A 56,378-nucleotide genomic window follows, 5' to 3' on the forward strand; every position below is an offset into this window, starting at 1 on the left:
TGAATCGCTACCACTTCTATAGACACTTTCTAGCCTAATATTTAGTCTATTAGGAGGTGTGTAATGAGTACAAGAAGACGGTTTACTGAAGAGTTCAAGTTAGAGGCAGTCAAGCAAGTCGTTGAGCGAGGATTTGGGGTTCGAGATGTGGCTGCTAGGCTGGGCACCTCACCCCATAGTCTGTATGCCTGGATTAATAAATATGGTATTCCAGCCGAGCAGCGCTTAGTTCAAGATGATCAATTAGCTAAGCTTAAAAGACTGGAGGCGGAGCTGCGGCGGGTTACCGAAGAGCGCGACATCCTAAAAAAGGCCGCCGCGTACTTTGCCAAGGAGTCCGGTTAAAGTACGCCTTCATCAAAAAGCACCAGCATGAGCATGCCATCCGCACGATGTGCAAGGTTTTGCGAGTCCACCACAGTGGCTATTACGCTTGGCTTAAAGAGCCGCTCTCGTCTCGAGCGTATGAGAACCAGATGATCGTAGGTCAAATTAAGCAAGCGTGGCTGGCAAGCGGCACCATCTATGGTTATCGCAAGATCCATGATGACCTGCAAGATCTGGGGATTGCTTGTGGAGAGCAACGGGTGTATCGATTGATGAAGGCACAGGGCCTGCGTTCCCAAACAGGCTACAAGCGTAAACCACGGCACCATACTGGTAAGCCTCATGTGGCAGCCCCCAATCACTTGGGTCAGCAGTTTGATGTTTTAGAACCTAATGAGACCTGGGTAACGGACATTACTTATATCCGCACGCATGAGGGTTGGCTGTACTTGGCGGTGGTCTTGGATTTATTCTCCCGCCAGATTGTAGGCTGGTCGATGCAAGGTCAAATGGATAAGGAGTTGGTGGTCAGCGCCTTGCTGATGGCTTTATGGAAACGAAAACCCAAGCAGACAGTGATGATCCACTCGGATCAAGGCAGTCAATTTTCTAGTTACGAGTGGCAAGCGTTCTTAAAAGAACATAACCTCAAACAAAGCATGAGTCGGCGCGGAAACTGCCATGACAATGCCGTAGTGGAGAGCTTTTTCCAACTACTCAAGCGGGAGCGGATTAAACGTAAAACCTATGCCAGCAGAGCAAAAGCAAGAGAAGATATTTTTGATTACATCGAAATGTTTTACAACCCGGTTAGACGCCATAGTTACAACAATGGACTTTCTCCGGTAAGATTTGAAGAGCAGTACCAAGCGAGGTTGGGAAGTGTCTAAGATATTGGTAGCGATTCAGTATCTAGGGCCCGTTTTGCCTGATACCCAAATTCTTAAGTAACGCTGCTCACCTATCCAATGCCATTGCAAGGCTTTCCAGCGAATGGGCATACTTTCAGTTCCTTGTCTTATGCCCGTTCCCAGCAAGAACTCCACATAGACGCGGCAAAGTCTACGCATATGGTTACTGCGTTGATTACGGCCAAAACGCTCCCAATCTTGCATGTATTCCAGTAGATGCTTGATCTCTAGTTGATTAAATGCAGGCCTAATTTCTGCCCTATCGGCAGCGACCTCCAATAAGGGAATGGTGCGATTTCGATGGATTAAACCCTGATCCCTGGCTCGTTCAATTACTCGCTTATAAAGCCCCGCATGACGCCTTTGGGTATAAGTCTTGGGATTCTTACCCATCCGAGATATGCGCCACGCCACGTAGTCATCTACTAGCTCTTGGGTTATGTCATTGATCTGACAATCGCCAAAGAATGGGATCAGGTACTTGGTATAGATATGAATATAGTCCGCATGTGTGCGTTTATTAGGATTGGCTTGGACTACTCGGGCAGCTGCAGCCAACTCTTGCGTGGCTAGTTGACGAAAGGTACGGGTCTTAATGGCTAGATCACTGGCTAGCTTGACCTTGACTGTTTCATAGACGGCAATGGCTTGGGTAGTGGCTTCGGCTAACTGGTCAGAGCCTGTACTGGCGGAATGCCAAGCTCCAGTTGATAACTTAAAACGGCATTGCCATTGGTGGCTATTAGGTCTCTTATAGAGAGTCAGAAGACCGTCAAGGAGTTTGATGGATTCTTGATCAAGAGTAGTAGTGGAAAATAATAGCGATAAATTATTCATAACAAGTGTCTCGAAAAGCGATACTTGTTAGCTTAATTTCAGAATTACGTTTGTGCGACCTGAATTATTTAGAGTCCGTTAAACCAACGGTACAGCGTCAGGGCTGCGATAGACTGTTGCTGATCACAAAGCAATCAATTGCCCTAAAGTTAGTTAACTTAAAAAATAAATTTATCTAACTGTGGACCAATAAATAAATCCTTACCATTCTTAATGGTCTTCACAATCTGAATATCCTTAATTTCCATTGGGTCTACTTTCATTGGATTGCGATCAAGAATCACCATGTCCGCAAGTTTTCCAGCTGTAATAGTGCCCTTTGATGCTTCTTCTTTGTACTGATATGCAGGCACAGCAGTAAAACCACGCAGAGCGGTATATGGATCTATGCGTTGAGCAGGTCCTAAGGTGCTCCCTCCATAGGTCTTGCGATTAACCGCAGTCCAAATCGTAAATAATGCACTTGGCCCTGATGATGGCGTGTCATTATGCAGTCCAAATTGCATATCTTTTGCTTTGGCCAAATTGAGCGGAACCATATTGCTAGCCCTCTCGTCCCCTAAAATCTGTCTATACACATCGCCATACATCCAAATGTGGTTAGGCATAAATTGGGGCAGGATTTTATTCGCCTTGTATTGGTCAAGCTGATCATCACGAACAAAGAATGAATGTGAGATTACTGATCTGCGATCTTCAGAAATTCCCGTTTCTTTTATTGCCTTGGTAATTCCAGAAAGCGCCATATCTATACCAGCATCCCCATTGGAATAACCAAAGTACTGGATATTTTTTTCGTAAGCTAGCTTTGCGTACTTATAAACCAAATCCTGAGAAGCAACAGCCATCCCGCGCCATTCTTTTGGAAATCCTGTGGTGTCGTTATAAGGCTTGGTGAAATAGGCCAAACGTAATTGTGGTGCACCATCTGTAGAGACCAATATTCCAGCAACCTTAAAGCCGCCATCACCCTTGGTATAGACTCCAAAAGGATAATTTTTATTAGTTTCAAGTAATTGATCAACCACATCATAGGTGGGCAGCGCAATCAGATCTAAGCTGATCACATTACGATCAACTGCTTGGCGCATATTACTAATATCTTGAATCGTAGTTTCATAACTTTGCGCAGTAGTGTATCCATTTGAGACATAGATCTGTTGGGCTTTGCGATAAGTTTCCATCATTAAATCTTGAGAGTACTTACCGAATACCTTCGCTGTTGCCTCGAAATTAGGATCGCCAATTAACTCACCAGTAAGTTTTCCTGTCTTTGGATCAACGGGCAGAATGCCTTGTGTCACTTTAGTGGCTTTGGTAAATCCTAGCTTCTTTAGCCCCGCAGTATTCACAATCCCGGTCAGGGTAGAAATATTATTAACAAATACTGGTTGATTAGGAAATGCTGCATCTAACTGAGCAATGGTTAAAGGGCCGTCGGCAAGAAAAGCGTCTGCATACTCTGCGCCAATAATCCAACCGTTAAATGGTCTTGCTTCTGCTTTCAAGCGGTCTATTAACTGCTTAGTAGTTTTCGGTGGATTTTTTGAAAAGTACCCCAAATTGACAGCGAGAGTGTTCTGAGCAATCAGAGTAAAGTGGCCCCAGGCATCTATAAACCCTGGCAATAAAGTTTGACCTTTTAAATCCTGCATTACTGGATTAGCGCCGGCTCCATTTAAAGCGTCTCGCAGATTACCGACATAAGCGATCTTCTTGCCCTTCACTACGACTGCTTCAACATACTGTGGCTTATCACTCTCCATCGTCAAGATATCACCATTGAAATAAATCACTGCATTATCGGCAAAGACCGGGGCTGCTAGCGAAAGAAAAACTGCAGAGAAAATAATTTTGAGGATACGCATAAATGGCCGAGGTATTAAGGTTTTGAAATTTTAATGAACAAATAAACCTAGTTTGATGCACTAAAAAATAAACCACCCAAAGGCGGTTTATCTACTAATTTATTTTAAGAGTTCTGCTGTCAAATCGTTTTGTGGGTAAGGTAATTTATCCACTAACCAGCTTTTCGTTTTTCCAGATTTAAACATTTGGTTCAAATCAATCTCGATAAAGTTGGTACGACTTGCATAATTAGCAATCTTCATCTTGTTGTTTTTTAAATCCTTCAGATTGATCCACTGCGTGTAATCAGAGACTACCTGCTTGCCATCAATAGATCTTGCAACTCCCATAGGAATGTCCACATTATCTAAAATATGACCCGTTAACGCAACAGCATCAATGCTATTGCTAGGCTGATAGGCAAGCTGTCTGAGATAAGCAGCTCTGACAAAACGCGATGGTGGCGTGTAATCCGCTGGTAAGCCAATCAAACCACCGCCCTGTCCTAACTCAGTTACATTAACTTTGCCAACAGTTACAGAGGGGGTAGCAGTTGCTGTGAGTGACAAATAGTTGCGTACGTTATTCAGGTGCCAATCATAGGTTGGAGCATTGGTTAAGACGCCTGCAAGATTATTGTGGATAACCATTTGTCCTTTTACAAACTCAATCACGATACTCTCACCACTTCGATCAGTTAAAACAAAATGCAACCATGGTGGGGTTGGTAAACCCTTCACCTCACTTGGATCAAACCAAACTTTATATTTAGGTAATTCATTACGCAGCTCTTTGACTGTAGCAAACATCCCCAAAATAAAGCCGCCTAAATTGAGAATCGAAACGTAGTTTTTGTCTTGCGGGCTGACTGTCTGGTATTCAGTAAAGCCTGGCAAGAAGTTTCCACTAATCGCAAGACCAGCTTCATTTTGACCCTCTAAGTAGGCAGGTGGTCCTGGTAGGATGGCTGGTGAGATACCTGCAAATCCATATTTACTCGACAAACTGCTTGCAGGTAATTTCATTGAACTAGGCGCAGTTAAGGCGATAGCTGTACCTTTGGGATTGACGGTTAATTGCCACTTCATATCAAAAGCCCACTCCATTGTTCTACCCGCAACAACAGAGCCATCTTTTGCAGTGATATTCACAGCAGTACATGCCTCACTCAAAAAGGGGGCAAATACTAAGCTTAGCGAGAGTGATGTAGCAATAATTTTATGAGTGATGATTTGTTTCATATGAATCCTTATATAAAGTCTGGTGTCAGCCTTCTAACGCTTTTGTTTATTTCAAAATGACTAAAGTTGCTGTGGCACGAGCACCCCATCCTGACGGACCACCTGGAGTATTACTAATGTAATACATAGGGCCAGCGGCAAACTGCAAAGGCACGCCATCAAATACCATTAATTTCGATACGCCGACATATAAGGGGTTGGAAGTACGATGCGTGTCGTAGTTATATTGCGCCTCCATATTCACGGTATAAGTAAATGCGTCCTTGTTGGTGAAAGCGACAAACGGTTGGCCATATAAATTGTTTTGCGTGCCAAAGCTTGGATTGCCACCTACACTCCAAGACTGATAACCTAGCAATCCATAAGTCCAGGGACCATGACGATTGAGAACTACACCCGTCACACCAGCACCAGTTTGTTGTGAGCCAAACTTGCCGCTATTGCCCGAGGGAGATACAGCATAGGGACCCACCCCCCAGATCCAAGATGAATTGGTGTTAGGTGCATAGAACGATTCCACCGTAACACTAGCAATGCCATAACCCGAAAATGATTGTCCATTCGCAGCCTGAACACTGACCTCTCTTACACCGGCAACAATCGGGCGAACAATAAAAGTATCTCCGCCACCAAGATCAAATGGGGTTACCGGCTGAAAGAGCGAGGTCTGCTCTGAACCCGCCTGATTTTTACCGACACCACGACTAAATTCGTATTGCAGCGGTACCGAAATCATATTGGCAATCGGGTTGGCTAGTTTTTTAGCAATGCCGACCTTATCCACACCCCCATCAGGAGCGCTACTGCTTTGAGCAGCTACTAGGCTAGACAATGTAGTCGCTGTGATAACGACAAGAATACGTTTGAATGTTTTCATGGGATCAGTGATTCAGAATCAAAATTTAAAGGTAATGGCAGCTTGCGGACCCTTCATAGTTGTTTTTTGCAGAAGGCCATTACTATTCATGTCGTAGTACAGGGCGCGATAGGCTAAGGAGACGTCTATCCACTTATCAAAAGTCTTGCCTACACCAATCATTCCTTGCCATGTCATATTGGTTGTGCCGCCACCCCCACCTATATCGGCATATAACGGGATATACCAAGTAGAGTCAGCCAAGCGATATCTGCCTTTGAGCCCAACAATTGGGTCTACAGTTGAGGTTGATTTCGAGTCACTGGCATGTAATGAAGTTCCATCCAAAACCAAACCAAGGGTGGCAGTAATCGCAATACTTCTTACGCCAACCAATCCGTCAAAGTAGGCATCTTTATTATTTATAACGGTATATGTTGCAGCGCCAGTAAGAATGGTCTGCTGCAAAGTTGCGCTAGTGGCAAACCTTGCTGGAACCGCTCCTTGAGCTGTTGGTGCCGTAGTACTGATAGTTTGATTCTGTTGCAATGTAGCGGAGACTAAATCCCCCATGATCCCCCAATTACCATAGTGAGCCTCTGCAGCAATCATTCCACCAGCTTTAAGATCGCCAAGAACATTGCTAGATGACAAAACTGCTGTATTCAAATATTTGTCATTAAAAAATAATGTTGAGCTAATTCCAGGTGACCATAAATATGGGGTTACCTCAAAACGCCATTGATCAGAGACTTTTGGAATTGGGGATCCATCTGATTGCGCTTGGGCTAGCGACATAAGAAGGGCAACACATCCAGCCAAAGTTAATTTCAGGGCTTTGTGAAACATTTTTGTTAATCTTTATTTAAAGTGGTTGTATTGAAAGTAGCTACTGAATTCAAAAAAACCCGCCACGGCGGGTTTTTTTGATGTGTACGACTATAGATTACAAGGTGTTTTTATAAATCTATCCGGACTATACCGCACGAAATGAAGTCTTTTTTGCTGAAAACATTACTAATATACAAAAATAATAATGTACTTTTATTAGCAATTTTTATAACCTCTGGGAACGCACGGTTTTGGTGCCCAAGACTGCTATTGGCCGATCTCTGCCGGTCAAATCTCTAAAAAATTACTTGATTTGAATGGCCGCAATTAATCTGAAAGCTGTCGATGGGTAACGAACTAGCTTTGCTTATATGTAAGCGCCGATGTGATCGCAGACTTGGTAAGTGGTAATCGCTCTAATTTGGCTAGCTTAGCCTTCAAGTCAGGCAATCGTTGATAAATCATCCAGAGCAATATTCTTTTGCATGGATTCTCTTCAAATAATTGGAGCGCTGTTTCTTTAACTTGCTGCGCCAGGGTTTCGTCCCGAGCATCCCAATCAACATTTGAATGATTTTGGCGGGGAGCTTTACTTAATTTAGCCGATTCCTCTATAAGCCATTCACGGTTGTGTCGATACAGCCACATGAATGTGGCCGGCTCTAGAACTCTCACTGCCTTCACTCCAAGATTTGGGTTATTTCTAATGACGACTTGCCAAGCTTCACGATGACTTTCTTGAGCATTTCTAAATCGCGCCTGATGCCATGCTTCCGAAAGGCCAATTTCAGTGCTTAGTAATTTGTTAACTGTTGTAATTGAAATATCGTGAGTTGCGGTGATGACTTTTTTATCATCCCCGTTCTTTAACGCCCTGATCATTTCGCCTCTAATCTCAGGAGTCATTTTGCTTGGGCGGGTGGGAACTTTAATTCCTGCTTTGGTTGCCCATGCCGCTGCCGTTGCGAAATCAATTTCCAAATCCTTGGCGGCACCAGTAATAGTCCGTCCCTCTTTAGTCAAAAGGTTGATCAACTTAGTTTTCTTGGGATTATCTGCCGTGATCTTTGGCGGTGATAAATCGGGTTTGATTGAAATGTCTTCCGCGAAGTTCTCATACGCATGGATGAATTGATCCCAGCCGCCATAAAGCCAATTTATCCAAACCAGATGGCGCAACGGGTGCGTCCCCGTTCGAGGCGCAATCATCTTTCTGGCAAAAGTAATCGCCTCATCTACGGTGTTCGGCAATGCCCTAAGTTCTGGAGTAACGCGCAGCACCTGTGTGTACTGTGAAAATTGAACCCCCAACCCCTTTGGCTTGATTTGTAACCCAGACTCTTTAAGAAGCCCCCGATCTCTTAGTCGAGCCAAATAGCATTGCTGTAGCCGAGTTGGGTCAAATAAGAAGGACTCCGGAAGGGTTGCTATAGAAATTGATGACTGGGCTAACTTCAAAAGTGACGCATTAACCTGGGGTTGGCTTGGCTCGACTGAAGCAAATGGTGATTCAAGTTCATTTAGGTTGGGTAGGCACCAGAAAAATCTCTCAACACCAGTGGATTTGATGCTCGAAGTAAGTAACCACTCACTGTGAATTGGGCAAATCCATACTCCTGGCAGCTGATGACTTCTATGCCAATACGCCACACGATGATTTTGCACGTCCTCGCCTAAGCATTTAGGGCAAGCTTTAAGAGGGTGATTGGCTCTAAACCGACTAGTAAGTATTCCTAGATTCCACTTTAAATACCCTATGCCCTCACCCCGCATTGCTGCAATCGCCGAAGTTTTTATGTGTTCTTGAGCGAGGGGTAAATAGAAGGGGAGGATGGAATGGCGATAAATAATTTCATCTGGACCGCCCAATACACCATCTGCGGCAGCAGCTAAATAGTCAATGCGAGAGGGAAAATCATGCGCCAATCCTTGGAGCTTGTGCCCAAATAATTGCTGGCAAGTGCTGGAGGGTTTGTAGTTTTTGGAGAGATGGTGGTGCCTGGAGCAAATGCTAAATAGAGTTTCATCTGGAAGCCAGCGTAAGTTGATGGCAACAGAATCATCAAAATGATTCATGGGTTAAATTATTTCTTTTTTGATGGCTCCCCAACTTTTGGAACCAAATGCAGTCCCTCCATTTTTTTATCGGCAGGTATTTTATGGGGGCCCATCACTACTTTAATTGGGTTAATGCCCGATCTATCCATGCACACACAGGCGCACAAAAATAACCCCATTCCACCAAGAATTAATATCCCCTTTAGCGCTACATCTATTGAGCCATCTTGTTTTACTAGCGGCAACCAAAATGCAGTCAATATGAAGATGGCGGCTAAGATAAAACAGCCAATACTCCTTTTGAAATGCAGGTCAAAGTTAGGCTTGGGTTGTAACGGTTTCTGTGGACTGATGCCCTTAAACGCGGCTTCTATTGTATTTTTAACAAATCTTAAGTGATCGGTCATGGCATTGGGCTATGCAGCCATAGCAAGGGTTAGGGTATTGTTAATAAGTGATGGGCTGATCTCGTTGGCATCTATAAAGTGCTCATAAAGCATCTTGACTACCCACTCTTCTCTTTCGGGAGGCAATTCGATTCCCTTGGACAGGCACCCAGCTCTAATTGCACGAGAAATCATCATAAGCATTTCCCAATCAATTGCTTTGGCATTAGTGGTGACATCCGTCTGACCTGTAATTAAAAACTTCACATCAAAATGAAGGGTGTCTGCCAGAATGGCCAGGGCTTTGTTATCCATATTAGCCTTGCCTGTTTCATACATAGCAACAGCCGAGCGCCCAATGTTAAGTACATTGGCCACATCTGCTTGTGTCAGGCCTAGCCTCTTCCGCTCTTTTGATAAACGTTCGCCGAACATAAATAAGTTCTTAGTTGTGAGAGTCTTGATTATAGGTCTTAAATATTGACATAGTGATTAATTTTGACAAAAATGAGAGACATGACAACATTAACACCCAAGCAGGCAAAAGACTGGTTTGATAGGCACGGCGTATCGGTATCTGATTGGGCTCGGGCGCACCACTTTTCGCCTTCAGTTGTCTTTTCTTTGTTGGCCGGGCGCTGCACGGGCAAACGTGGTCAGGCTCATCTTGCTGCGGTGGCGTTGGGGCTAAAACTAGGAGCCTCTCCATATGAGGCATCGCCACTTGAGTTTGAGCCTAAGTTTCCCGTAGGTGATGTATTGATTCAAAAAAGGAGCCAAAACAATGTAAGGCAAAAGTAAGTTTTAGGGCTTTTAAAGGGGCTCATAAAGCACAAAACCCAAAAACCTCGGCAAAGGAATTTGGGTTTTTAAAGGTAGTGCGAGTCAAGAATGCACCTGACTTGTCTCCACTATCTCGAAAAACAACGCTGTTGTCAAGCGATTGGATAAGTGCGTCCAATTTTTACTAAATTAATCGCGGAATTGCCCTCCTGGGCATATAGATAGAGGAGTTATTGAATGGGAAATAGCACCCGTCCAGGCGCAGCGCGCCTAAAGGAAATATTACGTAGACAGAGCCCACCTAGATGTGGGAAAGAGTATGAACCCGCAATAAAAGCATTTAGAGAGGAGGCTCCATCCATAAGTTGGGTCTCACGGGTTTATTGGAATTTACTCGATCGAAAAGTCCATTTTTTATCCCGGGTTGAACAGGCGGCTGGTTTTTTGGCCATGAGTAGCCCTCAAATTTGGGAGCTGCAAGAACAACGTATGTTGCCGGTAATAGATAGCCCTCATCCGCTATCGTATTTCGGCAAAGAGAGTGATCGCCTTTTGCCAAGATTGCCCGGGACATTGGAGGTGGCAGAGAAGTTGGGGCTAATCAAACATCACCCGTTAATCAAGGTGCCAAATAAAGATGGATCAGTTGATGAGATTTTATTTCCTTGGATTGGAGATCTCCTTTTATATCTTAAAGATAGTCAGGGTTGTTACTGTGTCAATTGGACTATTAAAGGAGTTAAGGATAACTTTGAAAACTCAAACTTAAATTCACTCAAGGGAAAAACTTTCAATCGAAATGATGAAAAATCCTGGGCTCGGCATGTAATTGAAGAGTCGATGTATGCGGCAGCGGGAATTCGAACGGTGCGTATTACAGGTGAGGATTTGAATGTAGACATTAACAATAACTTAAGACAGCTTTGGCTTTGGCATCACCGAGAAACAAAGTTAAGTTCGGCGGAAGCGCAAGAGATTATTGGTGAGTTCGCAATAGCCATGATTAAGGAGGTGCCACCGATTGAAACAGTTTTATATCTTCACGCAGAGTTTGGATTTGAGATAGACGATATTAAAGCCGTACTGTATCAAGCAATTTCAAAGCGATTTCTAAAGGTAGATTTGACTTGGCCTATTATTTTGAGCGAACCCCTAAATAGAGAAGTTTTCAATATATGGGATAGGACGGCGCACCTATTTGCAAGGAGCTCATCATGAGCTTGGGATTTCAAATGGGAACACAACTGATAGCGAGTGAAGGCTATCGGATGCTAGAAAAAAACATCACCTATTATTTTCTTCGTAGCTATTCAAAATGTGGTGCGTCGAGTGCCTATGTTCAGCTGTCTCATTTCACAGAAAAAGAGGGGGATAAAAATTCTCCTATGCCAATTCCATTCTTGATCGTGATGAATCGCGATGAATTTGAGAGCGGAGTTCGGATGAGCAAAATTAGTCGATGTGAAGTTCAGAGATCGATGCCCCCCTGGTTAAGTCATCTAGAAGGCAAAAATCTTAAGCAGCTCAACTCCGAAAAAGGGATGGAAACGCCGCATGAAGAAAGAATTTTGGCTAGACTAAAAATTATTGAACCATTAATAGCGGACTGGCGAAACTTGCTGGAAAAAGATGATCCAGATTATGAAATAAACCAATATGCTAAAAAATGCCGACCAGTCCAAAAAGGGTCTCGAGTCCGGCTTTGGTTTTATCTCTATTTAGTATTTGGTCAAAACCCCGACGTTCTTCATTACCGCACTAAAAACCTTGGAACGTGGTTAAGGGGGGAATCGCGGTCTCACGTTAAGCGAGGGGCTCCATCCATTACCCATGGAAAAGAGCATGGTTATAACGCAGATTCTGACATGATCGAGAGGATGTTAAAAGGCTACGCCAGAGAAGTGGGGCTTGGAATTGAGTTAACGACTATCTATGTTCGAGTTTTGACCAAAAATTTTGGCTGCAAGGTAAAGAATGCAAAAGATGGGCTCAAAGAGTACTTTCATCCGATGGGACACCCATATCCATCTATGCGAATGTTTCGGTATTACATAGACAAAGAATTCGGAAAATACCAGGTTCAAGAAAGGCTTAAGGGCAATGTGCTTGCACGCAGAAAAAATAAGCCACATCAAGGATCCTTTTCATCGGCTGTGTGCAATATTGGCGAACATGTTGAAGGTGATGCATACGTAGTGGAAGAGGTCCCTAGGGGAAGTATTGAAGGAAGCAGCCTAGGGAATCTATTCGTGGCCCGATATGTCGATGGCATGATTAGTCTTCGTCTAGGAATTGGATTTTCAATGGGCGCTGAAAGAGCAAGCGCCTACAGGATGGCAAAATTTTGTTGCGCGATTTCAAAAGTTAAATTTTGCCAATTATTTGGAATCACCATTACGGAAGATCAATGGCCAAGCATTGGGATTCCTCCTCACCTCATAGAAGATCGAGGTGTAGGCAGCACTCAAAAAGCAAAATCAAGTCTTAAGATTGGCGAAAGCGTCATAGACGAAATGCCGCCTTCGGGAATGGGGCAATCCAAGCCAACAGTCGAGTCTGGAAATCCGTATGAACGAAAAAATGAAGATAGAGCAAGTCATTTTCAATCAGATCTAAGGCTCTTTCAGTTGACTGTGCGAGAAATCCTTCGAGTTATTGCAGAAAATGATACCGCCAAGATCCTGGCTAAGTTGCCCCCAGATGTCATGTTTGACATTAACAGAGCAACCCCAAAATCGGTATTTAATCGACTTAATGCACTCGGAAGAAATGATTTAATACAAATTTCATATGAAGATGCTGTAAGAAGTTTTCTTGATCCAATCGAGGTGGTATTAAAAAAAGATGGGGTCTACTTTAAGAATCAACTGTATTCATCCCCGACGCTTATTGAATTGGGATTTCTGGATCGAAACTGCTCTTTTGTAAATCAAAAATTGAGTGGTTACATGATGGCAGTCAATCTTCGGCATATTTGGGTTGACATAGGTGGGATTTTAATTGAGCTAATGATCGCTTGGAAAACTAGATCAGGCAAGAATGCTGGACAAATTTGCCTTCAAGAATTGGAGATGATGGAGCAAAAAAGAAAAGAGCTTACAAGGGCTACCGAACACCATCGTCTGGCTGGGATTGGCGAAATGGAGATGCAATTTTCTGAAGAGACGGGGTTACAGTGGAATGCAGGCTCACGGAAAAAGGGCCGGGCAAAAAGAAAAACAAAAATTGCAATTCAAGAAAATAAAGAAGCAATTTTCATAAGCCATGGGACGGGCGGGGGTGATGAGGAATGAATCCTTGGATAAACCAGTATGCAATTTTTAAATCGCTAGAGGAGATAAAGAAAAAATCCAAAATTAAAGCTGTGTCATTAAGAAATTTAGAGCAGCAAGTAATTTCAGTGGCATGTGCTCAATTACAGCAAGGCCTTGAAAGTGTTTTTGTCCCCACTTCGCAAGTTTGCGAGATCATTCAAACGGTCGGTATGGCTGCTTACGCACATTCTCTAAAAGAATATCCGAACAATAAGGTATTTCTAGAGCGCGTGTATGACCCTCCAGCAATCACTAATTTTTATGTGCCGTTTTTGCTAACGGGTCCCGCTGGAACCGGGAAGTCACAACTAATGAAGGCAATTGAGAGGCTTCTTACAAAAGGCTTAATTATAAAAACTGATCCTAGTCATATATTCCCGCTGGTGGGGGTAAAGAGGGTTACAGTGAATCAACGAAGGTCTATAAATCAACTGCTTCTATCGCTTGTGGAATCTGAAATTTCAGAAAGTGGTTTAAAGATAAAAAATTCAGATATTGCGGCTTTATGCCCCCAAGTTCTTTATAGGTCAGGGTGTAGTTTATTAATGATTGATGAGTTGCAATTTATGTCGCAAAGTAGTGCTAATACATTATTAGCTCAATCACTTATGGCCCTAAGTTATATAGGATTGCCGTTTATGGTGAATGCAAATTACAGTGTTTGCCATAAATTAATGAGTAGAAAGCAAGAGGAAAAACAGCGGCTCTTAACCAATCCAATAATGATGTTTCCCGATATTTCTGGTTCTGCTGATTGGTTGGAGGTTTTAAAGGAATACCAAGTAGTGGTGCAGTATTGCTATTCATTTAACTTAGTCAATCATGAGGAAAAGTTGTGGAGCTACTGTGCGGGACTGAAGAGAGTGTTAATTAAACTTCTAGTAAAAAGCTATGAGCTAGTAAGAAAGAAGGGGGTGTTTTTAGTTACCGAATTAGATGTGGAAAAAGCCTATTTATCTTTGGGATTTTCCGTTGATCGAGGCGACGTCGAATTGATCATTTCATCTGGTAGCACCGGACCGGCTGGCCGTCTCGATTTAACACCGCCGTTTGCAATTCCACTAACAATAAAAGAAGAGTATGAGCGTGGGCTTAAACGGGCTCGGGCAACAAAAGCAATGGAGGCGGCGATCGATGCTTCATTAACTCTTCAAGAAAGAAGGGCATTAGATAGCATTAAAGAGCAAGATTCGATTGAAAGTCGCAATCCAATTCCAATAAAACAAAAAGTTAATCGTAAGTCAAAGCCCAGCCCAGATACCTTGCGTGAAAACTTTACTAAATTTATGGGTAACAAAAATTAAGGCGGTAAATGGATAATTTGCGATGCTATCAAATCACCTCTTTTAGCAATTTTTTAGTTGATAAATTTGAAAATATTCTTAATGCCTCATCAGTTGATTTGCTGATAAAAAGCGAAAACATAACTAAAAGAGTTGATTGGAACTGCTCTAGACTTTTTTGCCTAACCAAGCCATCTAAGGGTCCGAAATATTCATTCGGTTGTTTTGTATGAAACCTTGGCACAATCTCCTTTAGAAAACTTTTCGGATATTGTGCGAATATAAGATCGCTAAAGTAAATCGTATCCTGCCTATATATGGATTTGTGCGACGTGAATCTATTAAGTTTTTTATCTAAAGATATTCGCACCAACCCAGAATTTTCTTTTATGGGCGTTTCTAGTATTGTTTGCAATGCTTCAACTAGGATGTGTACTGTTTTTGATTTTTTCAATTCCTCAGCTTGCGGGGCAAATGTAAACTTATTTTGACGATGCCAGAAATCTGGACGGAAATCGAAAACGTCACTCCTGGGGACATGTACAAGTAAATTTTTATGATGCTTTTCGCACCAATGTAGTCCTGGTATTTGATGCGATCTACGCCAATAACTAAATCCCCAAAAGTTTAAATCTTCATCGATGCAGTGACCGCAGAAGTAGCCACCCTTCCTTAATGGCATCATTCCTCTTTTTCGTAATATTTGCGGGGATAAGAGGGGTAAAAATTCAGAATCTTCTGGTATTACTGCATGAGATAAGGGTAGCAACGAATGTAGGGATACATATTGAATTAATGGCATTTTTAGTAAGTTAGCTGTTGTAGCTATAAACGACGGGGGGTGATCTGCGTCATTAGTTCGATAGATTTGATGCGCTTTACTGGTGGAGTGGTCTTTCAGCTGCTTTAAGAGCCTTAATCTACCCGCATGCCCACGACAAAATTCATCTGCCATGGGTTTTGCAATAAACATATTGATTCCTTAAGATGTAATGGAGGTGAATTCCACGAAAATCTTAAGAGAAAAAAGGCTATGATTTACGGACTAACTTTTAATAAATTTTATAGCTCTGCGAAATCAAGAGCTTAGACCCTTAATGCAAGACAGGCCTTATTGTCAGTGTTCACTCGCCTAAAGTTGTGGACAAAATTCAGTAGATAAATCAGGGCTTTACGAAGTCCTGATTGGATTTCTGTGGTCAAATAACTCTTGTAAAAGAGGATATTTGTTGCAACCTATGTTTCTGTCGATGCCCCGTCTTTCAGGTTTGAAATTGCTTCCGCTGATTTGTGCGCTAGCTCTCTCTGCATGCGCGGTCGGCCCAGACTTTAAGCAACCCGAGGCGCCCAAGACCTCTTCTTATACAGAAGCCCCTGTAGCTAAGAAACTCACCACGGCACCTGGAGTGCCAGGCGGAACAGATCAAGAGTTTGTAGAAGGCGCAGATATAGAGGCGCAATGGTGGGAGCTTTATAAATCTCCTGAGCTTGATGCGTTGATTAAAAGAGCGCTTGAGCAAAATCCAAATTTAGGTGCAGCTGATGCAGCATTGCGTGCTGCCCAAGAGAATGTCAATGCACAGATTGGTGGCCAGTACTTTCCAGCAATTGGTGTGGGTGCAAATGCCATAAGACAGAAACAGCCCTCAGCCGTCTATGGCATGAACTACGGCTCTGACACTTATAACCTCTACAACGCCACAGTTAATGTGACTTATAAGTTGGATGTGTTTGGTGGGGCTCGTAGAGCGGTTGAAGGTGCGCGCGCTCAAGCAGAGGTTGCGCAGTTTCAATTAGAGGGTGCTTATCTTTCGTTAACGGCTAACGTAGTGACGAGCGCCGTTAAAGAGGCTGCGTTACGTGCACAGATGCAAGCCACAGAAGAAATTCTGAAAGCCCAAACGAATCTTGCTGAAGTAACTGAGAAGCAGTTAATCATTGGTACGGTTTCAAGGGTGGATGTCACTTCACAGCGAACTTTAGTATCGAATTCTCAAGTCGATCTCTTTAACTACGAAAGAAACCTCGCATTTGCTCGCAATCAATTAGCAGTGCTAGTGGGAGAGATTCCGAGCAACGCTAATATTGCAAAGTTTGATTTGGCCAATTTGCATTTGCCAGAGAAGCTGCCTCTATCGGTGCCTTCCAGCCTGGTGCGGCAACGTCCTGATGTTCGGGCGGCTGAAGCCCAGTTAAAAGCTCAAAATGCTTTCGTTGGTGTTGCAACGGCGAACTTATTGCCACAATTTAATATCACGGGATCTATTGGTGCAGCCGCACTGACATCTAACGGGCTATTTGGACCGAACTCTGCATTATGGTCCCTTGGTGGCGGTATCTTGCAGCCACTGTTTCAGGGTGGTCAGCTGTTGGCGCAACGTCGTGGGGCCATTGCCAACTATGAGCAAGCTGCATTTCAATATCAGGCAACCGTCTTAAACGCATTCCAAGAAGTAGCCAATGCATTACGCGCACTAGAGACTGGTGCGCAAGCACTCAAAGCAGCATCGGACGCAGAGCGTTATGCCTACGAAACTCTGGACTTAGTGCAGCAACAGTACAAACTCGGTACAGCTAGTTATTTAGCAGTGCTCTATTACCAAAATCAGTATCAGCAAGCAAAAGTGAAATCTGTTGCAGCACAAGCAACTCGCTTCTCAGATACGGCAGCTTTATTTGCAGCATTAGGGGGTGGCTGGTGGAATCGTGAGGGCCCTGCTTTTAAACCAAAAGACATAGCGAACAAAGATCAAAATGAAACTTCTGGAACAAATTAAGAACAAGCTCGTTGCTTTGGTTCTTGCCTTATGGGCATGGCTGCAACGTAAAGCAATTGAATGGAAATTGCGTGAGAGAGCAATTGCGCTTTGGGAAAAGACCAAAGCCTTTTGGGCGCGCATGGGTCAGAAATGGCGTGGTACCAAGGCCCATGAAAAGCTCATGGCAATGGAGCCCTTGCAGCGTCGTATGACCATCATGCTTTGTGGCGTATTTTTATTATTGGGTTTGATCTTCGCTTTCAATCAATTCAAGACTTTCATGATTAAGCATTTCATCGCGGGCATGGGCTTACCTCCTGCAACGGTATCTACCATGGTGATTGCTAATGCAGAATGGCAGCCTAAGTTAACCAGCGTAGGTAATGTCCGTGCATTTAGGGGTGTTGAGCTCAGTACTGAGATTGGTGGCTTGGTTCAGACTGTGCCGATTAAGTCAGGTCAAGACGTTAAAGAGGGCGAACTCCTCATTAAGTTAAATGATGCATCTGATGTAGCTCAGCTGAACTCTTTAAAGGCAATGTCTGATCTCGCAAAAGTCATCAATGAGCGCGATAGACAGCAGTTGGCCATTCAGGCAATTAGTAAGAACGTATTTGATACGAGCGCCGCTGATTCCAAATCAAAACAAGCTCAGGTTGAGCAGCAAACTGCTTTAGTAGCCAAGAAAAATCTCAAAGCGCCATTTAGTGGTCGTGTGGGCATTGTTTCTATTAACCCAGGACAGTATGTAAATCCTGGCGATAAGTTGCTAACACTACAAACCTTGGATCCTATTTTTGTGGATTTCAACTTGCCGCAAAATAATGCCGAGCTCATTCAGGTTGGGCAAGAAGTTGAAGTCACTACCGATGCATTTAAGGATGCGAGCTTTGTAGGAAAGATTACGGCTGTTAGTCCAAAGGTCGATACCAATACACGTAATATTCAAGTCGAGGCGCAACTCGCTAATCCGGATAAGAAAATTCTGCCAGGCATGTTTGCTAATGTGAATATCAAGCTGGGCGATCAAGTGAAATACCTGACCCTACCCCAGACGGCAGTTACCTATAACCCGTATGGCTCGACCATCTTTATTGCAAAACCTACTGGCAAGAAAGATAAGCAAGGCAATCCAGCTCTTGAGGCACAACAGGTATTTGTAACGACTGGATTAACTCGTGGTGATCAAGTGGCCATTTTGAAGGGTGTTGATGAAGGCGCAACGGTGGTTACTAGTGGCCAGCTCAAGCTCAAGAATGGCACGCCACTAATTATTAATAACAAGGTGCAGCCAGCTAATTCACCTGATCCAAAGCCGCAGGAATAAATAGCAGATGAATTGGACTGACATATTCATCCGTAGGCCAGTGCTCTCCATGGTGGTGAGTGCGCTCGTATTGATTTTTGGTCTGAAGGCAATTGGTTCTTTGCCTGTAAATCAATATCCGCAAACGCAAAATGCGATTGTGACCATCACTACGGCTTACTATGGTGCTGACCCTGAAACGATTGCTGGGTTTATTACTCAGCCTCTTGAGGCATCTATAGCTCAGGCGCAAGGTATTGATTACTTATCTTCTGCCAGCGTGAGTGGAGTCTCCACCATTACTGCAACTTTGAAGTTGAACTATGACTCAAACGCTGCATTAACGCAGATACAGACTCAAATTAGTGCGGTAAAAAATCAGTTGCCACCGCAGGCACAACAACCTATTTTGACAGTGCAGGTAGGGCAATCTACTGCTGCGATGTATATGGGTTTCTACAGCGATGACATCGCCAACAATGCTATTACCGACTATCTATTACGAGTTGTAAAGCCAAAGCTGGACTCTGTTGAGGGGGTTCAGAATGCAGAGATTACTGGTGGACGTAAATTTGCCTTGCGCGCCTGGTTGGATCGAGAGAAGATGGCCGGTCTTGGTGTGGGCGCAGATGATGTTTATAACGCAATGTCAGCAAACAATTACTTGTCTGCAGTTGGAAGCACCAAAGGCGAGATGGTCTCGGTTGACTTGGTTGCTGGCACCGACTTGCATACCCTGGATGAGTTTCGCAAGTTAGTCATTAAAAAAGATGGCGTGAATATTGTGTACTTAGACCAAGTGGCCAATGTCACTATGGGTTCTGAGGACTACAACACGAACGTTGCCTTCAGCGGTAAGAGGTCAGTATTTATTGCTATTAAGGTTGCGCCGCAGGCTAACCTATTAGATGTAGCGCAGCGTGTGCGGGATGTTGTGCCAGATATTCAGAAGCAATTACCCATTGGCATGACGGGCAAGATTGTTTATGACTCTACCAAATTTATTACTAGCTCTATTGATGAAGTGGTGTCTACTTTAATAGAGGCCTTGGTGATTGTGACTGTGGTGATCTACCTCTTCTTGGGTAGCGCTCGTGCGGTTGCTGTTCCAGTAATTGCAATGCCTTTATCGCTCATTGGTACTTTCTTCCTCATGCAAGTGCTGGGTTATTCGATTAACTTGCTTACCCTTCTCGCTCTGGTCTTGGCAATTGGATTGGTGGTGGACGATGCCATCATCGTGGTGGAAAACGTTGACCGCCACATGAAAGAAGGCAAGTCACCACTAGAGGCATCTTTAATTGCTGCCCGCGAATTAGGTGGACCTATTTTGGCAATGACGGTAGTGCTGATTGCGGTGTATATCCCGATTGGCTTTCAGGGCGGTTTGACGGGTGCGCTGTTTACTGAGTTTGCCTTTACTTTGGCTAGTGCAGTAGCGGTTTCAGGCTTAATTGCCTTAACACTCTCGCCCATGATGTGTTCTCGCATCTTTACAGAAGAGCAAGAGGCTTCACCTTTTGTACAAAAGATTGATCGTATTTTTGAGAAGGTACATCACAGCTATCAAACCACTTTGCGTGATTTGCTAAGCACTTGGCAGGTCATCATCGTGATGGGTGTCATCTTGCTGGGGGGCGTAGCTTATTTGTATTCAACGGCGCGTGCTGAATTAGCGCCAACAGAAGATCAGGGTATTGTTTTGATGCAAGCATCAGGGCCTCCCAATAGTACTGTGACGCAAATGCAGACTTATGCAGATCAAATCTACGCAATTGCAGCTGCAGAACCAGAATACGAACAGGCTTTCCAGATCACGAGCCCAACTTCGAGCTTTGGCGGTATCTTGCTGAAAGACTGGGGTGAGCGCAGTCGTAACGCAACCAAGTTCCAAGAAGATATGCAGCAAAAATGGAACTCCATTGCAGGTGCACGCGTTGCCGCCTTTCAGTTTCCAGCCCTACCTGGAGCACAAGGCTTGCCTGTGCAGGTTGTTATCAATACAACAGAATCTTATGCAGCGCTAAACGAAGTTTCCCAAGCAGTGCTTGATAAAGCGCGCCGTAGTGGTAATTTCTTCTTCGTGGATTCTGATCTCAAGATTGATAAGCCACAAGATGTTTTAGAGATTGATCGAGAAAAAGTCGCTGCCTTAGGCATGACTCAGCAACAGGTCGGTTCAGCCTTATCTGCTGCTTTAGGCGGTGGATATGTGAATTACTTCTCAGTGGCTGGACGCTCTTATCGTGTGATTCCACAAGTGAAGCAAGTAGATCGTCTCAATCCAGATCAAATATTGGATTACTACATCCGTACGCCAAGTGGCGCGATGGTTCAAGCGCGCACTATCGCAACGATTAAACAAAGAGTGGTGCCGCAGTCTATTAATCACTTCCAGCAATTGAATTCAGCAACGATCTCGGGTGTAAGCACACCATTTATTTCGCAAGCGGATTTATTGGAGTTTATGCGTCAGACTCTGAAAGAGGTTGCCCCTAATGGTTACACCATGGACTATGCAGGGCCATCACGCCAATTTATGGCTGAATCGGGCGGCTTCTTAGTCACCATGTTCTTTGCGATTCTGATTGTGTTCTTGGTGCTCGCAGCACAATTTGAAAGTTTCCGGGATCCGATTGTGATTTTGGTTTCTGTGCCGCTAGCCTTATTTGGTGCCTTGATCTTTATTAATCTGGGATTCACGACCTTAAACGTTTATACCCAAGTTGGCCTGGTCACACTCATGGGCTTAATTAGTAAGCACGGTATTTTGATCGTGGAGTTTGCGAATGAGCTTCAGGAGGCGGGCCGCAGTAAGCTTGATGCTATCGTTGAAGCAAGTAGCGTCCGTTTGCGCCCGATTTTGATGACAACTGCAGCAATGGTTTTAGGCGTATTGCCTCTGGTGATTGCTTCTGGGGCGGGTGCCGCAGGACGCAAATCCATGGGCATTGTGATTTTCACTGGCCTATCAATTGGTACACTGTTTACACTCTTTGTAGTGCCAGCAATGTACTTATTTATTGGCGCTGATCACCACGCCAAGAAATTTAAGCAGCAGTAAAAAATGAAAGACAGAAAAACTATTTAACGATATTGAGTTCTTTTTCAACAATATCGTTAAAGCAAGTTTCATTTTCTAGGCGTTGCATCCAGGTATCGATATTCTTAAGGGGTGCACGCTCGCCAGTGTGCTGTGGGAAGGTCTGATTTAGAAGAATCCAACGACTGACACACAGGGCTAGAACAATATCTCCAGTCTGAAATTGATTTCCTGCGCAATAGCTTTGTTTGGATAAGGTTTGATCTAGCAATCCAAGTAGCCGATTTGTTTCTTGATATCCCTTGAGAATCGAGTCGTATTTACGTTCTGACTCTGGTGTTCTAGTGAGACCAAGAAATGCAATGCGCAGTGCTGGCCACATCGTGCCCAATTGCCAATCCATCCATTTCTCAGATTCGTACTGAGTCTTAATTTCTGCTGTAAAGCGCCCAGCCTGATCATGCAGACGGGCTAAATAGCGCATGATGGTATTGGATTCCCAAAGCACCACTTCACCATCTTCCAGTGTAGGTACCAAGCCATTTGGGTTGAGATTTAAAAACTCTGGAGTGTTATTGACTCCAAATTGCAGGCCAGCATCGATGCGCTCAAAGTCTTTGCCTTCTTTGAGTCCAAGCTCAGCAAGGCACCACAATACTTTTTGAACGTTAATCGAACTTTTTCGACCCCATAAACGCATCATGGTATTTCCTTACAAAGATGATTTGGTATTAGCTGGCTTTAGTTTCTGTGAAATCGAGACCAACAAATTGGCTGCGCGCAAAAATGAGGGGCTCTCGCTCGGGATGATTTTTTAAGTTAATCACTTTGGCAACAATGATGTTGTGATCACCACCTATGTGAACACAAACAGTTTCACATTCGTAATAAGCTACACAATGATCAATCTGCGTAAGTCCGCTAGCCGCAAGCTTGTGATCAATTCCCTTAAATTGATCGGTCTTCACATTAGCGAAATGCATTGCCAAATTCTCTTGAGAGCGCTCTAGCACATGAATCAGATGTTTCTTGCCAAGCTCAACCCAAGGCATGAGTCTTGAATGCTTCTTGAGACTCCAAAGAATGAGTGGTGGCTCGAGTGAGACAGTGTTGAAGGAGCTAATCGTAATGCCGTGAGAATTATTTTCCTCATCCAAGCAAGTGATAACAGTGACCCCAGTTGCAAATGATGCGAAACCTTTGCGCAGCTCTTGTGAGGTAAACGGGGTCATTAGTCTTTACTTATTTAGCTTCAGCTTTTGCTGTAGCGGTCAGTGTTGTGCCGGGAATAGGAATCAAAATTTCATTCTCTTCGGCTTTTACGCATCTGAAGCGATATTCATTGCCTGCCTTGGATAGAAAGCTGGCGCCTTCATAGAAATCATCTTTACAGGTCTTGGTGGCGAAATCCATAACATCCTGCGGTGCTGCGCTAGAGGTGATCAGGCGCATATTGCCCATGGACATATTAATTTGGGTGGAATAGCAGCCAGACAGCGCCAAGCCAGAAATCGTAGTTAATAGTAGAATTTTTTTCATGGAAACCTCCATAATCAGCAATGCTCGTTAGGATAAACCTATTAAGCAATTGCTGTGGGGAAATACCTCGTTCTAAAAGGAAGAGACATGTTTAAAGCAATATTGGTAAATAAGGATGATCAAGGGTATCGCGCAGAATTAGCCCAAGTGGATGAGGCCAGCCTCCCAGAGGGCGATGTTCGCGTAAAGGTCCTGTATTCCACTCTCAATTACAAGGATGGCCTGGCTATCACCGGCAAAGGACCAGTGGTTCGTAGCTTTCCAATGGTGCCGGGAATCGATTTTGCTGGTGAAGTGATGGAAAGCACCAGTTCCGACTTCAAGACTGGCGACATGGTGCTTCTTAACGGCTGGGGAGTTGGGGAAGGGCATTGGGGCGGCTTAGGACAGCAGGCCCGTGTGAAGGCCGATTGGTTGATTCCGCTACCCAAGGGATTTACTGCTAAACAAGCATTAGCCATTGGCACCGCAGGTTATACCGCTATGCTCTGCGTCATGGCACTACAAAAGCATGGGCTTAAGCCAAGTGATGGTGAGATTTTGGTCACTGGTGCTGCAGGCGGCGTTGGCAGCTTTGCCATCACACTTCTCAGCAAGCTAGGTTTTACTGTTGTCGCGAGTACCGGCCGTATGGCTGAAGCGGATTACCTGAAAAAATTGGGTGCAACTGAAGTAATTGATCGCGCCACCTTATCTGCTCCTGGCAAGCCATTAGCAAAAGAGCGTTGGGCTGCAGTGGTTGATAGTGTGGGTAGTCATACCCTGGCTAATGCGTGCGCGCAGACCAAGAGCGATGGTGCTGTAGCTGCTTGTGGCTTGGCTCAGGGCATGGATTTTCCTTCAAGTGTTGCACCATTTATTTTGCGCGGCGTTACTTTGTACGGCATTAATAGTGTGACTGTGCCGCGTGCAAAACGCATTGCTGCTTATGAGCAATTGAGTCAGTTGGTGGATCTGAAGACCTTAGATGAAATCTCTCATGAGATCACGCTTGAGGAGTCAATCAAATACGCGCAAGAATTAATGGCGGGTAACGTACGTGGACGTTTGATTGTCGACGTCAATAAATAAAAAAGAAGTAAAGATTGGTATTACTGCGGTGCTTGGGGTTTGCGACTTGGAAGTTGTGTCCAAACCTCAAGCTTCTCAGGATTCGTGAGATCTGACCAATCAGCAATTTCAGTCAAGGTACGATAGCAGCCACGACAGTAACCATTTTCAGGATTAATGTCACACCAATTAATGCAAGGCGATGGAACTGTTGTCAAAGCAAACCTAGAAGTAAAAAATCAATCAATAACACTAAGCCATGAATACTCAAAACAAAGCAAGTGCTGAAGCTGCAATTCATTATCCCTTAGGAGACGATCTTCCGGAAGTGGGTAGCAGCTTAGAGGTTGCGCCAGGTGTTCGCTGGATCAGAATGCGCCTGCCCTTTGCTTTAGATCACATCAATCTTTGGCTGCTACGCGATGAAATTGATGGCGTTGCGGGTTGGACGATTGTGGACTGCGGTATTGCTAATGAAGAGACAAGAAACTCTTGGGAGCAAGTGTTTGCTACTCAGCTTGAAGGCTTACCAGTCTTGCGCGTGATAGTGACGCATATGCATCCTGACCATGTGGGTCTATCCCAATGGCTCTGTGAAAAATGGAAGGTCCCTATGTGGATTTCCATGACAGATTACTTAACTGCTCAATGGTTAAGTTGCAAAGAGGGTGGTGCTGCAGTTGGTTCACGCGCTGGCAGTGGCGGTTCTGCAGATCACTTTCAAAGACATGGTTTAACGGGCTCAGAAGATTTAGAAAAAATTCGCGGGCGCTCCAATTACTACAGCAATATGGTTCCTGGAGTGCCGCGTCAATATCGCCGCATTATTGATGGCGAATTGATTTCAATAGGTGGTCGTACCTGGCAAGTCATTATGGGCTATGGGCATGCGCCTGAGCATGCTTCACTATTTTGTAAAGATCTTGGAGTGTTGATTTCTGGAGACATGTTGTTGCCTCGCATCTCTACCAATGTAAGTGTCTATGATGCAGATCCAGATGCAGATCCGCTAGGCTTATATCTTGATTCTATTGAAAAATATTTAGTATTGCCTGAGGATGCATTGGTACTTCCTTCACATGGCAAACCATTTACTGGAATTAGGCCGCGTGTTGCGCAACTCAAAGCGCATCATGATGATCGCTTGGCGGATACTTTGGCCGCATGTAAAAAACCGGCACATGCCAGAGAGATTGTGCCGGTCTTGTTTAAACGTGAATTAGATATTCATCAACTCACATTTGCAATGGGTGAGGCTATTGCTCATCTGAATTACCTACTTCGTCGAGGAAAGTTGCGTCGCCAGCTTTGCGAGGACGGCGTGTTGCGGTTTTCCGTGGCTTAGCGCTAGTCGTTTTAGTCTTGGATTCTTCCTTTGGGGCGCTTGTTGAGCTAGCTGCAGAGCTAGCTGCTGAGACAGCATCACCAAAGGATTTGAGCGCCATCATGGTGGCATGCTGAACTTCAAGACCCTGAATAGTCGATTTGAGGATGTTGAGGTTCAAATTAAGCCAGTTTTCAACGCTTTTCAGGTCTTTAATACGCTTTTCAAGCTCATCTACATCCAAGCCAGGAAAAGCTGAAGCGAAGCCACCGGCAGCCTTAGAGGCGTCTGCCGTGAAGGGAAACTGCCCAGCCTGACCTGCGGCACCTTGTCCCCACATGGTTTTAAACATATCTAGGCTTTGATTGAATTCTGGAATGGTTCCAAACATAGGGGCTCCGGGGTAAATGAAAAGTGGCTTTTCCAATAGAATAAGGGATTCTAGAGATTAACCCCGGTTTAACAATGCAATCTAATGGTTTGTCCCAGCCCTATACCCGTGGTCAAAAGCTTCCCGAGCTTTTGAAGCAGCGCATCCTCATTTTGGATGGCGCCATGGGCACCATGATTCAGCAATACAAGTTAACTGAAGCCGACTATCGCGGTTTGCCGGGAAATACCCGATTTGCCGATCATCCTGGCGATATCAAAGGTAACAATGAGCTCTTAGTTTTGACTCAGCCGCAAATTATTAGCAAGATCCATGAGCAATATTTGGATGCTGGCGCAGACATTATTGAGACCAATACTTTTGGTGCAACCTCAGTGGCGCAAGAGGACTACAAAATGGCTGGCTTGGCTCGTGAGATGAATGAAGTCTCTGCCAAATTAGCGCGCGCAGCTTGTGAAAAATATAGCACCCCAGAAAGACCGCGTTTTGCTGCGGGCGCGATTGGTCCTACACCAAAGACGGCAAGTATTTCACCAGATGTTAATGATCCAGGTGCGCGCAATGTAACCTTTGATGCATTGCGTGCTTCGTATCGTGAGCAGATTGAAGGATTGTTTGCGGGTGGCGTCGACTTATTTTTAGTTGAAACCATTTTTGATACGCTCAATGCCAAAGCGGCACTCTTTGCCCTCGATGAATTTTTTGAAGAGACCGGTGAGCGTTTGCCGGTAATGATTTCTGGAACGGTGACAGATGCTTCAGGACGAATTTTGTCTGGGCAAACTGTTGAGGCCTTCTGGAATAGCTTGCGTCACATTAAGCCCCTGACCTTTGGTTTGAACTGTGCATTAGGTGCTGCTTTAATGCGCCCTTATATTGCAGAGCTAGCAAGAATTTGCGATGCCGCAGTGTCTTGTTACCCCAATGCGGGCTTGCCTAACCCGATGAGTGATACGGGCTTTGATGAGACACCAGAAATCACTTCTAGCCTAGTAGATGGTTTTGCTAAAGATGGCTTGGTCAATTTAGTAGGTGGCTGCTGCGGCACAACACCTGATCACATTCGCGCAATTGCTAATGCGGTTGCCAAACGGAAGCCACGGGCTTTCTATCGCGAGAATGCGGAGGTATCAGCATGAGCAAGATAGAGAAAAAAGCGATGCCAGCGATGAAGCTTTCTGGTCTTGAGCCATTTAATGTTACCGCGGATGTTGGCTTCGTCAACATTGGTGAGCGCACGAACGTCACGGGATCTAAGGCATTTTCCAGAATGATTTTGAATAATCAATTTGATGAAGCGCTCGTAGTGGCGCGTCAGCAGGTTGAGAATGGCGCACAGGTCATCGACATCAATATGGATGAAGCGATGTTGGATTCTGAGGCGGCGATGACACGCTTCCTCAACTTAATCGCTTCTGAGCCTGATATTGCTCGTGTTCCCATCATGATCGACTCCTCCAAGTGGAGCGTGATTGAAGCGGGTCTGAAGTGTATTCAAGGTAAGCCAATTGTGAACTCGATCTCCTTAAAAGAGGGTGAGGAGTCCTTCAGAAAGCAAGCGCGTTTAATCCGTCGTTATGGTGCTGCCTCAGTGGTGATGGCTTTTGACGAGGTAGGGCAAGCTGATACCTTTAAGCGTAAGACAGAAATCTGTCAGCGCTGCTATGAGATCTTGGTAAACGAGATTGGCTTCCCAGCAGAAGACATTATTTTTGATCCGAATATTTTTGCAATCGCTACTGGTATTGAAGAGCACGACAACTATGCGGTCGACTTTATTAATGCCACCCGCTGGATTAAAGAAAACCTACCGGGTGCTAAGGTTAGCGGCGGCGTTTCCAATGTGAGCTTCTCATTCCGCGGTAATGATCGTGTGCGCGAAGCGATTCATACGGTGTTCTTGTATCACGCCATTCAGGCTGGCATGGACATGGGTATTGTGAACGCTGGTCAGTTGGGTGTTTACGCTGATTTGGATCCTGAGTTGCGTGAGCGTGTTGAGGACGTTGTTCTCAATCGCTTTAAAGAAAAAGATGGCAAAACACCTACCGAGCGTTTGCTCGATATTGCTGATCAATTTAAGGGCGGTGGCGCTAAGCAAGTAGAAAATCTGGTATGGCGCGAAGCCCCAGTACGCGAGCGTCTAACGCATGCCCTAGTGCATGGCATCACCACCTTTATCGAAGAAGACACCGAAGAGTTGCGCGCAGAAATTATGGGCGCTGGCGGCAGACCTATTGAGGTCATTGAAGGCCCTCTGATGGATGGTATGAATGTCGTGGGCGACTTGTTTGGTGCGGGCAAGATGTTCTTGCCTCAGGTAGTCAAAAGCGCCCGCGTGATGAAACAAGCGGTTGCCATCTTGATTCCGTACATCGAAGAAGAAAAGCGCCAACATATTGCGGCAGGCGGTGAAGCCAAAGCTAAGGGCAAGATTGTCATGGCAACCGTGAAGGGCGACGTGCACGATATCGGTAAAAATATTGTGACTGTTGTTCTGCAATGTAACAACTTTGAAGTAGCCAATATGGGTGTGATGGTTCCTTGTGCAGAGATTCTCAAGCGTGCCAAAGAAGAGAATGCAGATATTGTTGGTTTATCTGGATTGATTACACCTTCGCTAGAAGAAATGACTTATGTTGCGCAAGAGATGCAACGTGATGATTGGTTCCGTGAACGTCAAATTCCGCTGATGATTGGTGGCGCAACAACTTCACGTGTTCACACAGCGGTGAAGATTGCCCCACACTACGATGGCCCTGTGGTGTATGTGCCTGACGCATCTCGTTCAGTTTCAGTGGCTTCTAGCCTGCTTTCGGATGAGAGCGCTAAGAAATTTATTCAAGATTTGCGTGACGACTATGTACGCATTCGTGAACAGCACGCCAATAAGAAAGCGGCGCCAACAATTTCTTTAGAGGCAGCGCGCAAGAACCGCGAGATGATCGACTGGTCTGCTTATGTTCCAGAGAAGCCGAAGTTCATTGGCCGTCGCGTATTTAAAAACTTTGCACTGAGCGATATTGCTAAATATATTGACTGGACACCATTCTTTCAGACTTGGGACTTAGCAGGCAAATTCCCCGCAATCCTGGATGATGAAATTGTTGGTGTGGAAGCTCGCAAAGTATTTGCTGACGCTCAAGCCTTACTTGATAAGTTGATTAAGGGGCAATGGCTACAAGCCGATGCAGTAGTGGCTTTCTATCCTGCTAATACCGTTGGCGATGATATCGTTTTGTATAGCGATGAAGCACGCGAGCATCCTTTATTCGTGTGGCACAACTTGCGTCAACAATCCGAGCGTCCAGTTGTAGAGGGTGTACGCAGACCTAATCGTTGTCTGGCTGATTACGTTGCGCCAAAAGATTCTGGCGTTGCTGATTACCTGGGTTGTTTTGCAGTGACCACCGGTCATGGTGTTGAAAAGAAAGTGGCTGAGTTTCAGGCAAAGCACGATGACTACAGCGCCATTATGTTGAAGGCCTTGGCTGACAGATTAGCTGAAGCTTTTGCTGAGCTGATGCACCATCGAGTGCGTACAGACTTATGGGGCTATGCAACAGATGAGATTTTGTCAAACGATCAAATGATCAATGAAGAATACCGCGGTATTCGTCCGGCACCTGGTTACCCAGCCTGCCCTGCACATGAAGTTAAAGAGGATTTATTACGAGTCATTGGCTCTGAAGATATTGGCATGACTCTGACCGAGTCAATGGCCATGAATCCAGCTTCAAGCGTGAGCGGTTTCTATCTTGCCCATCCGGATGCGCGCTACTTTAATGTGGGCAAGCTATCCGATGATCAGGTTGAAGACTTGGCTAAGCGCCGTGGGCAAAGTATTGAGGACACCCGTCGCCAGCTAGCGAGCTTGCTTGATTAAACGCCCCACATAACGGGCTCGTCTTTGGCTTTGGACTGCTTCATGAGCTCTAGGAGCGGGTAGGCTCGCTGCCCAAGGCGATCGGCCAGCTTAGGCTTCTCAGCGCCCTTCTCGGACTCGTCATTTGCTTTAGCCCGCTCCTCAAGATCTTTGAGGATGGCAGTTTCTAGGGCAGTGATGAGGTCAGGAAGTTGCTCAACGGTCAAAATTCCGCGAGGCTCCAGGGGGCGCCCCAAAATATCAAAAATTCGTTTAGTCAGATCCGCCAGCATGATGACATCTGGACCAGCCTTTGAGCGAAATTGATAGATCATTTCGATAGCTTACCACCTGATAAACTCACTTATCTATGTTGTTAACCAATAAAAATCGTTTAATTGAAATGCTGAGTGCTGCACTTGCAGGCTTGGCTCAGGAGCGCGACCTAGGGGAGGCTCCTACCCCCCGTTTGGAGCGTCCCAAGGCTGTTGACCATGGTGATGTCGCTTGTAATATCGCCCTTCAGCTAGCAAAGGCTTGGAAGCTGAACCCGCGTGAGCTGGCACAGGCTTTGGTAGAGCGCTTGCAGCAGCAAGTAGGCTTTAATGAGCTGATTGCATCCTGTGACATCGCTGGCCCTGGCTTCATTAATTTCCGCCTTAGCAATGCTGCTAAGACTGCTGTAGTTCAGGAGATCCTTTCTGCGGGAGCTCATTTTGGCGAGTCTGTGCAGGACGGTCGGTCTGCGCCAAGCGCCATGATTGAGTTTGTCTCCGCTAATCCAACCGGCCCATTGCATGTAGGTCACGGTAGACAAGCAGCGCTGGGCGATGCCTTAGCTAATCTATTGGCTACCCAGGGAATCAAAGTTCATCGTGAGTTTTATTACAACGATGCCGGTGTGCAGATTGCGAATTTAGCCTTGTCTGTTCAAGCACGCTTACAGGGTTTGAAGCCAGGTGATGCCAAGTGGCCTGAGCAGGCATATAACGGTGAATATATTGCGGAGATTGCTAGCGCATTTAAATCTTCTCCAGAATTTAAAGATGATCTTGAAGCTATTCGCCAATTTGCGGTTGCTTATTTGCGTAATGAACAAGACATTGATTTAAAAACTTTTGGCGTGAAATTTGATTGCTATTACTTAGAGTCCTCTCTATATACCGACGGTAGTGTTGCACAAATTGTTGGCGACTTACAAAGCATTGGCAAGACCTATGAATCCGAAGGCGCGCTCTGGTTGAAGAGTACGGATGATGGTGACGATAAAGATCGCGTGATGCGTAAGTCAGATGGTAGCTTTACCTACTTTGTGCCTGATGTGGCGTATCACACCAGCAAGTGGAATCGCGGCTTTCAGAAAGTGATTAATGTGCAGGGTAGCGACCACCACGGCACCATTGCCCGTGTACGCTCGGGCCTGCAAGGTGTAGCGCAGAAGCGCGGCTGGGATATTCCTAAAACGTATCCAGAATATGTGCTGCATAAGATGGTTACGGTTATGCGCCATGGTGAAGAAGTCAAAATTTCTAAGCGTGCGGGCTCATATGTCACTGTGCGTGATTTGGTTGAATGGTCTGGTGGCGTTACTCCAGAGATGACGCCTGAAGAGCGGGAGTTAGCTTTGCAACGTGGTCGCGATGCTGTGCGCTTTTTCTTGATCTCACGTAAAGCAGATACTGAATTTGTTTTTGATATTGATTTAGCCTTGCAGCAAAATGATGAGAACCCAGTGTTCTACGTTCAGTATGCGCATGCAAGAATTAATTCAATCTTGCAGCAGTGGGGTGGTCAAATATCGGATTTGGCTGCGGCCGATTTATCGCTCTTACAAAGTAAAGCATCGGATCATTTACTGCGTCGTTTGGCAGAATACCCAGAAGTTCTGACCGCTGCTGCCGAAGAATTAGCGCCGCATGCCTTGGCTTTTTACCTGCGTGACTTAGCGGGCGATTTCCATGCCTTCTATAACGCGGATCGCGTCTTGGTTGACGATCAAAACTTAAAGCAAGCGCGTCTTGCATTGCTATTAGCAGCCCGCCAAGTTCTGCAAAATGGCTTAAAAGTACTCGGGGTATCGGCGCCAATAAAGATGTAATGGCGAGGTATGAAGTGAAGATGTAAGATGAGGAAATGATGAAAATACCGAATCAACAAAACTCCCAATACGGCGGCACTATTCTCGGCTTTATTTTGGGTTTAGGCGTCGGTCTTGGAATCGCCTTTGTCATTGCCTTTTATCTTTCTAAAAATACCCCTCAAGAAAGACCGGGGATGCGTGCCCCTAGTCTGCCTTTGACTATTAAACCTTCTGCGGCACCTGCTGAAGGTGAAGCGGGCTCTCCTGCTGAACCAGTTGATTTAAATAAGCCGCTCCAGGGTAAATCACCCGCCCCTGCATCACCCGATCCGATTGGAGATTTGGTAAATGGCAAGAAAACTGCTGATAAGCCAGCGGACGCATCCCCTGCAAGCAAATCAGACTCCATTTATTTCTTGCAAGTGGGCGCGTTTACAAAGCGTGCTGATGCAGATGCGCAAAAAGCGAATTTAGCAATCCAGGGAATTCAGGCTCAGCTTAGCGAAGTTACGAGTGATGGCAATACCCTCTGGCGCGTGCGGGTAGGTCCATATAACAGCGTTGAAGAGAGCAACTCAGTGCGAGACAAATTGAGTAGCATTGGCATTAAACCAACTTTAATCAAATCCAGTAAATCATGATTTCATTCAGCAAAAGATTCATTACTTTATTAGCACTGCTTTCTTTAAGTGGCTTTGTTAGTGCACAAACTCAAAAAATCGAAGAAGGCTTTGATTACCGCATATTGCCAGTTGCACAGCCGGTCGAAACCAAGGGAAAAGTAGAGGTTATTGAATTCTTTTGGTACGGCTGCCCGCATTGCTACGACTTTGAGCCAGAGCTCAGTAGCTGGGTAAAGCGCCAGCCTAAGGATGTTGTCTTCAAAAGAGTCCCCGTAGCTTTCCGTGATGACTTCTTGCCCCATAGCCAAATGTATTACGCGCTCGAATCGATGGGCAAAGCTGATGCTCTAAACGAAAAAGTCATGTACGCAATACATAAAGAAAATAAGCACCTCTTGACGGAGACGGAGATCGCGGATTGGGTCGCATCTCAAGGGGTTGATCGTAATACTTTCTTAGCAACTTATCGTTCTTTTGCGGTAGTTTCTAAAGCGCGTGCCGCTAAGCAATTAACCGAAGCCTATCGTATTGATGGAGTGCCGACGATTGTGATGCAGGGTAAGTATGTGACATCACCATCCATTGCTGGATCTAAAGCTAAAGCAATTGCAGTAATGGATTATCTAGAAGAGAAAATTCGTAAAGACAAGTACAAGCAGTAACTTAAAAATAGGTTGCTGCGTAATGCTTTAGCGCCGCTTAAATTTTGACGAAGCGGCGCACAATCCAAAAGTAGATTGGGTAAGGCAAGATTCTCAGAAACTTTAAGAATCTTGTGAATCGCTTGGGGAAGTGAATATCGAATTCCCCCTTCTGAATACCGGTCAATATCTCGCTGGCTGCTTCCTCGGCACTAATTAAAGCTGGCATTTCAAAGTCATTTTTTGCAGTAGCCTCAGTAGCCACAAATCCTGGCGAGATCATGTGCACGCTGACTCCTGTCGGCAGCAAGTCGTAATATAAGTTCTCGCAAAAGTTAATGATGGCAGCTTTACTTGGGCCATATGCCAAAGCTTTTGGCAGGCCGCTATACCCTGCAACGCTACCCACGATGGCAATATGTCCCGAGTGAGCCTTTAGCATCTCTGGCGTCACTAATGCAACTGCTCTCATAGGCCCCAGAAGATTTGCATCGATTGTTTTTTCAGCAATCTTGAAATCAAAATAAGCTGCTCGCAATGGGGTGTATACGCCCGATACAAAGAGCAGGAGATCAATTCCGTCCCAGGCGTTCAAAATTGTTTTATAGCCATCCTGGAGTTGCGCATCATCGGTAACGTCGATAGGAATGACTAGGCTTTGTTCAATCGTTCCAGTGAGGGCAATTTCATTTAATCGTTCAGCTCTTCGACTGGAAAGTGCTACTTTAGCGCCCTTGAGAAGAAGGGTTTTCGCACAAGCTTCGCCAATGCCGCTGGATGCGCCTATGACCCAGACTCTTTTGCCTGAAAAGTGGTCTATTCCGCTTTGTTTCATGTGCCTAGTGCATCAGAAGATGCTGGTGATGGTTGATGACTCAGAGTGAATTGCACTACGTCGATATTATGCTCAGTAAAGCCGGCGGCGCAATACATGAGGTAGAAGTTCCAAAGGCGTATGAATGCTTCATCAAAGCCAAGTTGACGTACTTCTTGCAGTTTTTGATTAAAGCTATCGCGCCACAAGCAAAGAGTTCTTGCGTAATCTCCGCCAAAGGCGAACTCGTCATCAATTCGCAATCCAGCTTTAGCAGCGCTTGCTTTAAAGCTTGCTCTAGAGGGCAGCATACCTCCAGGAAATACATACTGTTGAATAAAGTCAGTGTTGCGTCTGTAGCGATCAAAGAGATCTTCGGCAATTACAATCGTCTGAATGCAAGCTTTGCCGCCCGCTTTTAGACAGTGGGCAATCGTTTCAAAATACTCTGGCCAATGTTTCTCACCAACTGCTTCAAACATTTCGACGGAAGCAATGCCATCAAATTTTTCTTGGCAATCGCGATAGTCTTGAAGGCGCACTTCAAATCCAGGAGGGTTAGCAATTTGACCTTGCACTGCTAGTAAACGTTTCTCTGCAAATGCTTTTTGCTCTGTAGATAGAGTTAGGCCAGTAATGGCTCTCTTATTACGAAGAGATTCCTCCATAACGCCACCCCAGCCACAACCAATTTCAAGTATGTGCTCCCCTGGCGCCGTCTTTAAGGAATCTAGAATGCGTCCAATCTTTGCACGCTGTGCATCAGCTAGGACTTGCTGACTGCCTTCAGAAAACCAGGCGCTCGAGTAGCTCATCGTGGGATCAAGCCATAGCGTATAAAAAGCATTGCCTAGGTCATAATGCGCATGAATATTCTTGCGGCTTCCCGCTTTGCTGTTATCTCGCAACCAGTGTTTTAGACGGTAAAAAATTGATCCATACCAATTGCCGTAAATGGCTTTTTCTAAAATAGTTCGGTTGCGTATGGCTAACTCAAGCAGTGCTTTGAGGTCTGGAGTATTCCATTTGCCTTGAATATAGCTCTCGGCAAAACCAATATCTCCATGGGACATGATCTCTTTAAATACAGACCACTCTAAGATATGAATTTCAGCATGCAATTGATCACTTTGAATGCCAAACTCCCGCTTCTCGCCATTGGGAAGGGTGAGTTTTAAATGACCACTGCTTAGCTTTGTCAGGAGGGTTAGGAGTGCCTTAGCCTTAATTTGGTGTTGCGGCGAAGCGCTATCTCGTCCTTGTGGACGAGAAAAATTGAGTCTGGAGAGAAGGGATTGTCCTGGGCGATTCATCTGCTAACTTCAAGTTCTGGTGGTTTAGGCTTTGAGTGAAAGGGTACACCTTTTACCCACAATTTCAATGCTTGCCAATGTATTCGGAAAATGACACCCAAGCTCATTAATGGGTAGCGTAGTAGTGCCAGCATGATATTGGCGCGACTGAGTGGGCGGCTGGTGCCGCTAATGCTGGTGTTGATGAGGGGTTGGCCGTCCTCATGAAGCTCAATGCGACAGACATTATTCTTACCACTACTACTATCTTGCGGAAATAAGAAGCGGAAATGGTAATCGCCACGTACCGCACAAAATGGTGAAACGTGAAATACCTTTTTACTACTGAGTGTTTCGCCCGAGTGCAATGCTTCACCCGAATCTTTGTGAAGTAAATAGCAATGACGCTCACCAAAGGTATTGTTAACTTCAGCCAGTACCGCCTGTACTTTGCCATCGGCGCGCGTACAGATCCAAAAGCTCACGGGATTAAAAACATAGCCCAATACCCTTGGAAAAGTCTGAAGCCAAATTTCTCCATCGACATGTTGCACATGATTGTCTGCAAGAATCTTTTCGATCCAAGCAAGGCTATTGGATTCTCCTAAGCCATGGTCATTATCAAAAAATGCACAAAGACCCCAGCGGTTATCGCTTAAGCCGTTTTGATTCAGTAAATTCGGGTTGGCATTGCGAGTACGCATAGGGATGGAGATGGTGAAAACCCCATAACCAAAGGCATTCTTAGCCGGCCTTAAGCGCTGGTGTTTTACTACTCCAAAGTTAATCTTGGCGCCTGACATCAACTACACATCTTGTTTGGTTTTGATCGGTTGACGAATGCTTTCAATTAAAGCTTCTGCCACTAATTCTCCGGAGCGTAAACCATCTTCATGAAACCCAAATCCCGTCCAGGCGCCGCAATACCAAATAGAGGATGTGCCCTGAATTAGGGGTAGCTCCTTCTGGGCTTGAATCGCACTCATATCAAAGACAGGGTGTGAATAGTGAATCTCTTGATGTACAAGTTTTGGATCTGGCTCTTCCGAGGGATTTAAGCTCACAATAATTTGGGTGTCTTGAAGTTGAACTGGTAGATGTTGCAGACGATTAATTAAGTAGTTAACGCTGACATGTTGTTTTGTATTGGGTTTAGCGCCGGATTTAGCGGTGTAATTCCACGCAGCCCAGCAACGTTTTGCATCTGGCAAGAAACGAATATCGGTATGTAATATTGCTCGATTCTTTTGGTATGGAACTGATGCCAGGATATTTCTTGATTGTTGGTCAATGCCATGAACTAAATCTAATGTTTGGTCGCTGTGACAAGCCATGATGACTTCATCGAAATGGGCCGAGCCAGCCTGACTGATAACCTCAACTGGCCCGACATCATGACCTGTATTCACCCTCAGGACACAGTCCCTTTTAATGGCCACCCCATGCGTTTCTAGTGCTGTCACAAGGCGCTTTACATATTCTCGTGAGCCACCCTTGATAGTCAACCATTGCGGGCGATTTTGGATTTGCAAAAGGCCGTGGTTATGGCAAAAGCGCACCATGGTTTGAATAGGGAACTCGAGCATCTGTTCGACTGAACAAGACCAGATGGCGCCGATCATGGGTAGAAAGTAATTCTCTTTAAAGCTTTGGCTAAAGCGATGACGTTTTAAAAAATCGGCAATTTTTTCATCAGGCTCTTTGTATTGATGACCAGCTTCAATTTGGTCATGTGCTAACTGAGTGGCCAAACGATTAAAACGCATGATGTCATAAGCCATTCTCCAAAATGATGGAGATAGGAGATTGGATCTTTGTCCAAAAAAAGAATTGATGTCGTTACCAGCCCATTCAATCTTTTTCCCCGCCCCAGATTTACTGGCGGTATCAATCGATACAGAAAAAGACATTTCTGAGGGGGCTACTGGCGCTTGAATTTCTTCGAATAAACGAACGAGCCGTGGATAAGTCTTACGGTTAAATACCAAGAAACCAGTGTCTACACCGTGTGTGATTTCATTTCCACCGATATTGCAAGTGATATCAACAGTATTGCTGTGGCCACCAATGTGATCGCCAGCTTCATACAAGGTGATTTCAAATTCAGGATGTTGTCTTAAGGCGTAGGCACAGCCTAACCCAGAGATGCCTGCGCCAATAATGGCAATTCTTTTTTTACTCACTGAGCTTTTTCTCCTAAAAGCTTTTCAATTTCATTTATAACGCTGGTGCTCGTGGGTTTAGTAACGCTTCCAAACGAATCAACCACATTACCATTTCGATCGATTAAATATTTATAAAAATTCCATTTTGGAGTTGTGCCAGTTTTAGCAATCAACATCTTAAATAGGGGGTTTGGGTTACTGCCAGAAACCGTGCTCTTAGCAAACATTGGAAATTTCACGTCATAGGTGTTCTTGCAGAAATCGGCAATCTCTTTATTGCTACCAGGTTCCTGTTGTCCAAAGTCATTAGAAGGAAAGCCCAGAATGACAAAGCCTTGATCTTTATATTTGGCGTAAATCTTCTCAAGACCTTCATATTGGCTGGTAAAGCCGCAAAAGCTGGCTGTATTGACTACCAATATGACTTTCCCTTGATATTGGCAAAGGTTTTGCGGCGCTTCATCCTGCAAGCGAGGAAAAGTATGGGAGAGCAGGGGGCTGCAAGTCGGCGCAGCATTGGCAAGCTGAAATCCAGATAAGAATGCAATTAGCCCAAATAGGCAGTTCATTACAAAACGGGGCATATTGCACCTTTTTTATTCACGAGTGAGAAGCCAAGTCTAAGACATTCTGGGTAATATCGCTGGCCTCGCAAGATTGCCATTAATATTGGGTTATGAGTCATTTGCCACCCCCTTCTTTTGAAGCAAAAGTCTGCTCACCAGAACAGCTTGCTACTCGCCTGGAAAATCTTCCTAGACCATTGGTCTTTACTAATGGAGTCTTCGATATCCTGCACCGTGGCCATGCCAGTTATTTGGCCCAGGCTCGTGCCCTAGGGGCTAGCTTGGTGGTGGGCGTGAATTCTGATGCCTCAGTGAAGATGTTGGGTAAAGGCGATGACAGACCCATTAATGCAGAGGCTGATCGCCAGGCTTTATTGGCTGCATTAGAAAGCGTGGATATGACTGTGTTGTTTACCGAACAAACACCAGTCAATTTGATTGAAAAAATTCGTCCTGATATTTACGTCAAGGGTGGTGATTACGATATCGACACTTTGGCAGAAACCCATTTGGTAAAAAGTTGGGGTGGTAAAGCAGTTGCGATACCTTTCCTATATGAGCGATCAACTACAAGCCTGTTGGGTAAGATCCGCTCTTAGAGGTTTTGCAGTAACCACGCCCAGATACCGCGAAGTACTAATCCTTCAGTTACTTCCACGGATTGCTTGATTGGTAAATTAGTTTTTGTAATTTCTTGCGCTAGGACTTTGGCGTTGCCGCCATCAAGCCAAATTTTTTCGATGGGAAAATTTAACTCTTTTGCATGTTGTATGCCATAGAGGATTGCACCAATTTGCGCCGCATCACATCCTCCGATAATTGCGTCATTGGTAGAGCATCCAAATCCATGATGTTCCGCACGCTTCGCCAAGCCTAACTGTGCAGTATTACTTGCCAGACTTTCTTGCATTAATCCTAAGCCAGGCAAAATCCATCCGCCGTAATGTACGCCGTTAGAACCCAATAAGTCGATGGTGGTGGCAGTACCGGCATTCACAATCAAGGTGTTTTTATTTGATAAGGCGCGTGCCCCAATCAGAGCGGCCCAGCGGTCAGCGCCGAGCTTGCTGGGATCTTGATATAGGCTGCGCATTCCTGTGAAAGCGCTATCACCCTTAAGCTGCTTCCAATGGAGGTCACTCCATTGCGGAAATAGTGATTTGAGATTGGTAATCGCTTCTTGGCCAGCAACGCATGTAAAGCCAATAGCTGCAGGCTTCGGTAATGTTTTAGAAATATAGTCCGCCAACTCGGCTCGATGCTCTGCTGATTGCAAAGACTTACTGCTAATAGAGCCTGAGTATGCCCACAACTTTTTTTGTTGAGCGCTAGGATTTTGAGTTGACTCCACAGCCGCCCATTTCAGGCGCGTATTACCAACGTCAAAAAATAAATAAAGGCTCATGATTGAATCCGCAAAGAAACATCACCTGCATAAATGGCGATGGTTTTGTTTTCTTGTTGCAATAGTAATGCCCCTGTCTCATCCACACCTTTTGCAATTCCATGAATAGGATCTTTACCAGCGCCAGAAATGCATACAGATTGCTCTCGATAGGCATCCCAGCCCATCCAGCGTTCTTTGTAGGACTTAAATCCATGCAGGTCAAATTCGGCAAGACTGTGTTCGAGTGAAGCAATCAGTTTGAGCCAGAGATATTCTGTATCAGGGAGTGATTTTGTCAGTTGAGCAAGTGAACCCACTTTCAGGCCCGTATCTAGATTTGCTTCAATTGCTTCTGGATTGCGCAAGTTAATACCAACCCCAATAATCATCCAAGTAGGATCACCCGCTTTTGCTTGGCCGCCCTCAATCAGGATGCCGCCAAGTTTACGGTTGTTTAGTAATAAGTCATTGGGCCATTTCAGTTGCAGGCCAGCCTCTTGAAGGGCTTTCTCACTTAGATTGCAAGCTTGTGCAATACCTTCTATCACTGCAAGGCCAACTAATAAGCTGAGTCCGCTGAGTTCGGCCGGAGTTCTTTTAAATGAAAATGCGAGAGAGAAGCAAAGAGAGTCCTCGGGGTTGGCTAGCCATGCTCGGCCTGCCCTGCCTTTGCCCGCAGTTTGTTTGTGGGCAATCCGAGCCACCGGATCAATGAGTTCCCCTGCACGCCAGCGACTCATCAGATCGTCATTGGTGGATCTAGTCTCGGTAACGCGCTCAAGGATGCAATTTGCAGTCATTCCGCCATTGTAGAAAGGTCTGACCTAGAATTGTGGGATGGATCAAAAAGATCAACGACCTCGGAAGCTAGTATGGCCACTACAGGCTATGCCTTTAGCGAGGGCTATGAGCTTAAGCTACGCGCTTTTGATCATCTATGTAAGCCTAAACCCCTTTGACTTTGATTTTCAGAATGGGATCTCTGCTTGGGCGTGGTTGGATGCTCCCTTGCCACGTTTTATGACTTTATTTGATGTATCGGTCAATATCTTGGCTTATATTCCCTTTGGATTTTTGGTAGTGTTTGCTGCCTATCCTCGTTGGCGTAACTACGTAGCTCTTGGAATGGCCCTTAGCTTGAGTGCTGGCCTGGCACTAGGTGTAGAAACTTTGCAGTCTTGGCTGCCTACTCGCATACCGAGTCAGATGGACTGGTGGGCCAATATATTGGGAGGACTGTTAGGCGGCTTATTAGCGATTCCTCTAGGGCCACAATGGCTTTCTGGAAGCGCAATTCGTCGGCGCTTTGATCAATGGTTTGGCCTTAATTGGGCAGCGTGTGCCCTGTTCTTATTGTTTCCCTGGTCACAAATTTATCCACAAAGCTCTTGGCTTGGCACAGGTGTATGGGGCCATGCCATATTTGGCTCGGTCGATTGGGGTACTGTGGTGATTAATCAGGTTATTCAAGAGGCGGCAATCACCTCGCTATGCTGGCTTGGAGTGGCCTTGTTGCTATCTCTAGGATTGCGCACTAAAGCCCCCCAGTGGCGCATTCTCAATGGACTGCTTGGTCTAACCGTGATGGTGAAGATTCTATTTACCGCCCTTCAATTTGGCGCTGAGTTTAGTTTGATCTGGCTTACGGCTGGAGCTCTATGGGGAATGGTAATAGGCGGCATCTTATTAAGATGGACGTTAAAGCTCAAGCAAATGACTAAGTTTTGGTTAGCTTTGATTTGCTTGCTGGGAACCACAATAGCGGTCAATGTTTTGCCTGACAATCCATATTTCATTCTGACGCTCAGACACTGGTATCAAGGGCGCTTATTGCACTTTAATGAGTTGATGCAATGGGTTTCCGTAGTATGGTTACCTCTGGCACTGATTTGGATGGTTCGAAGTGCCGTGGAATTTAAACCGAAACATTGATGAATATAATTTTCCTATGAGTTTTTCACACCACCTATTTTTTTGTCTCAATCAGCGTGCCAATGGTGAAGATTGTTGCGATCAACATAATGCTTTTGCTTTGTTTGACTACGCCAAGAAAAGAGTGAAAGAGCTTGGTCTTGCGGGCCCAGGAAAAATTCGGGTGAATAAGGCGGGATGCTTGGATCGCTGTGCTGACGGTCCTGTCATGGTTGTCTACCCAGAGGGTATTTGGTACACCATGGTTGATGTAGATGATGTTGAAGAAATTATCCAGTCCCATTTAATCGAAGGTCGTCCAGTAGAGCGCTTGCAATTAGCCTAGCCATTACAGAGAGTTGAAAGTTTTTTATGAATAGCCGTACAAAAGTAATTCAGATTGAAGGCATTGTCGGATCAATGGAAATGTCTATTGATCTGCCGGATGAATTAAAAAATGATCCTGCATTTGCTGTGCGTGGCTTGGCCCTCGTGGCACATCCCCATCCATTGATGGGTGGCACGATGGATAACAAGGTGGCCCAAACTATGGCGCGTGCTTTTAACCAGTTGGGTTACGTCAGCGTGCGCCCAAACTTTCGCGGTGTAGGTGGAACTGAGGGTGTTCATGACGACGGTGTTGGTGAGTTAGAGGACTTGCTACATGTAACCGATTGGATGCGAACACCATCAAGTTGGAGTCAATTTGAAGCAACGGCGAATCATTCCTGGACAAGGGAGGCGAATACGCTGCCGCTAGTAGTTTCAGGTTTTTCTTTTGGAAGCTTTGTTGGTAGTCACTTAGTGCAACGGCTTTCAGAATTAGGTCGTCCAGCTGAGCGCCTAGTGATGGTGGGTAGTGCTGCAGGCAAATGGACTCTGGCCCCAGTGCCTGCCGATACGATTTTGATTCATGGGGAACTGGATGAAACCATTCCCTTGATTGATGTTTTAGATTGGGCGCGTCCGCAAGAGTTGACTGTGCAAGTAGTGCCTGGCGCAGATCACTTTTTCCATCGCCGCCTACATTGCATTCGCAACATCATTACTGGCGCGTGGTTAGGCATGCCAGATCATCGTAAGTAATTAGAAATAGAAAGACTATATGGCCGAAGAAAAATCATTAATCGAGTACCCATCATTATTTCCTATCAAGGTCATGGGTAAAGCAAACCCAGAATATCTTCCAGCGATAGTGCATATTGCCAAACAATTTGATCCTACGTTTGATGAGAGTAAGGTCGAGCAGCGTCCTTCTAAGGATGGAAATTATTTAGGCATTACTTTGCCAATTACTGCGACTAGCCGTGAACAGTTAGATGAGTTGTATAGAACCTTGTCCACTCATCCATTAGTTAGTGTTGTTCTGTAATTGAATTCATGCCAGCTTTAGTAAAACAACTGGGCTTAGCAGATTACGCCTCTACATATGAGGCGATGAAACTTTTTACTAAAGAGCGTACTAGCGAAACGCCTGATGAAATTTGGGTCCTAGAGCATCCCCCTGTTTTCACTTTAGGTTTGGCAGGTGATGCGGGTAACTTGCATACACCCAGCAATCAAATTCCACTCGTGCAAGTAGATCGGGGTGGAGAGATTACCTATCACGGGCCAGGCCAAATCGTGGTTTATCTTTTGCTAGATCTAAAGCGTCTAGGGATCTTTGTAAAAGAATTGGTCTCTCGTATAGAGCAGGCGCTGATAGATACGTTGTCAGATTTTGGGATTAAGGCTGAAAGGCATCCGGGGGCTCCAGGAATTTATGTCTCTCAGCAGTCAGGAGTGCCCTCAGAATGGATTGGCGCTAAGGTGGCTGCCTTGGGCCTCAAAGTCTCCAAAAGCTGCTCCTATCATGGCCTAGCCCTGAATGTCGCTACCGACTTAGGGGCATTTCAGCGTATCCACCCCTGTGGGTATGAGGGTTTAAAGACGGTCGACATGCAAACCCTTGGGATCAAGGACAATATAGACACTATTAGCCAAAGGCTTTTGCAGCACTTACAAAAGCAACTGATGCCATCATGACCACAAATAAGCCTAACACCAAGACACCTATCGAGGCGCGCCAAGACCTCAATTACGACGCGTCACGTAAACAAAAATCGAGCGAGAAGACTGCGCGCATTCCGATCAAAATTATTCCTTTAACAGAGGTATTGAAAAAGCCTGACTGGATTCGGGTGAAGGCCGCATCTAATAATTCTCGCTTTTCTGAAATCAAAAAGATTTTGCGCGAGAACGAGTTAGTTACTGTCTGTGAAGAGGCCAGCTGCCCCAATATTGGCGAATGCTTTGGCAAAGGAACTGCCACTTTCATGATCATGGGTGACAAGTGCACCCGTCGTTGTCCGTTTTGTGACGTAGGCCATGGCAGACCAGATCCTCTGGATGAGAAAGAGCCTGCTAATTTAGCGCGCACTATTGCCGCTCTCAAACTGAACTATGTGGTGATTACAAGCGTAGATCGTGATGATCTTCGTGATGGTGGCGCAATGCACTATGTTGATTGTATTTCTCAATCACGCGGACTCTCCCCAAATACCCGAATTGAAGTGTTGGTGCCAGATTTCCGTGGTCGTCTAGATAAAGCGTTGGATATTTTTGCTGAGCATGCGCCTAGTGGTTTGCCTGATGTGATGAATCACAACCTCGAAACAGTGCCACGTTTATATAAACAGGCTAGACCGGGTGCAGATTATTTGCATTCTTTAAAGCTCTTGAAAGATTTTAAAGAGCGCTTTCCTCATGTCCCTACTAAAAGCGGTTTGATGGTGGGCCTTGGTGAAACAGATGAAGAAATCTTAGATGTGATGCGCGATATGCGTGAGCACAATATCGACATGCTCACTATTGGTCAGTATCTCGCCCCGTCAGGACATCATCTACCTGTTACGCGTTACGTTCATCCCGACGTCTTTAAGATGTTTGAAGAAAAGGCTTATGAAATGGGCTTTTCTCATGCGGCTGTAGGCGCTATGGTGCGCTCAAGCTATCACGCAGATCAACAAGCGCATGGAGCAGGGGTTGTTTAGACTGGTTTCTAAGGCCGCTACCTTACTAGCGACCTTCATTTTTCTCATTGCATGTAGTCCTAAATTAGATTGGCGTACAGTCCAAGCGCCGCAAGAAAGATATACCGCTTTATTTCCTGGCAAACCAGATAAGTTAGAGCGCCGCATTCCTTATCTTGATCAAGAACTTTTACAGACACTTGAAGCGGTAAAAATTGATGATGATATTTACTCGGTCAGCACTATCCAGTTGCCGGCCAATCAAAGTGCCTCACTAAGCAAGTTACTTTCGCAATTACAGGCTAACTTAATTGATAGGGCAAAAGCATCTGGTGGCGATGTCACTGTTGAGGATGCTTTTTATAAAACAACAGATCGACAGCGTTTACCGATCAAAGATTATTTTCTGGATTTGAAATCCAACGGTAAATCACAGCAACTCATGCGCGTTCGTTGGATTAATCGAGTTGCACCGAATGGTGATATCTGGGTTTATCAAATATCAGTCCTGCATATGAATGCAGGCACGGAGAATGCAAAAACTTTATTGTCTAAAGAAGAGTGTGAAAACTTCTTTAGTGATTTTTCTCCAGAGTAGTCTGAAGAGAAGATCATTTAATTATTGTTTTTCTAGGGCAGCAACTTTAGCTTCAAGCGCTTCTAACTTTTCACGTGTCTTAGCAAGCACTTTGCTTTGAAGATCAAATTCTTCGCGCGTTACTAAATCCATTTTCTGAAATCCTTGATTCATCATGGCGCGTACATTCTTTTCAATTTCTTGAGCTGGCGAATTGCGAATGGCATCACCAACCTTGTTTTGCATATCGTTCGCGATACGTTGGATTTGCTCGAGGATTTCGCCTGGTTTTTGCATGATGAGGGTTCGCAGTTCTATTGAGAGTTGCAGAAAAGATACACATTTGTATTTTAAGTTGTATGCGTAAAACTGCCCAAAAAGGGGTTAAAACCCGAAAAATGCCCCATATTCACTCATTCGGTGCAATATTTAGCACCAAAAAAGAGCATTTGCCTTATTTAGGGGATTTGTGACAAGGCCATGAACCCCTGGGGATTCAATATCACCCCATGCAATAAGCATTCAACCCATTTTTTTATTACAACCAGTAAGGAGTAGTTCATGAAAACTTTGCAAAAGACAGCAATCTCTGCGGCAGCAGTAGCTTTGTTGGCAGGCCTTTCAACTGCAGCATTCGCAGCTGACGAGCCAGCAGCACCAGAAGTAAGCCCAATCACTGCTAACGTAACTGTTGCAAGCAACTATATCTATCGTGGTTTGACACAAACCAATAACAAGCCAGCGATTCAAGGTGGCTTTGACTACGCGCATGAGAGCGGTTTCTATGTAGGTAACTGGAACTCAAATATTAGCTGGATCAGCGACCAATACGGTGGTGGTGGTTCTAAGCCTGGAAGCGGCACTGGCGCTGTTACAGCTCCAATCGAAATGGACTTCTATGCTGGTTTCAAGAAAGAGTTGATCGGCGAAGGTTTTGCCTCTGACTTTGGTGTGTTGCAGTACTACTACCCAGTTTCAGGCATGGTTTCTAATGCGCCGACTGGAACTCAAATTCAAGGTAACCCAACTTATCGTCAAGCTTCAGGCTCATCCCCAAGTACAACGGAAGTTTATGCGGCACAAAACTTTACTGCTGGTCCTGTAACTGGTTTCTTCAAATTCTCATATGCCTTGAGTAACCTCTTCGGTATCTATAACTCTAAAGGTTCTTTTTACCCAGATTTGACAGCAAACTATGACACTGGTTTCTACGGAGTTGGCTTGGTTGGTCACGTTGGCTACCAGTATGTTCCAAACAATACTGTTTCTTCTGTAGCCCAGCTTGCTGCTAATGGCAATCCTGCTAGCATGGCTGGTACATACAACTTAAGCTATGCTGACTGGAAGTTTGGTTTCACTAAAGACTTTGGTGGTGGCTTGTCAGGTACCGCTTACTACACTGGTACTTCTGTAGCTAAGACAGGCGGTAACTACATGTACACAACTCCTAACGGCGGCAACGCTGGTCGTGCTAACGCAGTTGTAGCTTTGACAAAAACTTTCTAATTTCCACTCTGAACGGAGAAACACATGAAATTAATTACCGCAATCATCAAGCCCTTCAAGCTTGACGAAGTGCGCGAAGCTCTCTCGGAAGTGGGAGTTTCGGGCATTACCGTCACTGAAGTTAAAGGCTTTGGTCGTCAAAAAGGTCACACCGAGTTGTATCGTGGTGCTGAGTATGTTGTCGACTTTTTACCTAAAGTAAAAATTGAAGCTGCTGTTGAAGATGGCATCTTGGAGCGTGCGATTGAAGCAATTGAAAAATCTGCACGTACAGGCAAGATTGGCGATGGCAAGATTTTTGTCTCTCCAGTTGAGCACGTCATTCGTATTCGCACCGGTGAAACCGGCGCGTCAGCACTTTAAAGAGAGGTTCAAAATGTTAACTTGGATGAAACGACTCGTTGCTGGTGGTGCTATGGCTTTGGCTATTGGCGCTACTGGTGTAATGGTTACTTCGCCAGCGCATGCTGATGAAGTAAAAAAACCAGCTGTAACAGCTCCTGCTGCTACTCCTGCTGCTGCAGAACCTGCTCCTGTTCTTTGCTCTGAAAAGTGCAATAAAGGTGACACTGCTTGGATGATGGTCTGTACAGCATTAGTGCTGTTGATGACTCTTCCTGGCTTGGCGTTGTTCTACGGCGGTTTGACACGTAGCAAGAACATCTTGTCTATCTGTATGCAATGTTTCATGGTCTTCTCTTTGATTTCAGTGCTATGGGCGATTTATGGCTATAGCTTTGCATTCACGGAAGGCGGAGCATTCATCGGTGGATTAGATCGCCTCTTCTTGGGCGGTATGAATCCAGACTCAGTAGCAGCAACCTTTAGTAAGGGTGTTGTGATTCCTGAGTATGTATTTATGGCTTTCCAAGCGGTGTTCGCAACTATTACTTGCTGCTTGATCATTGGTTCTTTTGCTGAGCGCGCTAAGTTCTCTGCAATCTTGGTATTCATGGTGATTTGGTTCACTTTGAGCTACCTGCCAATCGCTCACATGGTTTGGTTCTGGCCTGGTCCAGATGACATCAAAGATGCTGCATCACTCGAAGCGATTACTGCTCGTGCTGGTTGGTTGTGGCAAAAAGGTGTTCTCGACTTTGCTGGCGGTACCGTTGTGCATATCAATGCTGCGATCGCTGGTTTGGTTGGTTCCTTTGTTATCGGCAAGCGTTTGGGCTACGGCAAAGAAGCAATGAAGCCACATAACTTAGTTTATGTAATGTCTGGCGCTGCTCTCTTGTGGTTCGGCTGGTTTGGTTTCAATGCTGGTTCAGCCCTTGAAGCAAACGGTAGCGCTGCCTTGGCATTCGTGAATACTTATTTAGCTACCGCTGCTGCTGTATTGGGTTGGTCAGTTGCTGAGTGGGTTCTCAAAGGTAAGCCATCGATGTTAGGTGCTGCATCTGGTTGCGTAGCTGGTTTAGTTGCAATTACTCCTGCTGCTGGTTTCGTTGGCCCAATGGGTGCAATCGTAATCGGTGTTATCGCTGGCGTAATCTGCCTCTGGGGTGTTACTGGTCTCAAGAAGATTTTGGGTTCAGATGACAGCTTGGACGTGTTTGGTGTTCATGGCGTAGGTGGTATTACTGGCGCATTGTTGACTGGTGTATTCGCTGACCCAGCTTTGGGTGGAACAGGTATCTGGGATTATGTAGCTAATGCAGTTGCTCCCGATTACTCTGTTGCTAGCCAATTATGGATCCAGGCTCAAGGTGTGATTACCACTGTAATTTGGTCTGGCGTAGTTTCTTTTGTAGCCTTCAAATTGATCGATATCGTGATTGGTTTGCGCGTTAAGGAAGAAGAAGAGCGCGAAGGCTTGGACATCAGCTCACACGGTGAGACTGCTTACGAGTCTTAATCAGTAGATTTACCCCTCACTGGGCGGCCCTAGTTGGCTGCCTAGTTTTAAGCGCGGGATCCTCGGATCCCGCGTCTTTCTTTTAATAATCTTACAATGGTGGAATGGTTCCACATCTCATTACTGCACTCACCGGCCCTTTGCTCGAATTAGAGTCAAAGGTTCTAGAAGCGACCCCAACCATTGAGCGTTGGTTCAGGCTGGAATGGCAAGAACATACCCCGCCTTTCTACTGTTCTGTCGATTTACGCAATTCTGGCTTTAAGTTAGCTCCAGTTGATACCAATCTTTTCCCTGGAGGGTTTAATAACCTTTCGCCGCAGATGTTGCCGCTTGCTGTTCAGGCTGCCATGGCTGCCATTGAGAAGATTTGCCCTGAGGCCAAAAACTTATTGCTGATACCAGAACGACATACACGCAATACTTTCTATTTGCAGAACATTGCGCGCTTGTCTTCGATTTTGCGTCAAGCTGGCTTAAATGTTCGACTAGGTACTTTCTCTGAAGAAATTAAGAAGCCAACCTGGATTGATTTACCCGATGGCAATCGCTTGTTGATGGAGCCACTTTCTCGATTAGGTCTCAAGAAACAACGTTTAGGGTTAAAAGATTTTGATCCTTGCTCGATCCTGTTAAATAACGACTTATCCGCAGGCATTCCTCCGATTCTGGAGAATATCTATGAGCAGTACTTGCTGCCGGGCTTACATGCTGGTTGGCATGTTCGTCGTAAATCAAATCACTTTGCCGCCTATGAAGAGGTGGCAAAGAAATTTGCCAAAGTTGTAGATATCGATCCATGGATGATCAACCCTTACTTTGCTAGTTGCTCCAATATTAATTTCCATGAGCGTAAGGGCGAAGACGAACTTCAAACTGCCGTAGAGCAAGTCTTGAAAAAGACAGCTAAGAAGTATCGTGAATACGGTATTAAAGAGAAGCCTTATGTCGTAGTAAAAGCTGATGCTGGTACTTATGGCATGGGTGTGATGGTAGTCAATGATCCCGCGCAGTTAAAGGGCTTGAATCGTAAAGACCGCAACAAGATGAGTGTGGTCAAGGAAGGCCTTGAGGTCAGTGATGTATTGATTCAGGAGGGTGTGTATACCTTCGAGAAGGTCAATGAAGCGGTTGCTGAGCCCGTGGTGTACATGATTGATCGCTATGTCATTGGCGGCTTCTATCGTGTTCATACTGACCGCGGTCCGGATGAGAATCTCAATGCTCCCGGCATGCATTTTGTACCTCTAGCCTTTGAGCAAAACTCGATGCCTGATCTAGGGGCTAAGCCAGGTAGCGCCGCTCCAAATCGCTTCTATCTATATGGTGTAGTTGCTCGCTTAGCGCTGCTTGCTGCATCATTGGAGCTAGAGCGAACTGATCCCAATGCTGAAGTTGCATAAATAAATTACCAATCTCTCAATAGAAATAATGAACCTTCTTTTTATTGCAGATCCCCTTGAATCTTTTAAGGTTCAAAAAGACTCCACGCTAGCAATGATGCGTGTAGCGCAAGAGGCAGGCCACCATTTGTGGTTTTGTCAAAGTCGCAATGTGTTGTGGAGAGATGATTTCGTAGTAGCTGATTGCCAATCTTTAGTGGTTAAGCCCAGCTCCACGAACTGGTTTGAGTTGGGTGAGATTGAGTCTCGAACACTCAAGTCTTTTTCTGCTGTGCTCATGCGCACAGACCCTCCTTTCGATATTGAATATCTCAATACCACTTGGTTGTTATCGGCCGCAGTACGTCAGGGCGCGAAAGTATTTAACGAGCCAAGCGCTGTTCGAGATCATTCAGAAAAACTATCTATTACAGAGTTTCCAGAACTGATTCCGCCTACCTTGGTCACGCGTGAATTAGCTGCGGTAGAGCTTTTTCATCAGGAGCATCGCGATATCGTGATTAAGCCTTTAGATGGCATGGGCGGCATGGGTGTATTTAGGGTTGGGGCTGATGGACTCAACCTTGCTAGCATTGTAGAAACGCTTGGCGAGAATGGCGCAAGAACCCTGATGGTTCAGCGTTTTCTGCCAGAAATTGCCCAGGGCGACAAACGGGTGCTTTTAATTGGCGGAGAGGTAGTGCCATTTGCGCTAGCTCGCATTCCGCAGGGTAGCGAAATTCGGGGTAATTTGGCTGCCGGTGGCAAAGGCGTAGCGATGCCTTTAACCGAGACCGAAAAAGGGATTGCTGAAAAATTAGCCCCTGTTTTAAATCAGCGTGGATTATTCTTGGTAGGGTTGGATTTAATTGGTGGTTATCTCACCGAAATTAATGTGACGAGCCCTACTTGTTTTGTTGAAATTACTGACCAAAGCAACTTTAATGTTGCGCAATTTTGGTTGGCAGCGCTAGAGAAAGCATTGGCATAAATATGGTTGGAATTGTCATCGTTGCTCACACACCGGTTGCCAGCGCAATGCTGGGGTTTGCTGAGCATACTTTTGGTGTATTGCCTGAGCGTGTTCGAGCAGTGGATATCCCTCCTCATGAAGATACCAAGGCAAGCTTTGATCGCGTGATGAAGGCGGCTTATGGTGTGAACAAAGGCAACGGCGTCTTAATCCTGACAGATGTTATGGGTGCAACTCCTGCTAATGTGGCCTCAAAGTTAGAGGCCTTGGGTCCTTTATCGGGATTGAATGCGCCTGTAATTGTGTTGGCGGGATTAAACCTTCCTATGCTGATGCGTTGCATTTCTCATCGCGGAGAAAATCTGGAAGACTTGGCGCAAAAAGCCCTTGCTGGTGGACAGAATGGCATCTTGCGCTTAGGTGCAAAAGTAAATCAAGAATAGATAAGGGCCAGCACACTATGCCTTCGGTAGAAATCGAAATCATCAATAAATTAGGCTTGCATGCGCGCGCATCTGCCAAGCTATCTCAATTAGCCGCTCAGTTTCCCTGTGAAATATTTCTGTCACGTAATGGGCGTCAAATTAATGCGAAGAGCATTATGGGTGTGATGATGTTGGCGGCCGGTATCGGCAGCACTGTGACCCTTGAGACTGTGGGCGAAAAGGCGGATGAAGCTATGCAGGCACTCACCGCCTTAATTAATGACCGATTTGGTGAGGGTGAGTAAATAGTATGACTTTTGCATTACACGGAATTCCAGTATCGAAAGGCATTGCCATTGGCAAGGCGGTACTGATTTCTCGTGCAGCATTAGAAGTCAGCCATCACCTGATTGAGGCTGGTAAAGAAGAGGCTGAAGCACAAAAGCTATTAGACGCATTTGATCAGGTTCGCCTAGAGCTTGAGCAATTGCGCCAAGGATTGCCAAAAGATGCCCCGCAAGAGATGGCGGCATTCTTAGACGTGCACGGCATGATATTGGCGGACCCAGCATTGGCTGAGAAGCCCATTAAACTCATTCGCACGCAACGATTAAATGCAGCATGGGCCTTAACTACTGAGTTGAATGATCTGTTGGAGCAATTTGCAGACATTGAGGATGCGTATTTAAAGGAACGCGCCAACGATATTCGTCAGGTTGCTGAACGCGTGATTAAGGCATTAAATGCCCAGAAAAAAGATCCATTAAACGATGCCGATTTTTTGCCAACCAGTGATATCGGCGTTGAGTCCATCATCGTTGCCCACGATATTGCTCCGCATGACATGCTGCGTTTTAAAGAGCATGCTTTTACCGGATTTGTAACGGATCTGGGTGGTAAAACTTCCCATACGGCTATCGTGGCGCGCAGCATGGAAATACCCGCAGTAGTTGGTGTGCGCCATGCCAGCGAAATGATTCGTCATGGTGATTGGTTGGTGCTAGATGGCGATCGAGGAGTTGTAGTAGTTGCCCCAGATGAGCAGCTACTAGCCGAATATCGCAAACTACAAGCTCAGGTTCTCAAAGAAGCTCGCAAGCTCCAACAGTTAAAGCATGCAAAAACAGAAACAGCCGACCGTGTTGAGATTGAGTTGTTTGCCAATATTGAATTGCCAGAAGATGCTATTCAGGCGGTGAAGTTGGGTGCTGTAGGGGTTGGTTTATTCCGCTCTGAATTTTTATTCATGGACCGTAAGCAGGCTTTGCCAGATGAAGAGCAGCAATACCAAGAATATCGTCGCGTAGTCGATTTAATGCATGGCTTACCTGTCAACATCAGAACGATTGACGTTGGTGCAGATAAGGCATTGGGCGGCGGTGGCGATATTTCTCAAACAGGCACATCACCATTGGGCTTGCGGGCAATCCGCTGGTCTTTAACGGAGCCTGAAATCTTTTTAACGCAGCTCAGAGCAATCCTGCGTGCATCAGCACATGGTCAAGCGCGCATCATGATTCCAATGTTGGCTCATGCTAAAGAGATTGATGAAACATTTAGACTGATTGAAAAAGCGAAACAACAATTGCATCAGCGTGGCAAAGCATTTAATCCGAATATTCAAGTTGGTGCAATGATTGAGATTCCGGCCGCTGCTTTAGTCTTGCCTTTGTTTATTAATCGATTCGATTTTCTTTCTATTGGAACGAATGATTTAATTCAGTACACACTAGCGATTGATCGTGCAGATCATGCAGTTGCCCATTTATATGACCCATTACATCCAGCGATATTGAATTTATTAGCCAATATCATTGAGCAAGCTAAACGTGCTAATGTGCCTGTGGCTGTTTGTGGCGAGATGGCTGGTGATCCTGCATTAACGAAGTTATTGCTTGCCTTGGGTTTAACGGATTTCTCAATGCACTTCAGCCAGTTATTGCTGGTCAAGCGGGAAATTCTTCAGGCCAATGTCGGCTTGTTAAAAGCCCGCGTTGCTAGAGTCTTGAAGGCATACGAGCCAGAAGAGCAGGCAAAGGCTCTAGAGCGACTGCTGTCTTAATTATTTATTGCGCTGCCTAGTGGGCTGAGCCGCATACCGAACACTCGGAATTACGGCTAATACGGATTTCATCGATTTGGGTCGTACGCCCATTCCAAAGCAACATACGGCCCACCAAAGGCTCTCCAAAACCAATTAATACCTGCAGGGCTTGAGCGGCTTGCATGGCTCCAATGATCCCTACTAGAGGCGAGAAGATGCCCATGCTGGAGCAACTGACTTCTTCAAATACTTCATCTGGAGAAAAGATGCAGGCATAGCATGGTGAGCTTGGATTTCGCAGATCAAAGACGCTCACTTGACCATCGAACTTGAGAGCTGAGCCTGAAACCAATGGAATTTGATGTTTAACGCAGGCAGCATTAATAAGGTGTCTGGTTGAAAAGTTATCTGTGCAATCGAGCACAACATCAACGCTTGGCAGCAGTTCATCTAATAGCGAAGCTGTGGCTTTAGCCTGAATGGTTTCAATCTGAATGCTGGAGTTAAGGCATTGTAAAAATTCTTTTCCTGAAGCAACTTTGCTTTTGCCAACGCTACTTTCGGTATGCATGATTTGACGCTGCAAATTGGTGAGCTCTATATCATCATGATCTACTAGGGTGATGTGTCCCACTCCGGCAGCGGCTAAATAGGGGGCGGCAGCACTACCTAAGCCGCCGGCGCCGATGACTAATGCATGTGATTGGAGAAGCTTCTCTTGGCCAGCAACATCAATCTCGTCAAGCAGCAAGTGCCTTGAGTATCGAAGTAACTGCTCGTCATTCATGTGCCAGCCGCAGAGATTAAAAGATTATTCGAGTTTGGATGAGGAGCGCTTCACGGGCTGGCCATTAATAAAGGCTACTGCCTGAGAAAGCATGAAGTCATCTGCACTGCCTAGCTCAGGCGGTTTCTTATTCTTATCTTTCTCTTTTTCTTCAGGAGTCTTCTTGGCATTTTTCTCTTCAATGCGCTGCAACTCTTCGAGGCGACGTTGTTCGCGATCTTTAATCAGATTATCTTCAGCAGACTGCTTATTGCGTAAGTGTTTCTCGCTATCGATCTCACGAGTGATTAAGACATCATCTGGATCACCATCTTTGTTTTGGTCTACTGGGATATCTGGTTTCACACCAAAAGCCTGAATCGACTTACCACTTGGGGTGTAGTAATAAGCGGTAGTAATCTTCAGTGCTGAATCATTGGTCAGGGGGCGAACGGTTTGGACAGAGCCCTTACCAAAGGTCGTTTTTCCAATAATGGTTGCGCGTTTATAGTCCTGGAGTGCGCCAGCCACAATCTCAGAGGCTGAGGCGGAATAAGCGTTTACCAAGACCACCATAGGTAATTTCTTAAATATCGCTGGAACACCCGCCAAAGGGTCGCCAGACTCATTTAGGCGATACATCGCTGGCGTTGCATTAAATACCTGTTTTGAATCTGGGGACTGGCCTTTAGTGGAGACAATAACTGCGTCAGCAGGCAAGAATGCTGCAGCCACACCTACGGCTCCTTGCAATAGACCGCCGCCATTGTTGCGCAGATCAAGAATGATGCCTTTGAGTTTTGGATCTTGATTGGCAATATCGGTTAATTTCTTAGCAAGATCAGGAACGGTGCGCTCCTGAAAGCTGGTGATGCGTACCCAAGCAATATCGTTATCCAGAATTTTTGTTTTGACTGATTGAACTTTAATCTCTGCGCGAGTGATTGTGACCGGAAAGCTACGCTCTTCACTCTTACGAAATACCGTCAAAGTAATTTTGGTTCCAGGTTCGCCGCGCATAGTGCGTACCGCTTTGTCTAGAGACATACCGCGTACAGGTTTGTCATCAAGGCGTGTAATGAGGTCTCCGGCTTGAAGACCCGCGCGAGCAGCAGGACTATCTTCAATTGGATTGAGTACTTTCACTACACCATCTTCAGAAGTGATTTCAATACCAAGTCCAGCAAACTTTCCAGAGGTCATCTCTTGCATTTCTGCAAAATCTTTTTTATCTAAGAAAGTGGAATGAGGATCAAGACTACTGACCATTCCTTTAACAGCATCCGTTAATAGTTGCTTGTCTTCAATAGGCTCAACGTATTCGCGCTTAATTTGGGCAAAGACATTGGAGAGCGTGCGAAGCTCATCCAGCGGTAGCTGAGGGCTTTGCTGGGCGGTCGCGGAGAGCTGTATCGTGGCTGCTACGCCGGCGATAAGGCCAACGGCTATCAGGGCGAAATTCTTTAGAAATTGGCGCATATCTCTTTTGCTTTAATCCAAATAAAAGTGTTGAATGGGTTTGAGGTTGTCGTCTAAGTCATAAACAAGTGGCACACCATTAGGTACATTCACTTCCATGATGGCTTCATCAGACATTTGATCTAAATACTTAATGAGTGAGCGAATGCTGTTGCCGTGTGCTACTAGTAAAACGCGTTTGCCAGCTTTGAGTGCGGGTGCAATAGATTCATTCCACAAGGGTAATACTCGATCAACGTTATCTTTCAGGCATTCACCCAAGGGAATATCGGAAGGATTGAGCTTTGAGTAACGGAGGTCATTTTTTGGGTGACGCTCATCATCATGCTCAAGTAGCGGCGGACGTACATCATAGGAGCGACGCCAAATATGAACTTGTTCATCGCCATATTTAGCTGCGGTTTCAGCTTTATTCAATCCGGTGAGTGCGCCATAGTGACGTTCATTTAAGCGCCAGCTATGGACAACAGGGAGCCACATTAAATCCATGGCATCTTGAACGTGCCAAAGAGTGCGAATGGCACGCCTTAAAACGGAGGTATAGGCAATATCAAATTCATAGCCTGCTTTTTTGAGGTTTTCACCTGCTGCGATGGCCTGTTCTGCGCCTTTAGGGGTTAAGTCGACATCCGCCCAGCCAGTGAAGCGGTTTTCAAGGTTCCAGGCGGATTCGCCATGACGAATAAGGACAAGTTGTTTCATAGAGCCATTCTATAATCTGGTGATGAACTTTCTTACGCAAATTGATAATTTAGCGCTTATTGCCCTGCTGTTGGTTTCAGGCATAGCGCTTTTCCTACCCTCATTATCTACGCTTATTGGCGGGAAAGGCTTAACGCCTACTGAAGCGACGATTTGGATTAATCGTCGCAAAGCCTATGTCTTGGACCTGCGCTCGGAGGAGGCTTTCAAATCAGGGCATT

Annotated in this window: 58 protein-coding genes (1 of these 58 running past the window's edge); 32 read left to right on the forward strand and 26 right to left on the reverse strand. The window is 45.3% G+C overall.

The features are described from left to right. The first annotated feature begins 63 nt into the window (after positions 1 to 63). A protein-coding gene (locus ICN34_RS00005) for an IS3 family transposase (RefSeq protein ID WP_143742197.1) occupies positions 64 to 1,217 on the forward strand; the annotation gives its coding sequence in 2 pieces (ribosomal slippage) (positions 64 to 304 and positions 304 to 1,217; 1,155 coding nt in all). Between the two features lie 15 nt (positions 1,218 to 1,232). On the opposite strand, the gene ICN34_RS00010 is transcribed toward ICN34_RS00005, so the two are convergent. The 8 genes from ICN34_RS00010 to ICN34_RS00045 form a co-directional block, all read right to left on the reverse strand. Next, a complete protein-coding gene (locus tag ICN34_RS00010) occupies positions 1,233 to 2,075 on the reverse strand; it encodes a hypothetical protein (RefSeq protein ID WP_216120090.1) in 843 nt (280 codons plus the stop codon). A gap of 158 nt (positions 2,076 to 2,233) precedes the next feature. After that, entirely contained in the window at positions 2,234 to 3,943 is a 1,710-nt protein-coding gene (locus tag ICN34_RS00015) for an amidohydrolase (protein ID WP_216120091.1), read from the reverse strand. Positions 3,944 to 4,042: 99 nt separating this feature from the next. Continuing rightward, a complete protein-coding gene (locus ICN34_RS00020) occupies positions 4,043 to 5,164 on the reverse strand; it encodes a choloylglycine hydrolase family protein (protein ID WP_216120093.1) in 1,122 nt (373 codons plus the stop codon). A 46-nt stretch (positions 5,165 to 5,210) separates the two neighbouring features. Then, positions 5,211 to 6,041: a hypothetical protein gene (locus ICN34_RS00025; RefSeq protein ID WP_216120095.1), complete on the reverse strand. Its 831-nt coding sequence runs from the start codon at positions 6,039 to 6,041 to the stop codon at positions 5,211 to 5,213. Positions 6,042 to 6,059: 18 nt separating this feature from the next. After that, complete coding sequence (locus ICN34_RS00030; protein WP_216120098.1) at positions 6,060 to 6,869, reverse strand: hypothetical protein; 810 nt, start codon at positions 6,867 to 6,869, stop codon at positions 6,060 to 6,062. A 339-nt stretch (positions 6,870 to 7,208) separates the two neighbouring features. Continuing rightward, complete coding sequence (locus ICN34_RS00035; protein WP_216120101.1) at positions 7,209 to 8,927, reverse strand: TnsD family Tn7-like transposition protein; 1,719 nt, start codon at positions 8,925 to 8,927, stop codon at positions 7,209 to 7,211. Between the two features lie 8 nt (positions 8,928 to 8,935). After that, positions 8,936 to 9,316 carry a hypothetical protein gene (locus ICN34_RS00040; protein ID WP_216120104.1) on the reverse strand — a complete coding sequence of 127 codons (381 nt, stop codon included), beginning with the start codon at positions 9,314 to 9,316 and terminating at the stop codon, positions 8,936 to 8,938. Between the two features lie 9 nt (positions 9,317 to 9,325). Then, positions 9,326 to 9,730, reverse strand: a complete 405-nt coding sequence (locus tag ICN34_RS00045) for a helix-turn-helix domain-containing protein (RefSeq protein WP_216120105.1) — start codon at positions 9,728 to 9,730, stop codon at positions 9,326 to 9,328. An 81-nt stretch (positions 9,731 to 9,811) separates the two neighbouring features. Between ICN34_RS00045 and ICN34_RS00050 the strand changes: the two genes are divergently transcribed. The 4 genes from ICN34_RS00050 (at position 9,812) to ICN34_RS00065 (ending at position 14,696) form a co-directional block, all read left to right on the forward strand. Next, the gene (locus ICN34_RS00050) at positions 9,812 to 10,096 is read left to right on the forward strand and encodes a DNA-binding protein (protein WP_216120108.1); all 285 of its coding nucleotides are present in this window, start codon (positions 9,812 to 9,814) and stop codon (positions 10,094 to 10,096) included. Positions 10,097 to 10,528: 432 nt separating this feature from the next. Continuing rightward, positions 10,529 to 11,296, forward strand: a complete 768-nt coding sequence (locus ICN34_RS00055) for a hypothetical protein (RefSeq protein WP_216120110.1) — start codon at positions 10,529 to 10,531, stop codon at positions 11,294 to 11,296. Continuing rightward, positions 11,293 to 13,371: a hypothetical protein gene (locus ICN34_RS00060; protein WP_216120112.1), complete on the forward strand. Its 2,079-nt coding sequence runs from the start codon at positions 11,293 to 11,295 to the stop codon at positions 13,369 to 13,371. Before ICN34_RS00055 ends, ICN34_RS00060 begins: the two co-directional genes overlap by 4 nt. After that, entirely contained in the window at positions 13,368 to 14,696 is a 1,329-nt protein-coding gene (locus ICN34_RS00065) for an AAA family ATPase (protein ID WP_216120114.1), read from the forward strand. The genes ICN34_RS00060 and ICN34_RS00065 overlap by 4 nt, the downstream gene beginning before the upstream one ends. Before the next feature lie 28 nt (positions 14,697 to 14,724). Here the strand turns inward: ICN34_RS00065 and ICN34_RS00070 are convergent, their stop codons facing one another. Beyond that, positions 14,725 to 15,648, reverse strand: coding sequence for a TniQ family protein (locus ICN34_RS00070; protein ID WP_216120117.1), 924 nt, complete (start codon positions 15,646 to 15,648; stop codon positions 14,725 to 14,727). Between the two features lie 253 nt (positions 15,649 to 15,901). Between ICN34_RS00070 and ICN34_RS00075 the strand changes: the two genes are divergently transcribed. From ICN34_RS00075 to ICN34_RS00085, 3 genes are all read left to right on the forward strand, one after another. Further along, positions 15,902 to 17,452, forward strand: a complete 1,551-nt coding sequence (locus ICN34_RS00075) for an efflux transporter outer membrane subunit (RefSeq protein ID WP_255538537.1) — start codon at positions 15,902 to 15,904, stop codon at positions 17,450 to 17,452. A gap of 169 nt (positions 17,453 to 17,621) precedes the next feature. Continuing rightward, positions 17,622 to 18,761, forward strand: a complete 1,140-nt coding sequence (locus ICN34_RS00080) for an efflux RND transporter periplasmic adaptor subunit (protein WP_216120592.1) — start codon at positions 17,622 to 17,624, stop codon at positions 18,759 to 18,761. 7 nt (positions 18,762 to 18,768) lie between these two features. Then, a complete protein-coding gene (locus tag ICN34_RS00085; protein ID WP_216120119.1) occupies positions 18,769 to 21,804 on the forward strand; it encodes an efflux RND transporter permease subunit in 3,036 nt (1,011 codons plus the stop codon). 19 nt (positions 21,805 to 21,823) lie between these two features. On the opposite strand, the gene ICN34_RS00090 is transcribed toward ICN34_RS00085, so the two are convergent. Genes ICN34_RS00090 through ICN34_RS00100 form a run of 3 tightly spaced genes read right to left on the reverse strand, consistent with a single transcriptional unit; the run spans position 21,824 to position 23,322 of the window. Continuing rightward, positions 21,824 to 22,486: a glutathione S-transferase family protein gene (locus ICN34_RS00090; protein ID WP_255538538.1), complete on the reverse strand. Its 663-nt coding sequence runs from the start codon at positions 22,484 to 22,486 to the stop codon at positions 21,824 to 21,826. 28 nt (positions 22,487 to 22,514) lie between these two features. After that, the gene (locus ICN34_RS00095; RefSeq protein WP_072582631.1) at positions 22,515 to 23,015 is read right to left on the reverse strand and encodes a flavin reductase family protein; all 501 of its coding nucleotides are present in this window, start codon (positions 23,013 to 23,015) and stop codon (positions 22,515 to 22,517) included. 10 nt (positions 23,016 to 23,025) lie between these two features. Continuing rightward, positions 23,026 to 23,322 (reverse strand): hypothetical protein, encoded by a 297-nt coding sequence (locus tag ICN34_RS00100; RefSeq protein ID WP_072582632.1) that lies wholly within the window; start codon positions 23,320 to 23,322, stop codon positions 23,026 to 23,028. Positions 23,323 to 23,409: 87 nt separating this feature from the next. On the opposite strand from ICN34_RS00100, the gene ICN34_RS00105 reads away from it, so the two are divergent. Continuing rightward, on the forward strand, positions 23,410 to 24,393 hold the full coding sequence (locus tag ICN34_RS00105; protein ID WP_072582633.1) for an MDR family oxidoreductase: 984 nt from the start codon (positions 23,410 to 23,412) through the stop codon (positions 24,391 to 24,393). A gap of 20 nt (positions 24,394 to 24,413) precedes the next feature. Here ICN34_RS00105 and ICN34_RS00110 read toward each other — a convergent pair whose 3' ends face one another. Next, positions 24,414 to 24,590 (reverse strand): DUF1289 domain-containing protein, encoded by a 177-nt coding sequence (locus ICN34_RS00110; RefSeq protein WP_072582634.1) that lies wholly within the window; start codon positions 24,588 to 24,590, stop codon positions 24,414 to 24,416. Between the two features lie 41 nt (positions 24,591 to 24,631). Between ICN34_RS00110 and ICN34_RS00115 the strand changes: the two genes are divergently transcribed. Continuing rightward, positions 24,632 to 25,717 carry an MBL fold metallo-hydrolase gene (locus tag ICN34_RS00115; RefSeq protein ID WP_072582635.1) on the forward strand — a complete coding sequence of 362 codons (1,086 nt, stop codon included), beginning with the start codon at positions 24,632 to 24,634 and terminating at the stop codon, positions 25,715 to 25,717. Here ICN34_RS00115 and ICN34_RS00120 read toward each other — a convergent pair. Beyond that, on the reverse strand, positions 25,629 to 26,087 hold the full coding sequence (locus ICN34_RS00120) for a PhaM family polyhydroxyalkanoate granule multifunctional regulatory protein (RefSeq protein WP_072582636.1): 459 nt from the start codon (positions 26,085 to 26,087) through the stop codon (positions 25,629 to 25,631). The genes ICN34_RS00115 and ICN34_RS00120 overlap by 89 nt on opposite strands. Positions 26,088 to 26,161: 74 nt before the next feature. Here ICN34_RS00120 and ICN34_RS00125 point away from each other — a divergent pair, with 74 nt between their 5' ends. After that, on the forward strand, positions 26,162 to 27,226 hold the full coding sequence (locus ICN34_RS00125; protein ID WP_216120121.1) for a homocysteine S-methyltransferase family protein: 1,065 nt from the start codon (positions 26,162 to 26,164) through the stop codon (positions 27,224 to 27,226). Beyond that, a complete protein-coding gene (metH, locus tag ICN34_RS00130) occupies positions 27,223 to 29,973 on the forward strand; it encodes a methionine synthase (RefSeq protein WP_216120123.1) in 2,751 nt (916 codons plus the stop codon). The genes ICN34_RS00125 and metH overlap by 4 nt, the downstream gene beginning before the upstream one ends. Here the strand turns inward: metH and ICN34_RS00135 are convergent. After that, positions 29,970 to 30,287 carry a DUF1840 domain-containing protein gene (locus ICN34_RS00135; protein ID WP_216120126.1) on the reverse strand — a complete coding sequence of 106 codons (318 nt, stop codon included), beginning with the start codon at positions 30,285 to 30,287 and terminating at the stop codon, positions 29,970 to 29,972. The genes metH and ICN34_RS00135 overlap by 4 nt on opposite strands. A gap of 35 nt (positions 30,288 to 30,322) precedes the next feature. On the opposite strand from ICN34_RS00135, the gene argS reads away from it, so the two are divergent. Genes argS through ICN34_RS00150 form a run of 3 tightly spaced genes read left to right on the forward strand, consistent with a single transcriptional unit; the run spans position 30,323 to position 33,317 of the window. Next, the gene (argS, locus tag ICN34_RS00140; RefSeq protein ID WP_216120128.1) at positions 30,323 to 32,050 is read left to right on the forward strand and encodes an arginine--tRNA ligase; all 1,728 of its coding nucleotides are present in this window, start codon (positions 30,323 to 30,325) and stop codon (positions 32,048 to 32,050) included. Positions 32,051 to 32,085: 35 nt separating this feature from the next. Then, positions 32,086 to 32,673: an SPOR domain-containing protein gene (locus ICN34_RS00145; protein WP_072582641.1), complete on the forward strand. Its 588-nt coding sequence runs from the start codon at positions 32,086 to 32,088 to the stop codon at positions 32,671 to 32,673. Beyond that, positions 32,670 to 33,317 (forward strand): thiol:disulfide interchange protein DsbA/DsbL, encoded by a 648-nt coding sequence (locus ICN34_RS00150; RefSeq protein WP_216120130.1) that lies wholly within the window; start codon positions 32,670 to 32,672, stop codon positions 33,315 to 33,317. The genes ICN34_RS00145 and ICN34_RS00150 overlap by 4 nt, the downstream gene beginning before the upstream one ends. A 37-nt stretch (positions 33,318 to 33,354) precedes the next feature. On the opposite strand, the gene ICN34_RS00155 is transcribed toward ICN34_RS00150, so the two are convergent. From ICN34_RS00155 to ICN34_RS00175, 5 genes are read right to left on the reverse strand one after another with little or no spacing between them, the layout of a single operon-like run. Next, the gene (locus tag ICN34_RS00155; protein ID WP_216120132.1) at positions 33,355 to 34,131 is read right to left on the reverse strand and encodes an SDR family oxidoreductase; all 777 of its coding nucleotides are present in this window, start codon (positions 34,129 to 34,131) and stop codon (positions 33,355 to 33,357) included. Then, the gene (locus ICN34_RS00160; RefSeq protein ID WP_216120134.1) at positions 34,128 to 35,423 is read right to left on the reverse strand and encodes a cyclopropane-fatty-acyl-phospholipid synthase family protein; all 1,296 of its coding nucleotides are present in this window, start codon (positions 35,421 to 35,423) and stop codon (positions 34,128 to 34,130) included. The genes ICN34_RS00155 and ICN34_RS00160 overlap by 4 nt, the downstream gene beginning before the upstream one ends. After that, positions 35,420 to 36,205, reverse strand: a complete 786-nt coding sequence (locus ICN34_RS00165) for a DUF1365 domain-containing protein (protein ID WP_216120136.1) — start codon at positions 36,203 to 36,205, stop codon at positions 35,420 to 35,422. The genes ICN34_RS00160 and ICN34_RS00165 overlap by 4 nt, the downstream gene beginning before the upstream one ends. 3 nt (positions 36,206 to 36,208) lie before the next feature. Then, positions 36,209 to 37,585, reverse strand: coding sequence for an FAD-dependent oxidoreductase (locus tag ICN34_RS00170; RefSeq protein WP_216120138.1), 1,377 nt, complete (start codon positions 37,583 to 37,585; stop codon positions 36,209 to 36,211). Continuing rightward, on the reverse strand, positions 37,582 to 38,136 hold the full coding sequence (locus ICN34_RS00175; RefSeq protein ID WP_370623948.1) for a glutathione peroxidase: 555 nt from the start codon (positions 38,134 to 38,136) through the stop codon (positions 37,582 to 37,584). The genes ICN34_RS00170 and ICN34_RS00175 overlap by 4 nt, the downstream gene beginning before the upstream one ends. Before the next feature lie 107 nt (positions 38,137 to 38,243). Between ICN34_RS00175 and rfaE2 the strand changes: the two genes are divergently transcribed. Next, the gene (gene rfaE2 / locus ICN34_RS00180; protein ID WP_216120140.1) at positions 38,244 to 38,732 is read left to right on the forward strand and encodes a D-glycero-beta-D-manno-heptose 1-phosphate adenylyltransferase; all 489 of its coding nucleotides are present in this window, start codon (positions 38,244 to 38,246) and stop codon (positions 38,730 to 38,732) included. On the opposite strand, the gene ICN34_RS00185 is transcribed toward rfaE2, so the two are convergent. Together ICN34_RS00185 and ICN34_RS00190 are read right to left on the reverse strand one after the other, a co-directional pair. Further along, a complete protein-coding gene (locus tag ICN34_RS00185; RefSeq protein ID WP_216120142.1) occupies positions 38,729 to 39,538 on the reverse strand; it encodes a type III pantothenate kinase in 810 nt (269 codons plus the stop codon). The two genes, rfaE2 and ICN34_RS00185, sit on opposite strands and share 4 nt — an antisense overlap. Further along, a complete protein-coding gene (locus ICN34_RS00190) occupies positions 39,535 to 40,320 on the reverse strand; it encodes a biotin--[acetyl-CoA-carboxylase] ligase (RefSeq protein WP_216120144.1) in 786 nt (261 codons plus the stop codon). Before ICN34_RS00190 ends, ICN34_RS00185 begins: the two co-directional genes overlap by 4 nt. A gap of 106 nt (positions 40,321 to 40,426) precedes the next feature. On the opposite strand from ICN34_RS00190, the gene ICN34_RS00195 reads away from it, so the two are divergent. Genes ICN34_RS00195 through ICN34_RS00225 form a run of 7 tightly spaced genes read left to right on the forward strand, consistent with a single transcriptional unit; the run spans position 40,427 to position 45,040 of the window. After that, positions 40,427 to 41,452 carry a VanZ family protein gene (locus tag ICN34_RS00195; RefSeq protein ID WP_237767730.1) on the forward strand — a complete coding sequence of 342 codons (1,026 nt, stop codon included), beginning with the start codon at positions 40,427 to 40,429 and terminating at the stop codon, positions 41,450 to 41,452. Positions 41,453 to 41,468: 16 nt separating this feature from the next. Further along, complete coding sequence (locus tag ICN34_RS00200) at positions 41,469 to 41,777, forward strand: ferredoxin (RefSeq protein WP_072582652.1); 309 nt, start codon at positions 41,469 to 41,471, stop codon at positions 41,775 to 41,777. A gap of 26 nt (positions 41,778 to 41,803) precedes the next feature. Next, positions 41,804 to 42,517, forward strand: a complete 714-nt coding sequence (locus ICN34_RS00205) for an alpha/beta hydrolase (RefSeq protein ID WP_216120148.1) — start codon at positions 41,804 to 41,806, stop codon at positions 42,515 to 42,517. Positions 42,518 to 42,536: 19 nt separating this feature from the next. Then, positions 42,537 to 42,803 carry a DUF493 family protein gene (locus tag ICN34_RS00210; protein WP_072582654.1) on the forward strand — a complete coding sequence of 89 codons (267 nt, stop codon included), beginning with the start codon at positions 42,537 to 42,539 and terminating at the stop codon, positions 42,801 to 42,803. An 8-nt stretch (positions 42,804 to 42,811) separates the two neighbouring features. Next, positions 42,812 to 43,456: a lipoyl(octanoyl) transferase LipB gene (gene lipB, locus ICN34_RS00215; protein WP_072582655.1), complete on the forward strand. Its 645-nt coding sequence runs from the start codon at positions 42,812 to 42,814 to the stop codon at positions 43,454 to 43,456. Beyond that, positions 43,453 to 44,463: a lipoyl synthase gene (gene lipA, locus ICN34_RS00220; protein ID WP_216120150.1), complete on the forward strand. Its 1,011-nt coding sequence runs from the start codon at positions 43,453 to 43,455 to the stop codon at positions 44,461 to 44,463. Before lipB ends, lipA begins: the two co-directional genes overlap by 4 nt. After that, positions 44,456 to 45,040, forward strand: a complete 585-nt coding sequence (locus ICN34_RS00225) for a hypothetical protein (RefSeq protein ID WP_072582657.1) — start codon at positions 44,456 to 44,458, stop codon at positions 45,038 to 45,040. Before lipA ends, ICN34_RS00225 begins: the two co-directional genes overlap by 8 nt. 21 nt (positions 45,041 to 45,061) lie before the next feature. On the opposite strand, the gene ICN34_RS00230 is transcribed toward ICN34_RS00225, so the two are convergent. After that, positions 45,062 to 45,316, reverse strand: a complete 255-nt coding sequence (locus ICN34_RS00230) for an accessory factor UbiK family protein (RefSeq protein ID WP_072582658.1) — start codon at positions 45,314 to 45,316, stop codon at positions 45,062 to 45,064. A 264-nt stretch (positions 45,317 to 45,580) separates the two neighbouring features. Between ICN34_RS00230 and ICN34_RS00235 the strand changes: the two genes are divergently transcribed. The 8 genes from ICN34_RS00235 to ptsP all read left to right on the forward strand — a co-directional run bounded on the left by ICN34_RS00235 (position 45,581) and on the right by ptsP (position 53,228). Further along, entirely contained in the window at positions 45,581 to 46,525 is a 945-nt protein-coding gene (locus ICN34_RS00235) for a TorF family putative porin (RefSeq protein ID WP_216120153.1), read from the forward strand. A 24-nt stretch (positions 46,526 to 46,549) separates the two neighbouring features. Continuing rightward, positions 46,550 to 46,888 carry a P-II family nitrogen regulator gene (locus ICN34_RS00240; protein WP_011903792.1) on the forward strand — a complete coding sequence of 113 codons (339 nt, stop codon included), beginning with the start codon at positions 46,550 to 46,552 and terminating at the stop codon, positions 46,886 to 46,888. Positions 46,889 to 46,901: 13 nt separating this feature from the next. Next, positions 46,902 to 48,386, forward strand: a complete 1,485-nt coding sequence (locus tag ICN34_RS00245; protein WP_072582661.1) for an ammonium transporter — start codon at positions 46,902 to 46,904, stop codon at positions 48,384 to 48,386. A 104-nt stretch (positions 48,387 to 48,490) separates the two neighbouring features. Next, positions 48,491 to 49,789 carry a glutamate--cysteine ligase gene (gshA, locus tag ICN34_RS00250; RefSeq protein WP_216120155.1) on the forward strand — a complete coding sequence of 433 codons (1,299 nt, stop codon included), beginning with the start codon at positions 48,491 to 48,493 and terminating at the stop codon, positions 49,787 to 49,789. Positions 49,790 to 49,817: 28 nt separating this feature from the next. Next, the gene (gshB, locus tag ICN34_RS00255; protein ID WP_216120157.1) at positions 49,818 to 50,759 is read left to right on the forward strand and encodes a glutathione synthase; all 942 of its coding nucleotides are present in this window, start codon (positions 49,818 to 49,820) and stop codon (positions 50,757 to 50,759) included. A 2-nt stretch (positions 50,760 to 50,761) separates the two neighbouring features. Then, positions 50,762 to 51,184, forward strand: a complete 423-nt coding sequence (locus ICN34_RS00260) for a PTS sugar transporter subunit IIA (protein WP_216120158.1) — start codon at positions 50,762 to 50,764, stop codon at positions 51,182 to 51,184. 17 nt (positions 51,185 to 51,201) lie between these two features. Further along, positions 51,202 to 51,471 (forward strand): HPr family phosphocarrier protein, encoded by a 270-nt coding sequence (locus ICN34_RS00265; RefSeq protein WP_072582664.1) that lies wholly within the window; start codon positions 51,202 to 51,204, stop codon positions 51,469 to 51,471. A 5-nt stretch (positions 51,472 to 51,476) separates the two neighbouring features. Next, the gene (ptsP, locus tag ICN34_RS00270) at positions 51,477 to 53,228 is read left to right on the forward strand and encodes a phosphoenolpyruvate--protein phosphotransferase (protein WP_072582665.1); all 1,752 of its coding nucleotides are present in this window, start codon (positions 51,477 to 51,479) and stop codon (positions 53,226 to 53,228) included. 16 nt (positions 53,229 to 53,244) lie between these two features. Here the strand turns inward: ptsP and ICN34_RS00275 are convergent, their stop codons facing one another. The 3 genes from ICN34_RS00275 to gpmA are packed head-to-tail and all read right to left on the reverse strand — an operon-like array spanning position 53,245 to position 56,157. Further along, positions 53,245 to 53,997 (reverse strand): HesA/MoeB/ThiF family protein, encoded by a 753-nt coding sequence (locus ICN34_RS00275; RefSeq protein WP_216120160.1) that lies wholly within the window; start codon positions 53,995 to 53,997, stop codon positions 53,245 to 53,247. Between the two features lie 24 nt (positions 53,998 to 54,021). Beyond that, complete coding sequence (locus tag ICN34_RS00280; RefSeq protein WP_072582667.1) at positions 54,022 to 55,455, reverse strand: S41 family peptidase; 1,434 nt, start codon at positions 55,453 to 55,455, stop codon at positions 54,022 to 54,024. Positions 55,456 to 55,467: 12 nt separating this feature from the next. Next, positions 55,468 to 56,157, reverse strand: a complete 690-nt coding sequence (gene gpmA / locus ICN34_RS00285) for a 2,3-diphosphoglycerate-dependent phosphoglycerate mutase (protein WP_072582668.1) — start codon at positions 56,155 to 56,157, stop codon at positions 55,468 to 55,470. 22 nt (positions 56,158 to 56,179) lie between these two features. Here gpmA and ICN34_RS00290 point away from each other — a divergent pair, with 22 nt between their 5' ends. Next, positions 56,180 to 56,378: the 5' portion of a rhodanese-like domain-containing protein gene (locus ICN34_RS00290; RefSeq protein ID WP_072582669.1), read on the forward strand. It continues 215 nt past the right edge of the window; 199 of the gene's 414 nt are visible here — the first part of the coding sequence; the start codon lies at positions 56,180 to 56,182; its stop codon lies off the right edge, out of view.

The sequence above is a fragment of the Polynucleobacter sp. Tro8-14-1 genome (assembly GCF_018881655.1).
Taxonomy (GTDB): Bacteria; Pseudomonadota; Gammaproteobacteria; order Burkholderiales; family Burkholderiaceae; genus Polynucleobacter.

Coding starts and splice junctions, on each gene's coding strand:
- ICN34_RS00035 (WP_216120101.1), bottom strand. CDS start 8,927: ATGAATCATTTTGATGATTCTGTTGCCATCAACTTACGCTGGCTTCCA.
- metH (WP_216120123.1), top strand. CDS start 27,223: ATGAGCAAGATAGAGAAAAAAGCGATGCCAGCGATGAAGCTTTCTGGT.
- ICN34_RS00025 (WP_216120095.1), bottom strand. CDS start 6,041: ATGAAAACATTCAAACGTATTCTTGTCGTTATCACAGCGACTACATTG.
- ICN34_RS00210 (WP_072582654.1), top strand. CDS start 42,537: ATGGCCGAAGAAAAATCATTAATCGAGTACCCATCATTATTTCCTATC.
- ICN34_RS00155 (WP_216120132.1), bottom strand. CDS start 34,131: ATGAAACAAAGCGGAATAGACCACTTTTCAGGCAAAAGAGTCTGGGTC.
- ICN34_RS00240 (WP_011903792.1), top strand. CDS start 46,550: ATGAAATTAATTACCGCAATCATCAAGCCCTTCAAGCTTGACGAAGTG.
- ICN34_RS00245 (WP_072582661.1), top strand. CDS start 46,902: ATGTTAACTTGGATGAAACGACTCGTTGCTGGTGGTGCTATGGCTTTG.
- ICN34_RS00135 (WP_216120126.1), bottom strand. CDS start 30,287: ATGATCTATCAATTTCGCTCAAAGGCTGGTCCAGATGTCATCATGCTG.
- ICN34_RS00015 (WP_216120091.1), bottom strand. CDS start 3,943: ATGCGTATCCTCAAAATTATTTTCTCTGCAGTTTTTCTTTCGCTAGCA.
- ICN34_RS00275 (WP_216120160.1), bottom strand. CDS start 53,997: ATGAATGACGAGCAGTTACTTCGATACTCAAGGCACTTGCTGCTTGAC.
- ICN34_RS00055 (WP_216120110.1), top strand. CDS start 10,529: ATGAGTAGCCCTCAAATTTGGGAGCTGCAAGAACAACGTATGTTGCCG.
- ICN34_RS00070 (WP_216120117.1), bottom strand. CDS start 15,648: ATGTTTATTGCAAAACCCATGGCAGATGAATTTTGTCGTGGGCATGCG.
- ICN34_RS00165 (WP_216120136.1), bottom strand. CDS start 36,205: ATGTCAGGCGCCAAGATTAACTTTGGAGTAGTAAAACACCAGCGCTTA.
- ICN34_RS00010 (WP_216120090.1), bottom strand. CDS start 2,075: ATGAATAATTTATCGCTATTATTTTCCACTACTACTCTTGATCAAGAA.
- gshB (WP_216120157.1), top strand. CDS start 49,818: ATGAACCTTCTTTTTATTGCAGATCCCCTTGAATCTTTTAAGGTTCAA.
- ICN34_RS00105 (WP_072582633.1), top strand. CDS start 23,410: ATGTTTAAAGCAATATTGGTAAATAAGGATGATCAAGGGTATCGCGCA.
- ICN34_RS00190 (WP_216120144.1), bottom strand. CDS start 40,320: ATGACTGCAAATTGCATCCTTGAGCGCGTTACCGAGACTAGATCCACC.
- ICN34_RS00020 (WP_216120093.1), bottom strand. CDS start 5,164: ATGAAACAAATCATCACTCATAAAATTATTGCTACATCACTCTCGCTA.
- ICN34_RS00040 (WP_216120104.1), bottom strand. CDS start 9,316: ATGACCGATCACTTAAGATTTGTTAAAAATACAATAGAAGCCGCGTTT.
- gshA (WP_216120155.1), top strand. CDS start 48,491: ATGGTTCCACATCTCATTACTGCACTCACCGGCCCTTTGCTCGAATTA.
- ICN34_RS00260 (WP_216120158.1), top strand. CDS start 50,762: ATGGTTGGAATTGTCATCGTTGCTCACACACCGGTTGCCAGCGCAATG.
- lipB (WP_072582655.1), top strand. CDS start 42,812: ATGCCAGCTTTAGTAAAACAACTGGGCTTAGCAGATTACGCCTCTACA.
- ICN34_RS00195 (WP_237767730.1), top strand. CDS start 40,427: ATGAGCTTAAGCTACGCGCTTTTGATCATCTATGTAAGCCTAAACCCC.
- ICN34_RS00090 (WP_255538538.1), bottom strand. CDS start 22,486: ATGATGCGTTTATGGGGTCGAAAAAGTTCGATTAACGTTCAAAAAGTA.
- ICN34_RS00265 (WP_072582664.1), top strand. CDS start 51,202: ATGCCTTCGGTAGAAATCGAAATCATCAATAAATTAGGCTTGCATGCG.
- ICN34_RS00080 (WP_216120592.1), top strand. CDS start 17,622: ATGGAGCCCTTGCAGCGTCGTATGACCATCATGCTTTGTGGCGTATTT.
- ICN34_RS00145 (WP_072582641.1), top strand. CDS start 32,086: ATGATGAAAATACCGAATCAACAAAACTCCCAATACGGCGGCACTATT.
- ICN34_RS00235 (WP_216120153.1), top strand. CDS start 45,581: ATGAAAACTTTGCAAAAGACAGCAATCTCTGCGGCAGCAGTAGCTTTG.
- rfaE2 (WP_216120140.1), top strand. CDS start 38,244: ATGAGTCATTTGCCACCCCCTTCTTTTGAAGCAAAAGTCTGCTCACCA.
- ICN34_RS00045 (WP_216120105.1), bottom strand. CDS start 9,730: ATGTTCGGCGAACGTTTATCAAAAGAGCGGAAGAGGCTAGGCCTGACA.
- ICN34_RS00060 (WP_216120112.1), top strand. CDS start 11,293: ATGAGCTTGGGATTTCAAATGGGAACACAACTGATAGCGAGTGAAGGC.
- ICN34_RS00065 (WP_216120114.1), top strand. CDS start 13,368: ATGAATCCTTGGATAAACCAGTATGCAATTTTTAAATCGCTAGAGGAG.
- ICN34_RS00160 (WP_216120134.1), bottom strand. CDS start 35,423: ATGAATCGCCCAGGACAATCCCTTCTCTCCAGACTCAATTTTTCTCGT.
- ptsP (WP_072582665.1), top strand. CDS start 51,477: ATGACTTTTGCATTACACGGAATTCCAGTATCGAAAGGCATTGCCATT.
- ICN34_RS00150 (WP_216120130.1), top strand. CDS start 32,670: ATGATTTCATTCAGCAAAAGATTCATTACTTTATTAGCACTGCTTTCT.
- ICN34_RS00205 (WP_216120148.1), top strand. CDS start 41,804: ATGAATAGCCGTACAAAAGTAATTCAGATTGAAGGCATTGTCGGATCA.
- ICN34_RS00125 (WP_216120121.1), top strand. CDS start 26,162: ATGCAATCTAATGGTTTGTCCCAGCCCTATACCCGTGGTCAAAAGCTT.
- ICN34_RS00230 (WP_072582658.1), bottom strand. CDS start 45,316: ATGCAAAAACCAGGCGAAATCCTCGAGCAAATCCAACGTATCGCGAAC.
- ICN34_RS00175 (WP_370623948.1), bottom strand. CDS start 38,136: ATGAACTGCCTATTTGGGCTAATTGCATTCTTATCTGGATTTCAGCTT.
- ICN34_RS00200 (WP_072582652.1), top strand. CDS start 41,469: ATGAGTTTTTCACACCACCTATTTTTTTGTCTCAATCAGCGTGCCAAT.
- ICN34_RS00100 (WP_072582632.1), bottom strand. CDS start 23,322: ATGAAAAAAATTCTACTATTAACTACGATTTCTGGCTTGGCGCTGTCT.
- argS (WP_216120128.1), top strand. CDS start 30,323: ATGTTGTTAACCAATAAAAATCGTTTAATTGAAATGCTGAGTGCTGCA.
- ICN34_RS00185 (WP_216120142.1), bottom strand. CDS start 39,538: ATGAGCCTTTATTTATTTTTTGACGTTGGTAATACGCGCCTGAAATGG.
- ICN34_RS00120 (WP_072582636.1), bottom strand. CDS start 26,087: ATGTTTGGAACCATTCCAGAATTCAATCAAAGCCTAGATATGTTTAAA.
- ICN34_RS00115 (WP_072582635.1), top strand. CDS start 24,632: ATGAATACTCAAAACAAAGCAAGTGCTGAAGCTGCAATTCATTATCCC.
- lipA (WP_216120150.1), top strand. CDS start 43,453: ATGACCACAAATAAGCCTAACACCAAGACACCTATCGAGGCGCGCCAA.
- ICN34_RS00030 (WP_216120098.1), bottom strand. CDS start 6,869: ATGTTTCACAAAGCCCTGAAATTAACTTTGGCTGGATGTGTTGCCCTT.
- ICN34_RS00050 (WP_216120108.1), top strand. CDS start 9,812: ATGACAACATTAACACCCAAGCAGGCAAAAGACTGGTTTGATAGGCAC.
- ICN34_RS00095 (WP_072582631.1), bottom strand. CDS start 23,015: ATGACCCCGTTTACCTCACAAGAGCTGCGCAAAGGTTTCGCATCATTT.
- gpmA (WP_072582668.1), bottom strand. CDS start 56,157: ATGAAACAACTTGTCCTTATTCGTCATGGCGAATCCGCCTGGAACCTT.
- ICN34_RS00085 (WP_216120119.1), top strand. CDS start 18,769: ATGAATTGGACTGACATATTCATCCGTAGGCCAGTGCTCTCCATGGTG.
- ICN34_RS00280 (WP_072582667.1), bottom strand. CDS start 55,455: ATGCGCCAATTTCTAAAGAATTTCGCCCTGATAGCCGTTGGCCTTATC.